49 protein-coding genes, 1 tRNA gene and 1 pseudogene (1 of these 51 only partly in view) are annotated in these 54,440 nt (G+C 64.0%); 33 read left to right on the forward strand and 18 right to left on the reverse strand.

What is annotated here, in order from left to right; genetic code table 11:
* Positions 1 to 579: the 5' portion of a nucleoside hydrolase gene (locus H290_RS0121750; protein ID WP_020108953.1), read on the reverse strand. Its footprint begins 459 nt before the window's first position; only the first 579 of its 1,038 coding nucleotides appear in the window; the start codon lies at positions 577 to 579; the stop codon falls past the left edge of the window.
* Between the two features lie 155 nt (positions 580 to 734).
* Here H290_RS0121750 and H290_RS0121755 point away from each other — a divergent pair, with 155 nt between their 5' ends.
* Positions 735 to 1,718, forward strand: a complete 984-nt coding sequence (locus H290_RS0121755; RefSeq protein ID WP_020108954.1) for an oxygenase MpaB family protein — start codon at positions 735 to 737, stop codon at positions 1,716 to 1,718.
* On the opposite strand, the gene H290_RS0121760 is transcribed toward H290_RS0121755, so the two are convergent.
* From H290_RS0121760 to H290_RS0121770, 3 genes are all read right to left on the reverse strand, one after another.
* A complete protein-coding gene (locus H290_RS0121760) occupies positions 1,709 to 2,203 on the reverse strand; it encodes a DinB family protein (RefSeq protein ID WP_020108955.1) in 495 nt (164 codons plus the stop codon). The genes H290_RS0121755 and H290_RS0121760 overlap by 10 nt on opposite strands.
* A 10-nt stretch (positions 2,204 to 2,213) precedes the next feature.
* The gene (locus tag H290_RS0121765) at positions 2,214 to 3,611 is read right to left on the reverse strand and encodes an SDR family oxidoreductase (RefSeq protein ID WP_051122175.1); all 1,398 of its coding nucleotides are present in this window, start codon (positions 3,609 to 3,611) and stop codon (positions 2,214 to 2,216) included.
* A gap of 158 nt (positions 3,612 to 3,769) precedes the next feature.
* Positions 3,770 to 3,855, reverse strand: a tRNA-Leu gene (locus H290_RS0121770).
* 126 nt (positions 3,856 to 3,981) lie between these two features.
* Between H290_RS0121770 and H290_RS0121780 the strand changes: the two genes are divergently transcribed.
* The 3 genes from H290_RS0121780 to H290_RS0121790 all read left to right on the forward strand — a co-directional run bounded on the left by H290_RS0121780 (position 3,982) and on the right by H290_RS0121790 (position 6,890).
* Positions 3,982 to 4,806: an MBL fold metallo-hydrolase gene (locus tag H290_RS0121780; RefSeq protein WP_020108957.1), complete on the forward strand. Its 825-nt coding sequence runs from the start codon at positions 3,982 to 3,984 to the stop codon at positions 4,804 to 4,806.
* A 90-nt stretch (positions 4,807 to 4,896) separates the two neighbouring features.
* Positions 4,897 to 6,234, forward strand: coding sequence for a M20/M25/M40 family metallo-hydrolase (locus H290_RS0121785; protein ID WP_020108958.1), 1,338 nt, complete (start codon positions 4,897 to 4,899; stop codon positions 6,232 to 6,234).
* Between the two features lie 125 nt (positions 6,235 to 6,359).
* Entirely contained in the window at positions 6,360 to 6,890 is a 531-nt protein-coding gene (locus tag H290_RS0121790; RefSeq protein ID WP_020108959.1) for a YbhB/YbcL family Raf kinase inhibitor-like protein, read from the forward strand.
* Positions 6,891 to 6,975: 85 nt separating this feature from the next.
* Here H290_RS0121790 and H290_RS0121795 read toward each other — a convergent pair whose 3' ends face one another.
* From H290_RS0121795 to H290_RS0121810, 3 genes are read right to left on the reverse strand one after another with little or no spacing between them, the layout of a single operon-like run.
* Positions 6,976 to 8,058, reverse strand: a complete 1,083-nt coding sequence (locus H290_RS0121795; RefSeq protein WP_028463517.1) for a quinone-dependent dihydroorotate dehydrogenase — start codon at positions 8,056 to 8,058, stop codon at positions 6,976 to 6,978.
* 20 nt (positions 8,059 to 8,078) lie between these two features.
* Entirely contained in the window at positions 8,079 to 8,294 is a 216-nt protein-coding gene (locus H290_RS0121805; RefSeq protein ID WP_051122176.1) for a DUF5703 family protein, read from the reverse strand.
* Positions 8,295 to 8,352: 58 nt separating this feature from the next.
* Complete coding sequence (locus H290_RS0121810) at positions 8,353 to 9,372, reverse strand: YncE family protein (protein WP_036519873.1); 1,020 nt, start codon at positions 9,370 to 9,372, stop codon at positions 8,353 to 8,355.
* A 110-nt stretch (positions 9,373 to 9,482) separates the two neighbouring features.
* On the opposite strand from H290_RS0121810, the gene H290_RS0121815 reads away from it, so the two are divergent.
* The 6 genes from H290_RS0121815 (at position 9,483) to H290_RS0121840 (ending at position 14,345) form a co-directional block, all read left to right on the forward strand.
* The gene (locus H290_RS0121815) at positions 9,483 to 10,313 is read left to right on the forward strand and encodes an undecaprenyl-diphosphate phosphatase (RefSeq protein WP_081631677.1); all 831 of its coding nucleotides are present in this window, start codon (positions 9,483 to 9,485) and stop codon (positions 10,311 to 10,313) included.
* An 80-nt stretch (positions 10,314 to 10,393) separates the two neighbouring features.
* Positions 10,394 to 11,113 carry an MSMEG_4193 family putative phosphomutase gene (locus H290_RS0121820; RefSeq protein ID WP_028463519.1) on the forward strand — a complete coding sequence of 240 codons (720 nt, stop codon included), beginning with the start codon at positions 10,394 to 10,396 and terminating at the stop codon, positions 11,111 to 11,113.
* A gap of 96 nt (positions 11,114 to 11,209) precedes the next feature.
* Complete coding sequence (locus H290_RS0121825) at positions 11,210 to 11,884, forward strand: DUF3090 domain-containing protein (RefSeq protein WP_020108965.1); 675 nt, start codon at positions 11,210 to 11,212, stop codon at positions 11,882 to 11,884.
* Positions 11,881 to 12,717, forward strand: a complete 837-nt coding sequence (locus tag H290_RS0121830) for an SCO1664 family protein (protein WP_020108966.1) — start codon at positions 11,881 to 11,883, stop codon at positions 12,715 to 12,717. Before H290_RS0121825 ends, H290_RS0121830 begins: the two co-directional genes overlap by 4 nt.
* A gap of 57 nt (positions 12,718 to 12,774) precedes the next feature.
* Positions 12,775 to 14,025, forward strand: coding sequence for a cysteine--1-D-myo-inosityl 2-amino-2-deoxy-alpha-D-glucopyranoside ligase (gene mshC, locus H290_RS0121835; RefSeq protein ID WP_028463521.1), 1,251 nt, complete (start codon positions 12,775 to 12,777; stop codon positions 14,023 to 14,025).
* Between the two features lie 11 nt (positions 14,026 to 14,036).
* Complete coding sequence (locus tag H290_RS0121840) at positions 14,037 to 14,345, forward strand: hypothetical protein (RefSeq protein WP_020108968.1); 309 nt, start codon at positions 14,037 to 14,039, stop codon at positions 14,343 to 14,345.
* A gap of 251 nt (positions 14,346 to 14,596) precedes the next feature.
* On the opposite strand, the gene H290_RS0121845 is transcribed toward H290_RS0121840, so the two are convergent.
* From H290_RS0121845 to H290_RS0121860, 4 genes are all read right to left on the reverse strand, one after another.
* Entirely contained in the window at positions 14,597 to 14,920 is a 324-nt protein-coding gene (locus tag H290_RS0121845) for a Rieske (2Fe-2S) protein (RefSeq protein WP_020108969.1), read from the reverse strand.
* Complete coding sequence (gene nirB, locus H290_RS0121850; protein WP_020108970.1) at positions 14,917 to 17,409, reverse strand: nitrite reductase large subunit NirB; 2,493 nt, start codon at positions 17,407 to 17,409, stop codon at positions 14,917 to 14,919. Before nirB ends, H290_RS0121845 begins: the two co-directional genes overlap by 4 nt.
* Positions 17,409 to 17,756: a hypothetical protein gene (locus H290_RS0121855; RefSeq protein WP_020108971.1), complete on the reverse strand. Its 348-nt coding sequence runs from the start codon at positions 17,754 to 17,756 to the stop codon at positions 17,409 to 17,411. Before H290_RS0121855 ends, nirB begins: the two co-directional genes overlap by 1 nt.
* Positions 17,757 to 17,871: 115 nt before the next feature.
* A complete protein-coding gene (locus tag H290_RS0121860; RefSeq protein WP_020108972.1) occupies positions 17,872 to 18,753 on the reverse strand; it encodes a PAC2 family protein in 882 nt (293 codons plus the stop codon).
* A gap of 51 nt (positions 18,754 to 18,804) precedes the next feature.
* Between H290_RS0121860 and metH the strand changes: the two genes are divergently transcribed.
* Positions 18,805 to 22,383, forward strand: a complete 3,579-nt coding sequence (metH, locus tag H290_RS0121865; RefSeq protein WP_020108973.1) for a methionine synthase — start codon at positions 18,805 to 18,807, stop codon at positions 22,381 to 22,383.
* Positions 22,384 to 22,442: 59 nt separating this feature from the next.
* On the opposite strand, the gene H290_RS0121870 is transcribed toward metH, so the two are convergent.
* The gene (locus H290_RS0121870; protein ID WP_028463522.1) at positions 22,443 to 22,796 is read right to left on the reverse strand and encodes a helix-turn-helix domain-containing protein; all 354 of its coding nucleotides are present in this window, start codon (positions 22,794 to 22,796) and stop codon (positions 22,443 to 22,445) included.
* A gap of 100 nt (positions 22,797 to 22,896) precedes the next feature.
* Here H290_RS0121870 and H290_RS0121875 point away from each other — a divergent pair, with 100 nt between their 5' ends.
* Together H290_RS0121875 and H290_RS0121880 are read left to right on the forward strand one after the other, a co-directional pair.
* Complete coding sequence (locus tag H290_RS0121875; RefSeq protein WP_020108975.1) at positions 22,897 to 23,877, forward strand: zinc-dependent alcohol dehydrogenase family protein; 981 nt, start codon at positions 22,897 to 22,899, stop codon at positions 23,875 to 23,877.
* 113 nt (positions 23,878 to 23,990) lie between these two features.
* Complete coding sequence (locus H290_RS0121880) at positions 23,991 to 25,202, forward strand: acyl-CoA dehydrogenase family protein (RefSeq protein WP_020108976.1); 1,212 nt, start codon at positions 23,991 to 23,993, stop codon at positions 25,200 to 25,202.
* Positions 25,203 to 25,205: 3 nt separating this feature from the next.
* On the opposite strand, the gene helR is transcribed toward H290_RS0121880, so the two are convergent.
* Positions 25,206 to 27,413, reverse strand: a complete 2,208-nt coding sequence (helR, locus tag H290_RS0121885) for an RNA polymerase recycling motor ATPase HelR (RefSeq protein ID WP_020108977.1) — start codon at positions 27,411 to 27,413, stop codon at positions 25,206 to 25,208.
* A 178-nt stretch (positions 27,414 to 27,591) separates the two neighbouring features.
* Here helR and H290_RS0121890 point away from each other — a divergent pair, with 178 nt between their 5' ends.
* The 5 genes from H290_RS0121890 to H290_RS0121910 all read left to right on the forward strand — a co-directional run bounded on the left by H290_RS0121890 (position 27,592) and on the right by H290_RS0121910 (position 31,322).
* On the forward strand, positions 27,592 to 28,284 hold the full coding sequence (locus H290_RS0121890; protein ID WP_255327771.1) for an HAD family phosphatase: 693 nt from the start codon (positions 27,592 to 27,594) through the stop codon (positions 28,282 to 28,284).
* On the forward strand, positions 28,250 to 28,531 hold the full coding sequence (locus tag H290_RS0121895) for a phosphoribosyl-ATP diphosphatase (RefSeq protein WP_196809605.1): 282 nt from the start codon (positions 28,250 to 28,252) through the stop codon (positions 28,529 to 28,531). The genes H290_RS0121890 and H290_RS0121895 overlap by 35 nt, the downstream gene beginning before the upstream one ends.
* A gap of 68 nt (positions 28,532 to 28,599) precedes the next feature.
* Entirely contained in the window at positions 28,600 to 29,445 is an 846-nt protein-coding gene (hisG, locus tag H290_RS0121900; RefSeq protein ID WP_020108980.1) for an ATP phosphoribosyltransferase, read from the forward strand.
* A 119-nt stretch (positions 29,446 to 29,564) separates the two neighbouring features.
* A complete protein-coding gene (locus H290_RS0121905; protein WP_020108981.1) occupies positions 29,565 to 30,668 on the forward strand; it encodes a DUF262 domain-containing protein in 1,104 nt (367 codons plus the stop codon).
* Entirely contained in the window at positions 30,669 to 31,322 is a 654-nt protein-coding gene (locus H290_RS0121910) for an MAE_28990/MAE_18760 family HEPN-like nuclease (RefSeq protein WP_020108982.1), read from the forward strand.
* Between the two features lie 57 nt (positions 31,323 to 31,379).
* Here H290_RS0121910 and H290_RS0121915 read toward each other — a convergent pair whose 3' ends face one another.
* Both H290_RS0121915 and H290_RS0121920 read right to left on the reverse strand, forming a co-directional pair.
* Positions 31,380 to 32,213 (reverse strand): thioesterase family protein, encoded by an 834-nt coding sequence (locus tag H290_RS0121915; RefSeq protein WP_231373802.1) that lies wholly within the window; start codon positions 32,211 to 32,213, stop codon positions 31,380 to 31,382.
* Between the two features lie 33 nt (positions 32,214 to 32,246).
* The gene (locus tag H290_RS0121920; RefSeq protein ID WP_020108984.1) at positions 32,247 to 33,140 is read right to left on the reverse strand and encodes a RecB family exonuclease; all 894 of its coding nucleotides are present in this window, start codon (positions 33,138 to 33,140) and stop codon (positions 32,247 to 32,249) included.
* Positions 33,141 to 33,278: 138 nt separating this feature from the next.
* On the opposite strand from H290_RS0121920, the gene H290_RS0121925 reads away from it, so the two are divergent.
* Both H290_RS0121925 and arc read left to right on the forward strand, forming a co-directional pair.
* On the forward strand, positions 33,279 to 34,133 hold the full coding sequence (locus tag H290_RS0121925; protein WP_020108985.1) for a tRNA (adenine-N1)-methyltransferase: 855 nt from the start codon (positions 33,279 to 33,281) through the stop codon (positions 34,131 to 34,133).
* A 166-nt stretch (positions 34,134 to 34,299) separates the two neighbouring features.
* Positions 34,300 to 36,084: a proteasome ATPase gene (arc, locus tag H290_RS0121930; RefSeq protein ID WP_028463524.1), complete on the forward strand. Its 1,785-nt coding sequence runs from the start codon at positions 34,300 to 34,302 to the stop codon at positions 36,082 to 36,084.
* A gap of 102 nt (positions 36,085 to 36,186) precedes the next feature.
* Here arc and glgP read toward each other — a convergent pair whose 3' ends face one another.
* Positions 36,187 to 38,769 (reverse strand): alpha-glucan family phosphorylase, encoded by a 2,583-nt coding sequence (gene glgP / locus H290_RS0121935; RefSeq protein ID WP_028463525.1) that lies wholly within the window; start codon positions 38,767 to 38,769, stop codon positions 36,187 to 36,189.
* 68 nt (positions 38,770 to 38,837) lie between these two features.
* On the opposite strand from glgP, the gene dop reads away from it, so the two are divergent.
* The 11 genes from dop to H290_RS30890 all read left to right on the forward strand — a co-directional run bounded on the left by dop (position 38,838) and on the right by H290_RS30890 (position 50,700).
* Positions 38,838 to 40,340, forward strand: coding sequence for a depupylase/deamidase Dop (gene dop, locus H290_RS0121940; protein ID WP_020108988.1), 1,503 nt, complete (start codon positions 38,838 to 38,840; stop codon positions 40,338 to 40,340).
* A gap of 121 nt (positions 40,341 to 40,461) precedes the next feature.
* Positions 40,462 to 40,653, forward strand: a complete 192-nt coding sequence (locus H290_RS0121945; RefSeq protein WP_020108989.1) for a ubiquitin-like protein Pup — start codon at positions 40,462 to 40,464, stop codon at positions 40,651 to 40,653.
* Entirely contained in the window at positions 40,650 to 41,498 is an 849-nt protein-coding gene (gene prcB, locus H290_RS29450; RefSeq protein ID WP_051122168.1) for a proteasome subunit beta, read from the forward strand. Before H290_RS0121945 ends, prcB begins: the two co-directional genes overlap by 4 nt.
* Positions 41,495 to 42,241 carry a proteasome subunit alpha gene (gene prcA / locus H290_RS29455; RefSeq protein WP_020108991.1) on the forward strand — a complete coding sequence of 249 codons (747 nt, stop codon included), beginning with the start codon at positions 41,495 to 41,497 and terminating at the stop codon, positions 42,239 to 42,241. Before prcB ends, prcA begins: the two co-directional genes overlap by 4 nt.
* Before the next feature lie 40 nt (positions 42,242 to 42,281).
* Positions 42,282 to 43,640 (forward strand): Pup--protein ligase, encoded by a 1,359-nt coding sequence (pafA, locus tag H290_RS0121960; RefSeq protein WP_028463526.1) that lies wholly within the window; start codon positions 42,282 to 42,284, stop codon positions 43,638 to 43,640.
* 15 nt (positions 43,641 to 43,655) lie between these two features.
* Complete coding sequence (locus H290_RS0121965; RefSeq protein ID WP_020108993.1) at positions 43,656 to 44,645, forward strand: YafY family protein; 990 nt, start codon at positions 43,656 to 43,658, stop codon at positions 44,643 to 44,645.
* Positions 44,642 to 45,634 (forward strand): YafY family protein, encoded by a 993-nt coding sequence (locus tag H290_RS0121970; protein ID WP_020108994.1) that lies wholly within the window; start codon positions 44,642 to 44,644, stop codon positions 45,632 to 45,634. The genes H290_RS0121965 and H290_RS0121970 overlap by 4 nt, the downstream gene beginning before the upstream one ends.
* A gap of 91 nt (positions 45,635 to 45,725) precedes the next feature.
* A complete protein-coding gene (gene tatA, locus H290_RS0121975) occupies positions 45,726 to 45,998 on the forward strand; it encodes a Sec-independent protein translocase subunit TatA (protein WP_028463527.1) in 273 nt (90 codons plus the stop codon).
* Between the two features lie 81 nt (positions 45,999 to 46,079).
* Complete coding sequence (tatC, locus tag H290_RS0121980; protein ID WP_028463528.1) at positions 46,080 to 47,051, forward strand: twin-arginine translocase subunit TatC; 972 nt, start codon at positions 46,080 to 46,082, stop codon at positions 47,049 to 47,051.
* Positions 47,038 to 49,836, forward strand: a complete 2,799-nt coding sequence (locus tag H290_RS0121985; protein WP_020108997.1) for an RNA helicase — start codon at positions 47,038 to 47,040, stop codon at positions 49,834 to 49,836. The genes tatC and H290_RS0121985 overlap by 14 nt, the downstream gene beginning before the upstream one ends.
* Positions 49,837 to 49,953: 117 nt before the next feature.
* Positions 49,954 to 50,700, forward strand: coding sequence for a DUF4333 domain-containing protein (locus H290_RS30890; RefSeq protein ID WP_028463529.1), 747 nt, complete (start codon positions 49,954 to 49,956; stop codon positions 50,698 to 50,700).
* 24 nt (positions 50,701 to 50,724) lie between these two features.
* Here H290_RS30890 and H290_RS0121995 read toward each other — a convergent pair whose 3' ends face one another.
* Positions 50,725 to 51,657: a 5'-3' exonuclease gene (locus H290_RS0121995; RefSeq protein ID WP_020109000.1), complete on the reverse strand. Its 933-nt coding sequence runs from the start codon at positions 51,655 to 51,657 to the stop codon at positions 50,725 to 50,727.
* 60 nt (positions 51,658 to 51,717) lie between these two features.
* Positions 51,718 to 52,743, reverse strand: coding sequence for an alpha/beta fold hydrolase (locus H290_RS0122000; protein ID WP_020109001.1), 1,026 nt, complete (start codon positions 52,741 to 52,743; stop codon positions 51,718 to 51,720).
* 191 nt (positions 52,744 to 52,934) lie between these two features.
* Between H290_RS0122000 and H290_RS0122005 the strand changes: the two genes are divergently transcribed.
* Positions 52,935 to 54,053, forward strand: coding sequence for a Xaa-Pro peptidase family protein (locus tag H290_RS0122005; RefSeq protein ID WP_020109002.1), 1,119 nt, complete (start codon positions 52,935 to 52,937; stop codon positions 54,051 to 54,053).
* A gap of 91 nt (positions 54,054 to 54,144) precedes the next feature.
* Positions 54,145 to 54,440, forward strand: a pseudogene (locus H290_RS0122010) (hypothetical protein); the annotation flags it as partial.

The raw sequence follows: 54,440 nt of genomic DNA on the forward strand, positions 1-54,440 counted from the left end.
GAGGGGACAGATGATCGGGCGCGGTGTGCCGTCCTGCCCAAAAGCGGCAAAGACCTCTTTGGCCGCCTCGGGATCGACGGCGATGTTCCACTCGGTCGTGGGTGTGGTGTTTCCGCCCTGGTGGAACACCCCGCCCATGATGACCAGGCGCCGAAGCCTGCTCGGCAGCAACGGATCCCGCCGGATGGCCAGCGCGAGATTGGTGAGAGGCCCAGTCACCAGGCCCACGTACTCACCGGGATTCTCCGCCGTCAGCTCGATCCAGGCATCCGCGGCGTCCCGGTGCGACTGGGTGGAGGTGGCGACTGGCAGTTCGGCGTATCCGATGCCGAGCGGACCGTGGGTTTCCTCGGTGGTCATCAGTGGTGTCTCGAGCGGACCGTCGGCGCCCACACAGACTTCGATGTCGTCGCGGCCGCAGAGCTGCAGCCAGGCGAGGTTGTTGGCGCAGACCACGTCGGTCGGGACGTTGCCGCCGGTCGACAAGACCGCCCGTAGATCGGCCGAGGGATGGGCGAGGAGGTACAGCAACGCCAGGGAATCGTCGATACCGGTATCGCAGTCGAAGATGAGCGGCACTGAATTCACGTGTCGACCCTAGTCGACCAACCGATTTCGTCAGTCGGGCCTCACGCCGTAATTCGGTGTGGCCTGTTCAAATACCACCGGCGCTGCTAATCTGAACACAGATGTTTCCCCTTTGGGGATCTCGTTGTACGTCGAGAGGATGATCGATGACCATCTCCGAATCCGGCCCCCGGCTCCGCGCTGTCGCCCCCGGCGAGGGTGAAGACTCACTGATCAACAACGCCGACAGCGAGATCGAACTGATCCCGCCGGACTCCATCACCGCAGAGCAGACCGGCCGTTTCACGTTTCTCCCGGTCAACGGGGCAGCGTTTGTGATGCAGGTGATGCACCCTGTCATCGGTGACGTGGTCGGTAAGTACTCGGTGTTCCGCACCGACCCGGGTGGTCGTGCGATCCGATCGATCGATTCGGTCCTGCGCTGGGTCTACGGCGGTGAAGAAGCGCTCGCCGAGGGCAAACGCCTGCGCAAGATGCACCAGCCGCTGAAGATGAAGAACGCACAGGGCAAGCACATCAGCGCGCTCAACCCCGAGGCCTACCAGTGGGTCATCGCAACCGCGTTCCCGACCACGCTGGCGGCCGGACCGCTGCTCATCGGGCGCGACTTCAACGACGAAGAGAAGCAGGAGATCCTGCGTGACAACCGCCGGATCGCCAAGATCGTGCAGGTACCGATGAGGGGCTACCCCGAGACCATCGGGGAATTCGACGAGTACTTCGACGACTTCATCAACAACAAGCTCGTCGCCCACGAGACCGCACTGACACTCATCGGGCAGATGAAGGAAGCCCCTCCACTCCCTCCTTCCGTGCCGGCGAGCCTGCGCCCGGCCGCAAAGGCTGCAGCCAATTTTGTCAGCAAGCCGGTGCAGAATCTGAACTACCTCACCACGGTGGGTGTGATGGATCCGCGGGTTCGCGAGATCCTCGGCCTGACGTGGAGCAACAAAGAGCAGCGGGACCTCGAGCGGATGCACAAGGTGATCCGGGGTTCGTACAAGGTGCTCCCTGACCGGTTGACGTACTTCCCGCTGGCCTATCACGCCCGGCGCCACCACGCTGCGATCCAGGCCATGAAGAAGCGGGAAACCGCCGGCGCGGCCTACAAGGTCGCCCGTCAGGCCTGAGTCGGGGCATCGCTGAGGTTCAGAAGATCCCTTGTCAGTTCGAGCTGGCCCAGATGCTGGGCCAGCTCGCGCTGTATGTGCATGAGCACCCATTCGGGAGACGCCGTCGCGGCGTCGGCGCGTGTCGACCCTGTTGCGGCGCGATCCCGGATGCCCTCGATGAGGGCGATGTCCACCCATCCCGGCAGCCGGCCGCGAAGATCTGACACTCGGTCGATCAACGGGGCGACCGGCCCGGTGGCCGTGAACTCGGCGTCACGATCGCGCGGTATCCGCAGACCGGCGATGACCGAGCCGGCCCAGTATTCGATGACCCCGACACAGTGAAAGACGATGGCGTACGGGCTGTTTGCGCCGCCAATCGCGGGTCTGGTGTTGGCGCGGTCATCGCCGAGGGCGTCGAGGATCGACACCATGGCGTCCAGCGTCTCGCCGCAGACGGACAACATGGCCTCGCCCAGCGGATTGGTATCGGGTGCGTTCACCCTCAACGATCTACCACGGATAGGGCTCGAAGTCCTTCAGGAAGCATCCGTAGAGGTCGTTGCCGGATTCGCCCTGCACGATGGGGTCGTACACCCGCGCGGCGCCGTCGACCAGGTCCAGTGGCGCCCGGAAGCCTTCGTCGGCCAGGCGCATCTTGCTGGTGTGCGGACGTTCGTCGGTGATCCATCCGGTGTCGACGGCGGTCACCAGGATCCCGTCCTGATAGAGCTCGCCGGCACTGGTGCGGGTCAGCATGTTCAGCGCCGCCTTGGCCATGTTGGTGTGCGGATGGCCCGGACCCTTGTAGCCGCGCGAGAAGATCCCTTCCATCGCCGACACGTTCACCACGTACTTGCGGCGGGCCGTCGACGCCTTCATCGCCGGGGTCAGCCGCGACAGCAAGATGAACGGCGCGACACTGTTGCAGAGCTGCACCTCGAGCAGTTCGAGCGGATCCACCTGATCGACCGTCTCCACCCAGCTGTTGCTGTCGACGAGATCGGGGAGCAGTCCGCCGGCGTCGATCGCCGTACCGTCCGCGATCCGGGCCGGAGCCGACGACCCGGCCGTCATGGCCAATGCCGCGAGGGCCTGGGCGGCAGCGTCACTGTCGCCACCGGAGGCCAGCGCGTGCGGATGCAGTTCGCTGCTGTCACCCATTGTCAGCAGCGGCACCGATGCGGCCGAACCGGTCAGCGGGGCGAGCTCGGCGTCGGCCAGTGAGCTGTAGGCGCCGGGGGAGCGGCGGACCGTCTGCGCCGCGTTGTTGACGAGGATGTCGAGCGGTCCCTGGGCCGCCACCGAATCGGCCAGCGCGACCACCTGCGCCGGGTCGCGGAGGTCGATCCCGACGACGTTGAGGCGGTGCAGCCACTGGTCGGCGTCGGGCTGACGAGCGAACCGCCGGGCGGCGTCACGCGGGAATCTGGTGGTGATCGTGAGTTCAGCGCCGTCACGCAACAGCATCAGCGCGATGTACATGCCGATCTTGGCGCGTCCACCGGTGAGCAGCGCCCGACGACCGGTCAGGTCGGCGTGCTGCTCGCGCTTGTGTCGATTGGCGGCCGCACACTCCGGGCAGAGCTGGTGATGGAACGCGTCGACGTGCGTGTATTCCTTTTTGCAGATGTAGCAGTTCTGGGGCCGGATCAGGGTTCCGGCACTCGTGCCGGGTGCGCCCGTCAGCGGCAGGCCCGCGGTTTCGTCGTCGATCCGGTCCGGTGACCCGGTTGCCGTGGCGGCCAGCACCTTTCGGTCCGCGTCGACGCGGATCTGATTCTTTTCCCGCCGGCGCCGGCGCTTGGCGTGCTTGAACATCTGCGCGACGGCACGTTGCACCGCAAGGGAATCCGGATGCCCCGCATCGAGCTCGGTGACCTGGTCCAGGACACGGCGGAAGATCGCCATGTCGGCGGGATCGATGGACTCTGTGGGTAGGTCGTGCACGATAAGCCAGTGTAGTGGCCAGAAACCGGTGCCCGATCCACCTCGCCGGCGGCCTGAACCGGGGTATGCCGGAAACGAGAAATGCAGGCGATGAAAATCATCGCCTGCATTTTGCAGAGTGTCCGAGGGGGGACTTGAACCCCCACGTCCGTTAATAGGACACTAGCACCTCAAGCTAGCGCGTCTGCCATTCCGCCACTCGGACTTGCTGTTCGTGCTCGCGGAAAAAAACCGTTCTTCGAGCGCTGGACAACATTAACCGACTGGCGGCCTGCAACCCAAATCGCCTGTTCAAGGCCATTTTGTTCGATGGTTTGCTACCAATGGATCCATGGATGCGACCACCGTCATCTGCCGGACCTGCGCAGTGGAACAGAGCGCCCCATTACCTGCGGTGTGCCGCATCTGCGCCGACGAACGACAGTACGTCCCGCCGTACGGCCAATTGTGGGTGTCCATCGGGCAATTGGCCGCCGAAGGACAACGCGTGGTGGTCTCCGAACTCGAGCCCGGGTTGCTCGAGATCTACAGCTCACCCGGTGTCGGCATCAATCAGCACAGCAAACTCGTCTGCACCGACGCCGGAAATCTGCTGTGGGATCCGATCGGTTTCATCGACGACGAAGCGCTCGCAGCGGTCCGGGACGCCGGCCCGGTCGTGGCGATCGTGGCGAGCCATCCGCACATGTTCGGCGTGCAGGTGGAGTGGTCACGCGCTCTCGGCGACGTACCGGTCCTGGTTGCCGAATCCGATTTGGAGTGGGTCCAACGCTGCGCCCCGGTCATCGAACCGTGGAGGGGCGACCTGGCGGTGCTACCGGGGGTCACCCTGACCCAGCCCGGCGGACATTTCCCCGGTAGCGCCATCGCCCACTGGAGCGCCGGCGCCGACGGACGCGGTGTGATGCTTTCCGGGGATACGGTGCTGCCGAATCCCGATCGCAGCAGCGTCAGCTTCATGCGGAGCTACCCCAACCGCATTCCACTGTCCGCTGCGGTGGTCGAACGCGTCGCCACATCGTTGTGCCGGTTCGATTTCGATCGGCTGTACGGAAACTTCGCCGACTACATCGACACCGACGCCAGGCGGATCGTCAGAGCCTCGGCCGACCGCCACATCGGATGGGTGCGAGGTGATTTCGATCATCTGACATGAACAGTCCTTCCAAAAAACTGGTCGGACTCCGCGCGGTTTCGTCTCCCTCGCGTGTCACCACGGGTACATCGTGGTGATAGGAATGAGCAGGTGAATGCCAACCCTTCTGCCGCCACCGACGAAGTAGTCGAGCTCGTCAGCCGGCTCATCCAGTTCGACACCAGCAACACCGGTGAACTCGCCACCACCAAGGGTGAAGCCGAGTGTGCCCGGTGGGTGCAACAGAAACTCGAAGAAGTCGGTTTCGAAACCGAATACCTCGAGTCCGGACAACCGGGCCGCGGCAACGTCTTTGCGACCCTGCCCGGCGCCGATCGCAAACGCGGGAAACTGCTGCTGCACTCGCATCTCGATGTGGTCCCGGCGCAGGCGGAAGACTGGAGCGTGCACCCGTTCTCCGGTGCAGTCGAAGACGGCTACGTCTGGGGTCGCGGCGCGATCGACATGAAAGACATGGTCGGGATGGCGCTGGCGCTGGCCCGGCAGTTCAAACGCACCGGCACCGTGCCGCCCCGCGACATCGTCTTCGCGTTCCTCGCCGACGAAGAGGCCGGCGGCAAATGGGGTTCGCACTGGCTGGTCGACAACCGGCCGGACCTGTTCGAAGGCATCACCGAGGCTGTGGGCGAAGTGGGCGGGTTCTCACTCACCGTCGACCGGCCGGACGGCACCCAGAAGCGTCTCTACCTGGTGGAAACCGCGGAAAAGGGGCTGGCCTGGATGCGGCTGACCGCATCCGCCAAAGCCGGACACGGCTCGTTCCTCCATGAGGACAACGCCGTCACGATCCTCTCCGAAGCGGTCGCCAAACTCGGGCGGCACCAATTCCCGCTGGTGATGACCGAGTCGGTCTCGCAATTCCTGGAGGCGGTCTCGGAGGAGAGCGGCCTGTCACTGACTCCGGACACCCCGGACCTGGAGACCGCGCTGTTCAAGATCGGCAGCATTGCGCGCATCATCGGCGCCACACTGCGCGACACCGCCAATCCGACGATGCTCCAGGCCGGATACAAGGCCAACGTCATCCCGCAGACCGCGACCGCCGTGGTCGATTGCCGGGTGCTGCCCGGACGCCAGGCTGCGTTCGAGGCGGAGGTCGACGAACTGATCGGCCCGAACGTCACCCGCGAGTGGATCACCAAACTCGACTCCTACGAGACCACGTTCGACGGTCATCTCGTCGACGCGATGAACGATGCGATCCTCGCGCACGACCCGCAGGGCCGGACCGTCCCGTATATGCTTTCCGGTGGCACGGATGCAAAAGCGTTCGCCCGCTTGGGGATTCGCTGCTTTGGGTTTGCGCCACTCAAGCTGCCCACCGAACTCGATTTCGCGGCGCTGTTCCACGGTGTCGACGAACGGGTACCGGTGGAATCGCTGCTGTTCGGGACCGAGGTTCTCGAACACTTCTTGATGCACAGCTGAGCCCTGCATTGCTGAGCCCATCGGGCAGTTGAGATCCGGGCGGCCGGCGATGCTCATGTCGGCCACATCCCCGACCCACCTCACGCATGATGGTGGGGCACCCTACGGAAAGGACACGAACAACGATGTCGAGGTACAACCCGTACGACGCTCTGCCGAAGCTCCCCGGCTTCACTCTGACCTCCGAAAGCATCACCGACGGCACCGCCTGGGAGAACCCTCAGGTGTCCGGGATCATGGGAGCCGGCGGTGAAGACATTTCACCGCAGCTGACGTGGTCCGGATTCCCTCCGGAGACCAAGAGCTTCGCCGTCACCGTGTACGACCCCGAGGCACCCACCGCGTCCGGGTTCTGGCACTGGGCCATCGCCGACATCCCGGTGTCGGTGACCTCTCTCGCCGCCGATGCGGGCAATGGCGCCGAAGGTTCGCTGCCGTCCGGGGCGGTTGTCCTGAACAATGACGCCTCCGTGCGGCGATTCATCGGTGCCGCACCGCCTCCCGGGCATGGCACGCACTACTACTACACCGTGGTCCATGCAGTCGACGTGGAGACGCTGGGACTTCCAGACGGCGCAACCCCGGCCTACCTGGGTTTCAACCTGTTCAGCCATGCGATCGCGCGGGCGATCATCACGAACACGTACGAGCGGTAGCCTCCGGGCCCACGACATAACCACCAGTTCCAGTCATATCCACATGTGCAACTTGTGGAAATGGCTGGAGCTGGTGGCTTTTGGGTCAGTGCTTGGGCGCCGAGGTCCCGACGGCGTCCGCGATCGAGCCATAGCCGGCGGCGCGCACCCGCTGTGCCAATCCCTGGTGAATCAGCTTGACCCACAACGGGCCACCGTAGATGAATCCGGTGTAGGCCTGAACCAGTGATGCTCCGGCGCAGATCCGCTCCCAGGCCTGGTCGACGGTTTCGATCCCGCCGACGCTGATCAGCGTGAGCTGTCCACCGACCCGGCCGTAGAGGCGCCGCAACACCTCGAGGGAACGATCGGCGAGCGGCGCACCGGACAGTCCACCGGCTCCGATGGTCTCGACCTCCGCGGCGGGCGTGGCCAAACCCTCGCGACTGATCGTCGTGTTGGTGCAGACGATGCCCGCCAGACCCAATTCGACCGCCAGATCGGCAATCTGATCGATGTCGTCGTCGGCCAGATCAGGTGCGATCTTCACCAGGACCGGGATGTCGACCGCGTCGGACACCGCCGACAGCAACGGACGCAACGCGGACACCGCCTGCAGATCCCGAAGCCCGGGCGTATTGGGCGAACTGACGTTCACCACGAGGAACTCGGCCAGGGGACCGAGCAGCCGAGCGCTGATCAGATAGTCGTCGACGGCATTCTCCGGTTCGACAACCTTGGTCTTGCCGATGTTGGCCCCGATCGGAACCATCGAGGTGGTGGTCTTGCGGTGGCGCAGCTGGTTTGCCGCAGCCCCGGCGCCGTGGTTGTTGAAGCCCATCCGATTGATCAGGGCCCGGTCGGCCGGTAGCCGGAACAGTCGGGGAGCCGGATTGCCGGGTTGGGCCTGTCCGGTGACGGTGCCGATCTCGGCGAAGCCGAATCCGAGAGCGCCCCAGGCGTCGATCGCCTCACCGTTCTTGTCGAAGCCGGCCGCGAGTCCCAGGGGCGCCGGGAAGTCGAGCCCGAACACCCGCGACCGCAAGACGGGATCGTCGGTGACCAGCACCCGCCGGGCCAGCGAACGCAACGGCTTGAACCGTCCGGTCCACGAGATCGCCCGGGCCCCGATCCGGTGGATTCGCTCCGGCGGAACCAGGAACATCAGGGCAAGAAGCCACCGGTACAACCGGCGGTAGACAGTGGCGATCACGCGCTCATTCCAGTATCGGGTTCATCGGTGGAGGCCAGTCGCGGTCGGCGACGACGGAGCAGGACCTTGCGGCTGCCATCGGCATAGAGGCGGACCCGGGACAGTTCCCAGCCACCGAACTCGGCCTGGATCGACAACCGCATGGAGGCGGTCACCCGGGTCACATCAGGGGGCAGACGCAAGGGGACGTATTCGTAGTCGTCCGTCGACATGTCCCATTCCCGCGGAAAGCCACGGTTGCGGTTGCCTGCCAAGTCTGCGCTCACCTCACTACTGATCGGGGTTGATGATCTGCAATCCGCCTCCATCGGCGGACAGCAGGTACACCGTCCCGGTCTCGGGGTTGACCACCATCGAATTGGCCTGCGAAACGGTCGCGAACTGCTGCACCTGAACCGGGGTTCCGGTGGCCAGTTCGTAGGCCGTGACCTGGTTGTTTCCGGTGGTCGCCACCCACGCCAGGTTGTGGGTGTCGTCGTAGTCTACGGCGTAGGGGCCAAAAGCCACGGGATGCCGGAATTTGTTGACGATCGGGTCGCCGTAGAACGCGAGGAACTCGCCGCCCAGGGTGTCGGTGGTCAGGAACCGGCCGTAGTGATCGACAGTGAGGTTCGTCGCACCGTCGCCGGAACGCAGGGCCACACCGAGATCGCTGTCGGCGATGTCGACCTCGGTCACCGACGACTGCGCGCGGTCGAGCACGACGACCTGTCCGTCGTGTTCGGCGATCGCGTCGACCCGGACAAATCCGGTGATGGTGTCGCGCACTGTTCCGTCGGGATCGACCACTATCAGGCTGCCTTTGTCGTTGCCGACGAGGATGTCGCCGGTCGACGTCAGCACCGCCGACAGCGGGGTTCCGGGGAGGTCCACGCGCACCGTGTCACCGGTCGCCGAATCGATGATCAGCAGCGCGCCGGGGATCAGCACCTCGAGCTTGCCCGAACTGAACGTTCCGAAGCCGGTTGCCTTGTCGCTCAACGTAACTGTGCGCGTTGGAACAGCTCCCGGAGCGAGTCCTTCGGCTGCGTAGAAGTAGACCGAGCGGCCGTCGTCGGACAGCAAGGCCAGCTGCTTCGTCCCCGTGCAGTAGGCCATCGCGGTGCCGGCGTTGGCCACCGGAACCACCACACCCGCCGGAGGGGTGGCCGGGTCATTCGCCGGTGCGGCGATGGGGGTCTGCGGAACGATCGTCGGAACATCGGGCGTACCACCCGAATCCGAGCAGCCGGACAACACCAGCGCGGCAGCCGCCATCGCCACCAACAGACCTTTACCGCGCACATTCATGGCACCCATCTTGCTTGCCGGCCCGCCTCGCCATGCCACGGGGGCGCCGGTGTCGCAACCCGAAGACCGGGCCGGGGTTTCCCGTAGCATCGGCCCCCGTGACCGACACCATGACGTGGGCCCAGGCGATAGTCCTCGGGGCCGTACAGGGATTGACCGAGTTCCTGCCGATTTCTTCCTCCGGTCACCTGCGCATTGTTTCCGAGATCTGGTTCGGTGAGGACGCCGGTGCATCGTTCACCGCCGTGACGCAGTTGGGCACGGAAGCTGCTGTTCTCGTGTTCTTCGCCAAAGACATCATCCGCATCATCGCGTCGTGGTTTCGCGGCCTGTTCAACAAAGACGCCCGGGACCTCGACTACCGCATCGGCTGGTATGTGATCATCGCCACCATTCCGATCGGCGTCCTCGGATTTCTGTTCAAGGACGAGATCCGCACCGGCGCACGCAACCTCTGGTTGGTCGCGAGCATGCTCATCCTCTTCTCCGCGGTGATCGCTGCGGCCGAAAAGTTCGGCCGCAAAGAGCGGCCCATCGAGAAGCTCACCACCCGTGACGGAATCGGCATGGGTCTGGCCCAGTGTCTGGCACTGATCCCAGGGGTGTCGCGTTCCGGCGCCACCGCGAGCGCCGGCCTGTTCCTCGGACTCAAACGTGAAGCTGCGGTGAGGTTTTCGTTCCTGTTGGCCATCCCGGCGGTGGTCGCGTCCGGATTGTTCAGCCTCCCAGACGCATTCGAACCCAGCGGTGACGGCGTCGAGTCGTCCGGGATGCAGTTGCTCGTCGCCACGATTGTCGCGTTTGTGGTCGGCTACGCCGCGATCGCCTGGCTGCTGAAGTTCGTCGCCGACCACTCGCTGTACTGGTTTGTCGGCTATCGGGTGCTGCTGGGTCTTCTGGTCATGGGACTGCTCGCGGGCGGCGTGATCAGCGCCACATGATCCGGTGCTGCAACGCTGTGACATGCGACGACGACTTCGTGCCGAGTCCGGATCCCGGCCCGGCGCATAAGGTGTGACACGTGACGGTCATATTGCTTCGACACGGACGATCCACGGCGAACACCTCGGGTGTGCTCGCCGGCCGCTCGGCGGCTGTGGGTCTCGACGATCACGGACGTTCCCAGTCCGTCGGCCTCATCGAACGCTTCGGTGACCTGCAAAAGCCCGTCGCGGTTGTGCGGTCCCCGCTGCTGCGGTGTGAGCAGACGGTGGCTCCGCTCGTCAGCCACTTCCAGTGCCCCGAGATCGTCGATGAACGTCTGGTCGAGGTCGACTACGGCCAGTGGACCGGACGCCCGATCAAGGAACTGCTCTCCGAACCGCTCTGGCGGGTGGTGCAGCAGCAGCCGTCGGCGGCGATCTTCCCCGACGGTGAGGGACTGGCCCAGGTCCAGTCCCGGGCGGTCGCCGCGATCCGGGAACTCGACGCCCGCTTCTCCGGTGAAGACGGATCCGGAATCTGGATCGCCTGTACGCACGGCGACGTCATCAAGGCGGTCCTCGCCGACGCGATGGGCATGCACCTCGACTCATTCCAGCGGATCGTCGTCGAACCGGCGTCCGCCAGCGTCGTCCGGTACAGCCTGGCGCGACCGTACGTACACGCGGTGAACTGCACCTCCACCCTCCCGTCGATTCCGGCACGGCCCAAACCCTCCGAAAAGGCCGAGACGTCGGACAACAGCCATGGGCCCGCCCACACCGACGATGCCGTTGTCGGCGGTTCCACCGGAACCTGAGACCGGCTGCCGCGCTGCGCCGCGACACCAACGACCAACGCCTTGGGCGAACCCGCCCCGATTGGGGATAATCAATTTCAGGAGAACGGAGGTGCCATGGCCAGAGCGATACACGTCTTCCGCAGCCCGGACCGTTTCATTGCCGGAACGGTGGGCCAGCCCGGTGACCGGACCTTCTATCTGCAGGCCATCCACGAAACGCGTGTCATCAGCGTCATGCTCGAAAAGCAGCAGGTCCAGATACTCGCCGACCGGATCGGCGCCCTGCTCGAAGAGGTACACCGCAGGTTCGGGACGCCTCTGCCCGCCGAACTGTCCCGTGTCGAAGACCTCAGTCCACTCCTGATGCCTGTCGACGCCGAATTCCGCGTGGGCACCATGGGTCTGGGATGGGACTCCGAATCCGAAGCTGTGGTCGTCGAGTTGCTCGCCATCACCGAGGGCGAGTTCGACGAGAGTGTTGTCCTCGACGACACCGAAGAAGGTCCGGACGCGGTCCGCGTGTTCCTCAGCACCGGTGCCGCCCGCGAGTTCGCGGCCCGGTCGAGCCGGGTCATCTCCGCCGGTCGCGAGCCCTGCCCGTTATGCGGGGATCCACTCGATTCGACCGGACACATCTGCGTCCGCACCAACGGATACCGCCGCGAGGCCACGTTCGGTCCGTCACTCGAGTTCATCGACCCTGATCTGTTCAACGATCCGAACCTGCTCGACGAAGACGATCCAGACGAACCTCCGGGTCCGGACGTCGGTGACGAGCCCGGCCGGTGACAGCCACCCCGCCCACCGGCGAACCGGTTGATGTGCAACACATCCTGGCCACCGGCGAACTCGAACTCATCGGCCAGATCCGCAATGCCAGCAACGCGACCCTCGTCTGCGATGCCGTTGTCGGTGACCAGCAGGTTCGGTGCGTCTACAAACCGGTCCGCGGTGAGCAGCCGCTGTGGGACTTCCCAGACGGCACCCTCGCCGGACGTGAAGTGGCGTCGTACCTGGTGTCCGATGCGCTCGGCTGGTCGGTGGTCCCGCTGACTTTGCTGCGCGACGGACCGTTCGGTCCCGGCATGGTGCAGCGCTGGATCGACACTCCGGAACCGGCAGACGGGTTGCCGACAAGGCTCGATCTCGTCGACCTGTGTTCGCCCGATCTGGTTCCGGACGGCTGGAAGCTGATCCTGTCCGCCGTCGACTCGCGTGGCGAAGACGTGGTGCTTGTCCACGCGGACGATCCGCGGCTGCAGCGGATGGCGGTGCTCGACATCCTGATCAACAACGCGGACCGCAAGGGCGGACATGTCCTGGAAGGGCTCGACGGGCAGGTCTACGGCGTCGACCACGGCATCTGCCTGCACACCGAGGACAAACTGCGGACCGTCCTGTGGGGCTGGGCCGCCGAATCCATCCCCGCGCACCTCCTCGAGGATGTCGCGGCCCTGCTCGAGGCCTTGCGCACCGAGGATTCGCCGTTGCGTGACCAACTCGCCGAATTGATCACGCCGGCGGAGGTGGTGGCGCTGGTCAACCGGACGGCGGCGATGGTCGCCACGCCGGTCATGCCCGAAGCCGATCGGTCGCGACCCATCCCGTGGCCGGCGTTCTGACCCGTTCTGGTCGGCCCCGAGAGCGCGGGTCGGTGTTGCGCCAATAAGGTGGTCATCATGCAGTCGTGGTCTGAAACCGTCGTCCCCGTTGTGCCCGGTCAGGGTCCGGCACTGAGGCTCTTTGACACCTCGGACCGTCAGGTCCGTCCGGTGGTGCCCGGCAAGATCGCCACCATGTACGTGTGCGGCATCACACCTTACGACGCAACGCATCTCGGGCATGCCGCCACGTACCTGACGTTCGATCTGGTCAACCGGGTCTGGCGCGATCTCGGACACGAGGTGCACTACGTCCAGAACATCACCGACGTGGACGATCCGCTGTTCGAGCGGGCCGACCGCGACGGGATCGACTGGCGCGATCTCGGTGCGCGAGAGATCAACCTGTTCCGCGAGGACATGGCGGCCCTGCGGGTGCTGCCGCCCCGCGACTACATCGGTGCTGTTGAGTCGATCGACGAGGTCGTCGAGGTCGTCGGCAAGCTCCTGGCCTCGGGTGCCGCCTACATCGTCGATGACGAGCAGTACCCCGACGTCTACTTCCGCACCGATGCCACCGAGCAGTTCGGCTACGAGTCGGGTTACGACCTGCCGACAATGCAGAAGTTCTTCGCCGAGCGGGGCGGCGATCCCGACCGGCCCGGCAAGCGCAATCCACTCGACGCGCTGGTCTGGCGGGCGGCGCGTGACGGCGAACCGTCGTGGGACTCGCCCCACGGACCAGGCCGGCCCGGCTGGCACATCGAGTGCGCCGCAATCGCTTTGAACCGGATCGGAACCGGATTCGACGTGCAGGGCGGCGGCAGCGATCTGATCTTCCCGCACCACGAGTTCTCTGCAGCACACGGCGAGGCGCTGACCGGTGCCCGTCGCTTTGCGAAGCATTACGTGCACGCTGGGATGATCGGGCTCGACGGCGAGAAGATGTCGAAGTCGAAGGGCAACCTCGTTTTGGTGTCGAAGCTCCGCGCCGCCGATGTCGACCCCGGTGCAATCCGCCTGGGTCTGCTGGCCGGTCACTACCGCACCGACCGGGCCTGGACCGACGAGGTGCTCGCCGAGGCCGTCACCCGCCTGGAACTGTGGCGAAAAGCCGCGGCCTGCGAGTCCGGTCCCGATGCCGCTCCGACGATCGAGCGACTGCGCCTGCACCTGACAGACGATCTCGACACTCCCAAAGCACTTATCGCGATTGATGCCTGGGCCCACGACACATTGGGCGGGCTCGGTTCGGCCAAGACTGCACCGGCCGACGTGGCCAATGCGGTCGACGCGCTCCTCGGCGTCAACATCGCTCCGCTTGGGTAAGGTTCGACATCGTGGCCAAAGAGCAAGAGATCGATCCCGACACAGCTGACGGTGTGTGGGCCGTGACGACGCGGACGTCGACCTATCTGCTGGACTTTGGCGAGATGACCCTGCTCCGTGCACCGGGCGTCGGTAGCAGCGGCGACGAGGCCTGGGCCGTGAGCCGGCTCCGCCGCGATTCCGAGGACATCCCCCTGCTCGGTGTGAAGTCATGCCGTGTGGGGGAGTCGGCGCAATTCTGGGTTCGTGCAGCCGACGATCCCGATGTCCGGACGTGGCGCATCACCACGCCCGTCGTGATGATCGAACGGATCTCCTGACCGCCGACCGTGCCCAAATCGCCGCCGAGCGTGCCCAAATCGCCGCCGAGCGTGCCCAAATCGCCGCCGAGCGTGCCCAAATCGCCGCCGAGCGTGCTCTAGTTACCGCCGAGCGTGCCCATACAGCCGTCGAGCGTGCCGACGTTGTCGAACGGCGTGCAGTATCGGCCCGCTCGATTGCTGGATGGGCACGGTCAACGGTTGGATGGGCTCGCTCGACGGTCGGATGGGCACGCTCGACGGAGGTCGGGTCAGGTCCAGATGTGGATCTGGCCGTCGTGGACCTTCGCCTGAAAGACGGGAAGGGCGTCGATGTCGGTTCCGTTGGTGCACCGACCGTCGTCGAAGGAGAAGGTGTACTGGTGCAGCGGGCACATCACCTTGGTGGCGTCGGTCTGACCGTCGGCGATCGGGCCGCCCTTGTGCGGGCAGCGAGCCCCCAGTGCGCGGACGGATCCATCGGACATCAGGAAGACCGCAACCTGTTGTCCGTCAACGATATAGGTGCGCCCTTCGCCAACAGTGAGATCCGTCACCGGACCCACCCGCGTGAACCCGGTGTCTGTGGTGGTCATCGGACCGGCACCAATGGCAGCTTGATGAGCGGCAGCGACGGCTCGAACTGTGCGGGTGACTTGGGCTCGAGGCGTTCCTTCCAGGGATCGCTGTAGGCGGCCGCCGATGCCGAGATCCGTTCGGACAAGCCGTCCACCAATCCATCCCGGTCGTCGATGAGAATTGCCCGGAGTTCCTCGATGCCCACCCGCGGGACCCACGCGTAGGTGCGTTCGAGCCACTTCGCCTGTTCTCGGTAGTACTGGATGAACACCCCGCAGATGCGCAGCACCTCTTCGGCTCCGACGGCGGTGGTCAGCAGATCACCCTTGCGGATGTGGGCCCCGGCCGCGCCGCCGACATAGATCTCCCAGCGGCCGTCGCCGACCGCGACCACACCGAAGTCCTTGCACAGCGCCTCCGCGCAGTTGCGCGGACAACCGGTGACGGCCAGTTTGAGTTTCGCGGGCGCTTCGAGGCCCTGATAGCGCTCCTCGATGGCGATGCCCAGCGCGGTCGAGTCGTCGAGCCCGAAGCGGCAGAACTCCAGGCCCACACATGTTTTGACCGTCCGGAAGCTCTTGCCATAGGCGTAGCCGGAGGGCATGTCGAGATCAGCCCACACCTTCGGCAGATCTTCCTTGCGGATGCCGAGCAGGTCGATGCGCTGGCCGCCGGTGACCTTGACCATCGGGATGTTGTATTTGTCTGCGACGTCGGCGATTCGGCGCAGTTGTGCCGGACTGGTCACACCGCCCTTCATCTGCGGGACCACCGAGAACGTGCCGTCGCGCTGGATGTTGGCATGGACGCGGTCGTTGATGAACAGCGCGCCGCGTTCGTCTTCCCACTCGGCGCCCCAGATGATCCGGAGCAACGACGCGAGTGGCATCTTCGCGGTCACGTCGTCGCCGTCCGGCGACAGTGCGCCGACCACCGCCGACACCGACCGCAGGTCGAGTTCCCGAATCCGGGTCATCAGTTCGGGTTTGGTCAGTGGAATCGACGGGACGTACCAGTCCGCCGATGGATCGACGGCCAACTCGCCGCCGGCGGCGCAGGCCACGATGTCGCCGACGAGTCCCTTGCAGGAGCCGCAGCCCTTGCCCGCGCGGGTCTTCGCGACGACCTCGCCGACCGTCTTGGCGCCGGCGTGAACGCACGCGACGATGTCGCCCTTGGTGACTCCGTTGCAGTTACAGACCTGGACGTCGTCGGAGAGTTCGGCGGCGCCGGTCTGAGCGCTCGGCGTGCCCATGTCGAAGAGCATGCTGATGCGTTCGTCGGGCAACGCCACCTTGTCGTCGAACGCCTGGGTCAGGAAGTTGACCTTGCTGATGTCGCCCAGCAACATCGCGCCGATCAGCTTGTTGTCGCGGACGACCACGGACTTGTATGTGCCACTGCGGGGTTCGTAGAACTGGACGAACTCATCCGTGTCACGTTCGGGCCCTTTGACACCCATCGCCGCGACATCCACCCCGGCGACCTTGAGCTTCGTCGTCAGCCGCGAGCCGTGATAGGCCGCATCGGGATTGTTGCCCGTCAGGACATCGGCCAGGACCCCCGCCTGCTCCCACAGCGGGGCCACGAGCCCGTAGACCTCTCCGCGGTGCTGGCAGCATTCACCAACGGCGTAGATCGCACCCTCGTCCTCGCAGCGCATCTGGTCGTCGACAACGATCCCGCGTTCGATGACCAGGCCGGCGCGCCGCGCGAGTTCGACGTTGGGCCGGATACCCGCCGTCACGACGATCATGTCCGCCGGGAGACTGCTGTCGTCGTTGAAACCGACCCCGGCGACGGCACCGTTGTCGGCGCGCAGGACCGCAGTGGTGCGCTTGGAGGTGTACACACCGACGCCGAGCTCTTCGATCTTGTTGCGCAGCACCCGCCCGCCGCGTTCGTCGAGTTGTTGGTTCATCAGGTGTCCGGGGGAGTGCACGACGTCGACGTCGATGCCCTGGGTGCGCAGCCCGTACGCTGCCTCGAGTCCGAGCAGGCCGCCACCGATGACAACTGCGCGGATCCCGTCGCGGGACAACGCCATCTGCAACATCCCGTTGGTGTCTTCGATGGTCCGGAACCCGAAGACCCCACGTGCGAGCCGTCCGTCGGCCTCGCGCAGGCCGTCCATGTTGGGGAAGAACGTGTTGCTGCCGGTGGCGATCACGAGCACGTCGTAGTCGATGGTCCGGTCGCTCTCACAGGTGACGACTTTGGCGAAGCGGTCCACGCCGACGGCGCGGTCGCCGGCATAGAGCCGGACATCGTTCTCGCGGTACCAGGCCATCGGATTGAGCATGAGGTCGTCGTCGTCGATCGAACTCTCACCGGCCAGCACATGCGAGAGCATGATCCGGTTGTAGTTGCCGTACGGCTCGTCGCCGATCATCGTGATCTCGAACTGTGACCCGCCGCCTCGCTGCAGGATCTCTTCGACGGTGCGGGCGCCGGCCATCCCGTTGCCGACCACCACCAGTCGTTGCCGCTGCTGTGCCTCCGGCATCAGAACTCCACGAACCCGAAGTCGACGACGAGCTCTCCCGTGCACCCCTCCGGCGCCGCGAACACCAGCTCCAGGACACTGTCGGCGTCGACATCCTCGACCACCCGCAACGGCACGTTCACCGACGCCTTCGCACCCATCGGAAACCACCGCATGGGCCGTTGATCGCGCAGCAGGGTCACGTAGACGAGCTCGCCCGAGCTGTTGCCGCCGCGGAAGTACAGCGGTTGGACGGTGAGGCCGGCCGGGACCTGATAGGTCAGTGACGGATCCAAGGGGGCCGCCTTGGTGAGGCCGCTTCCGGTGAAGGTGAAGACACCCTGGAGGAACTTCGGTGTGCTGGACATGCCCCTACTGAACGTGAGCCCGATGAACCAGCACTTGCAACAGGGTTACGAGTCCATTGTCAGGACCTCACCGTGTTCACAGGAGGTCGGTGATCACGACGTCCTGATGGGGACTCTAACCGCCGAAGCGTCCGCCGGGACCGCGTCTGCGCAGGTAGCGCTCGAATTCCGCGGCCAGGGCATCGCCATCGATCTTCGACAGTGTTTCGTCGACGCTGACCTCGGCGTCGCCGCGTTCTTCGAGTCCACGCACGTAATCCGAGATCTCGTCGTCGTCTTCGGTCATCTCGGTGACCGCGCGTTCCCATTCCTCGGCCTGCTCCGGCAGTTCGCCGAGCGGCACCTCGACGTCGAGGACCTCTTCGAGCTGGCTCAGCAGTGCCGCCGAGGCCTTCGGGTTGGGCGGCGCCGACACGTAGTGGGGGACTGCGGCCCAGAAGGAGATGGCCGGGATACCTGCCGCCACGCAGGCATCCTGCAGGACGCCCGTGATCCCGGTGGGACCCTCGTACCGGCTCTCCTCGAGCTTGAACCGTTTCGCCGATTCGCTGCTGTACGCGGCACCGGTCACCGGGACCGGCCGGGTGTGCGGGGTGTCGGCCAGAAGTGCGGCCAGGATCACCACCGTCTCGACCTCGAGTTCCCGGGCGATGTCCAGGATCTCGGCGCAGAATCCGCGCCACCGCATGTTCGGTTCGATTCCGCGCAGCAGCACGATATCTCGGTCCGAGCCCGGCGGCGTACAGTACGAGATCGAGGTGGTCGGCCAATCGATCCTCCGGGTGACTCCATCGATCTGTTTGATCGAGGGTCGGTTCACCTGGAAGTCGTAGTAGTCGTCTGAATCGATCTCGGCGAGCGGTACTGCGTCCCAGACCAGTTCCAGATGCTCCACGGCTCCACTGGCCGCGTCGCCGGCGTCGTTCCAACCCTCGAAGGCAGCAACCAGCGTGGGGCGGCGCAACTGTGGCAGGCTTGCGCTTTGCTCGGCGTTCACTGATCCAGCCTACGACCGAACCCCAATCGAGAGCGAACTACCCTGATAACTATGTCCTCAGCCACATCGCCGTCCTTCGATACGGAATTGCTCACCGCGATGAGCAAACGCGTCTTGATCGGTGACGGTGCCATGGGAACCATGTTGCAGGCCGCGGATCTGACGTTGGACGATTTCCTCGGCCTCGAAGGCTGCAACGAGATCCTCAACGACACCCGGCCCGATGTGCTCCGCGAGATCCACCGCGCCTATTTCGAAGCCGGAGCGGACGCGGTCGAGACCAACACCTTCGGCTGCAACCTGTCGAACCTCGGTGACTACGACATCGGCGACCGGATCCGGGAGCTCGCGTTCAAGGGAACGCAGCTCGCCCGAGAGGTCGCCGACGAGGTCGGTCCCAGCGCAGACGGCACGCCGCGGTTCGTGCTGGGTTCCATCGGTCCCGGTACAAAGCTGCCGACCCTGGGCCACACGACGTTCGCCTCGATCCGCGACGCCTACTACGAATGTGCTGCGGGCATGCTCGACGGCGGCGCCGACGCCATCCTCATCGAGACCTCACAGGACCTGCTCCAGGTCAAGGCCGCGATCCTCGGATCCCAGCAGGCGATGGCCGATCTCGAACGCCGGATCCCGATCATCGCCCACGTGACGGTCGAGACCACCGGCACAATGCTCCTCGGGTCGGAGATCGGTGCCGCCCTCGCCGCACTCGAGCCGCTGGGCATCGACATGATCGGACTCAACTGCGCCACCGGCCCCGCCGAGATGAGCGAGCACCTGCGGTACCTCAGCAAGCACGCACAGGTGCCCGTCTCGGTCATGCCCAACGCCGGCCTGCCCCAACTGGGCCCGAACGGCGCCGAGTACCCGCTGACACCGGAAGAGCTCGCCGACGCCCTGAGTGGTTTCGTCCGAGAGTTCGGGCTCGCGTTTGTCGGTGGTTGCTGTGGCACCACACCCGAACACATCCGGCAGGTGGCGCAGGCTGTCGCCGGTGTGACCAAGGCGCCGCGCACGATCGAACACGAGGCCGAGGTGTCGTCGCTCTACAGCGCGGTCCCGTTCTCGCAGGATGCCTCCATCCTGATGATCGGTGAGCGGACGAACTCGAACGGATCGAAGGCGTTCCGTGACGCGATGCTGGCCGAGGACTACCAGAAGTGCCTCGACATCGCGAAGGACCAGACCCGCGACGGCGCCCACATGCTCGACCTCAACGTCGACTACGTGGGCCGCGACGGTGCCGCCGACATGTCAGCGCTTGCCAGTCGGCTGGCGACCTCGTCGACGCTGCCGATCATGCTCGACTCGACCGAGCCCGAGGTCATCGCGGCCGGCCTCGAACATCTCGGTGGCCGGTGTGCGGTCAACTCGGTCAACTACGAAGACGGCGACGGGCCCGAGTCGCGCTTCACCAAGATCATGACGCTGGTCAAGACCCACGGCGCCGCCGTGGTCGCCCTGACCATCGACGAAGAGGGCCAGGCCCGCACCGCCGAGTGGAAGGTCCGCATCGCCGAGCGTCTGATCACCGACATCACCGAGAACTGGGGCATGAAGGAAGAGGACATCATCATCGATGCCCTGACCTTCCCGATCTCGACCGGCCAGGAAGAGGTCCGCAAGGACGGCATCGAGACCATCGAGGCCATCCGCATCCTCAAGGAGAGCCACCCGGAGGTGCATTTCACCCTCGGTATCTCCAACATCTCGTTCGGCCTGAACCCTGCGGCCCGGCAGGTGCTCAACTCGGTGTTCCTGCACGAGTGTGTGCAGGCCGGTCTCGACACCGCGATCGTGCACGCATCGAAGATCCTGCCGATGTCGAAGATCCCCGACGAGCAGCGTGAGGTTGCGCTCGATCTGGTCTACGACCGTCGCCGCGAGGGCTACGACCCGCTGCAGAAGCTGATGGCGCTGTTCGAAGGTGTGTCGGCGGCGTCAGCGCGCGAGAGCCGAGCCCAGGAGCTGAACAGGCTGCCATTGTTCGAGCGCCTCGAAAGGCGCATCGTCGACGGTGAACGGGCCGGACTCGAAAACGATCTCGATGAGGCCATGCTGGAGAAGCCGCCGCTGGAGATCATCAACGTGACCCTGCTGGCCGGCATGAAAACCGTCGGTGAGCTGTTCGGTTCGGGCCAGATGCAGTTGCCGTTTGTGCTCCAGTCCGCCGAGGTCATGAAAACCGCTGTGGCGCACCTCGAACCGCACATGGAGGCGACCGGGGAAGACGGCAAGGGGCGGATCGTCCTCGCGACGGTCAAGGGCGATGTCCACGACATCGGCAAGAACCTCGTCGACATCATCCTGTCGAACAACGGCTACGAAGTGGTCAACATCGGTATCAAGCAACCGATCTCGACCATCGTCGAAGTGGCGCAGGACAAGAATGCCGACGTCATCGGGATGTCTGGGCTGCTGGTGAAGTCGACCGTGGTCATGAAGGACAACCTCAAGGAGCTCAACAGCCGTGGGCTGGCCGGGAAGTACCCGGTTCTCCTCGGTGGCGCCGCGCTGACCCGTTCCTACGTCGAGAACGATCTGAGCGAAACCTACGAGGGCGACGTGCACTATGCCCGTGACGCTTTCGAGGGTCTGCGATTGATGGACGACATCATGCTGGTCAAGCGTGGTGGTGGCCTCGATCCGAACAGTCCCGAGGCGATCGCGGCCGCGGAGAAGACGGCAGAACGCAAGGAACGCCACGCGCGTTCGAAGCGCATCGCCGAAAAGCGCAAAGCCGAGGCGGCGCCCGTCGTGGTCCCGCAGCGTTCAGATGTCGCGGCCGGACTCCCGGTGCCGACGCCGCCGTTCTGGGGTTCACGCATCGTCAAGGGCATCCCGGTCGCCGAGTACCTCACGTTGCTCGACGAACGCGCGTTGTTCTTGGGGCAGTGGGGACTTCGCGGCGCCCGTGCCGGCGAAGGACCGAGCTACGAGGACCTTGTCGAATCCGATGGCAAACCGCGTCTGCGCTACTGGATCGACCGCCTCGCCACGGAGAACATCCTCCAGCACGCGGCGGTCGTCTACGGGTATTACCCGGCCGTCAGCGAGGGCGACACGGTGCATGTGCTCACCGAACCGCGTCCGGACGCGCCCATCCGGCACAGCTTCGAGTTCCCGCGCCAGCAACGCTCCCGGTTCCTGTGCATCGCCGACTTCATCCGTCCGCGGGCCGAGGCCATCGAGACCGGTGTCGTCGACGTCCTGCCGTTCCAGTTGGTGACGATGGGTCAGCCGATCGCGGACTTCGCGAACACGCTGTTCGCGGCGGATGCCTACCGCGACTATCTCGAGGTCCACGGCATCGGCGTGCAGTTGACCGAGGCGCTCGCGGAGTTCTGGCACCAGCGCGTGCGGGAGGAACTGCGATTCGGTGATGTCAGTGTCGCCGCGGAAGACCCGGACAACGCTCTGGACTTCTTCGACCTCAAGTACCGGGGCGCCCGGTTCTCGTTCGGATACGGTGCCTGCCCATCTCTGGAGGATCGCGCCAAGATGATGGACCTGCTCGAACCGGGCCGCATCGGGGTCGAACTCTCCGAGGAGTTGCAGCTGCATCCGGAACAGTCGACCGACGCCTTTGTGCTGCACCACCCCGAAGCGAAGTACTTCAACACGTAGTTCGTCTCAGAAGGCGCCCGGCAGCTGCGATCAGCTGTCGGGCGCTTTTCTGTTGCGGTTCAATCGGGTTCGTGCGCCTCCTGGAAATCGGCCACTGCTTCGCCGTGTTCGCGCGCCCACCGGTTGAGCATCTCAACGGGCTCAACCAGCGTGGTGCCGAGTTCGGTCAGCCGATACTCCACCTGCGTCGACGTCTCGGCTCGATACACCAGCCCATAACCTTGCAGCTTCCGCAGTGTCTGCGTGAGCACCTTGCGTGAGATGCCGCCGACCACCTCGATCAGTTCGCCATGTCTGCGTGGCTGCTGACCGAGCGCAAAGACCACGAGTACGGACCACTTGTCGGCGATGATCTCGACAGCGAGCCGGGCCGGGCAATCGACGAGCAGTGCATCCGAAGACGACGGTTCCATCGATCGAAGGTACCAAGAGGTAACGAGCAGCTTCGTAGCGTGGAAAACGATCGGTTCACATTCGAACCGGCCACTGACAGCGATCATTGGAGCCGCCCCCATGCCACGAGTTGTTGTTTTCGATCAGATCGGCGACCCTGACGTCTTGCGTGTCGTCGACGAACCCGTGACCGCACCCGACGCCGGTGAAGTACGCATCAGGGTCGAGGCCATCGGCCTGAACCGACTCGATTCGATGATGCGCGCGGGCACCTTCCCGCGTCCGTTCCAGCTGCCGCATGCCCGCCTCGGCTGTGAGGGCACCGGCATCGTCGACGCCGTGGGCGAGGGCGTCGAAGAGTTTCGCGTAGGTGATGCGGTCATCGTCACCGCGCTGCCGACGATGGACCGCAACGGCACGTACGCGGACTACACGACGGTGCCCGCAAGTGCGATCATCGCCCGGCCGGACGGACTGGACGCCGTGCACGCCGCCGCACTCTGGGTCGCGGGGTCAACCGCGTACGGCGCCCTCGTCGAGAAGGCTCACATGCGTCCGGCCGACCACGTCCTGATCACAGCCGCATCCAGTGGCGTCGGGCTCGCTGCGATTCAGGTTGCCAACCAGATCGGCGCCGTACCGATCGCCGTCACCCGCCACATCGCGAAGAAGGAGGCTCTCCTGGCTGCCGGAGCTGCCGCAGTCATCGCGACCGACGAGGACGATCTTCATGAATCTGTTCGACGTGTCACCGGCGGGGTGGGCGTCGACATCATCTTGGATTCCGTCATGGGCCCGGGACTGTCCGACCTGGCGCAGACCGCAAGGCCGGGCGGCACACTGGTCGCCGTCGGCTGGCTCGATCCACGGCCTCCGTCGTTCCCGATGACCGGGCCACTGACCATACACTGCTACGTGGGTTTCGAATTGCTGGCGGACCCGGGCGCCGTCCGGCGCATCGCGGCCTTTCTCGCAGCCGGAGTACGAAGCGGCACAATGCAACCGACGATCGACTCGGTCTTCACTCTCGACGACATCTCACAAGCACACCGCCACCTCGAAAGTGGTGACCAGATCGGAAAGATCGTGGTGACCGTGTAACCCGCGCAGGGCGCCGCGTGGGCGCGGACGTGCAACTGAATCTGCCTCACCGGTTGCGCTCAGAGTGGGTGCAACCGGTGTGTTCGGCTAGCAAGTGTTCAACACTCGGTGGCATGACGACTTCAACAGTTACCGCCTCCGGTGCCATCACCGATGCCGAACTCGATGCGCGTTTCCAGCCGGTATTCGAGACGATCGCCGCGGGTGCCACCGCGCGCGAGGTCGACCGCCGACTCGCGCACGACGAGGTGCACCTGTTGCGCGAGGCGGGCCTCGGTGCGCTGCGGGTGCCGGTCGAATTCGGCGGACTCGGCGCCACCGTGCGCCAGCAGTTCCGGCTGCTGATCGATCTCGCTGCCGCCGAATCGAATTTGCCGCAGGCACTTCGGGTGCACTTCAGCTTTGTCGAAGACCAGCTGCTGGCCGCGCCGAGCCCGGAACGTGACACCTGGCTGCGCGCCGTGGCCGGTGGAATCCTGGTCGGTAACGCCATCACCGAACCCGGTGTCGGTGCAGTGGACCGCTATCAGACCCGACTGACGCAGAAGGATGGTCAGTGGATTCTGAACGGCACGAAGTACTACAGCACCGGTTCCCTGTATTCGAACTACATCCTGGTCGCAGCCGACCGGGACGGCGAACGGGTCTCGATCCTGGTGGACGCCGACGCCGAGGGTGTCACTCAGCACGACGACTGGGACGGTTTCGGACAACGCCTGACCGCCAGCGGGACAACCGAATTCAACAATGTTGTGGTGGCCCCCGAACGAATCCTGGGCCCGGGTTACGGCGGCGCCGGAAAGACGTACGGAACCTCGTATCTGCAGTTGGTGCACCTGGCCGGACTTGCCGGTATCGCTCAGCGCGCCACGTCTGACACTGCCGAGTGGGTCCGTAACCGCACCCGCTCGTATACCCATGCGGCCGCGGACCTTCCACGCGAAGATCCACTGGTCCAGCAGGTGATCGGCAAACTGTCTGCGGCGGCGTTCACCGCACGCACGTCCGCGCTGGCGGTTGCCGACATCCTCGACGAGGTCCTGGCTGCCGGCAACGACGCCGGTCCGGAATTGCTCGATCGCGCGGAACTCGCGGCGTCGCAGGCGCAGGTCACGTCCGTCGACATCGTGCTCCGCGCCACCAACGAACTCTTCGAGGTCGGCGGTGCGTCGATCACGTCGGAACAGCTGCGGCTCGATCGGCATTGGCGCAATGCCCGCACGATCGCGGTCCACAACCCAACGATTTTCAAGACCCGCGCCATCGGCGACCACATCCTCAACGGCACCGAACTGCCGTACGCCTGGAGCGCCGGTAACCGCTAGCTCTCAGACCCCGGCGGCGGTGGATCGAAGGATCACCAGTCGCTGGGTTGCCCGAGTCATCGCGACATAGCGATCGACGGCTCGGCTGACGGGGTCACCGTCACCAAAGGCTTCGGGATCGACCAGCACGACCAGGTCGAACTCGAGGCCTTTGGCCAATTCCGGGGTCAGAGATCGAATACGGACAGTCGCCGCGAACGTGGGATCGCCGATCACACAGGCGATCCCGTCATGGTTGTCGGCGAGCCAGCCATCGAGGATCGAGTCACGCTCCGCGGTCGTCCGGTATTCGACGGGATTGTTGTTGCCGCGCACCGAAGTCGGGACGTTGGCATCCGGCAGCACCGCGCGGATCACCGGTTCGGCTTCGGTCATGACCTCTTCGGGCGTCCGGTAGTTGATGCTCAGCGAGGCCATGGAGATCCGGCCCATCCCGACCCGTCCCAGTCGCTGCTGCCACGTCTCGATGCCCTGATCCGCGCCAGGTGAGGCGAATCCGGCTCTGGCCTGGGCACGGTCTCCGACAACGGTGAAGCTGCGGGATGGACACCGCGAGAGCAGCATCTGCCATTGCGCGTCCGTCAGCTCCTGGGCCTCATCCACCACGATGTGCGCAAACGGTCCGGCCAGCAGGTCTGCGGTGCGTTCCTCATGGTCGTCGGTTGGCTGGTCGCCGATCAACGCGTTGCGCAGATCCTGTCCACGCAGCATTGACATCACCATCAGGTCGGAGTCGTCGGCGGCGATGAGGTGGTCGACCACCGCCGACCGCTGCTCTTGCTCGGCGGCGACGGCGGCGACGCGGCGGCGCCTTCGTTCGGATGCCCCCGGATCGCCGAGCCGCCGGCGGGCGGCGTCCAGGAGTGGCAGGTCGGACACCGTCCAGGCCTGTGCGTCGTCCCGCTGCAGTACAGCCACCTCATCGGCGTTGAGCCACGGCGCACACTTGCGCAGATAGGCGGGCACCGACCACAGATCTGCCACCAGATCGGTGGCGTTGATCATCGGCCATTCCCGGTGCAGGGTTGAACGGAGTTGTTCGTTCTCCGACAGGGCCATCCGTAGTTGTCCTGGCGTGATGTCGCCGGCATGCCCGTCGGCGAGGATGGCGAGCAATTCCTCCCAGATGATTTCCCGTGCCTCGTTGTGCGGCGTTCCCGCTTCAGGAGCGTCGAACGCCGTGGCCCAATCAGCGGCGCTGAGATAGAGGTCCGACCACGGCGTTTCGATGGTCATGCCCTTCGCGGGCGGTTGTTCGTAGAACTTCACGGCCGCCTCGATCGCCTTCACCAGCTCCGCCGACGACTTCAGCCGGGCCACTTCCGGATCGTCCTCGATGCCGGCTGTCGCACCCTCCGTGACCAGGTCACGCACTGTGCACGTCGCGACCCCTTCCTCGCCCAGGCTGGGCAGGACGTCGGCGACATACGCCAGGTACGGCTCGTGTGGCCCGACGAACAGCACCCCGCCGCGATGATGGCCGAGCCGCGGATCCGAGTAGAGCAGATAGGCGGCGCGGTGCAGGGCCACAACGGTTTTGCCGGTGCCGGGGCCACCGTCGACCACCAGTGCGCCGCGGGATCCGGCGCGGATGATCGCGTCCTGGTCGGATGCGATGGTGCCGAGCACATCTCGCATCTTGGCCGAACGATTGCTCCCGAGACTGGCGATGAACGCCGACTCGTCGTCGAGGGTGGCCGCCGATGTCAGTCCGTCGGCAGCGAACACATCCTCTGCGCGCAGCACCTCGTCCCAGTAGTCGGTGATCTTTCCACGGGTCCAGCGGTATCTCCGGCGGCTCACCAGACCCATCGGGTTGGCGTGGGTGGCTCCGAAGAACGGTTCGGCGGCGGGGGAGCGCCAGTCGATGAGCAATGTCTGACCGGCGCTGTCGGTGAGCCCGAGTCGGCCGATGTAGACCGGCTCGGAATTGTCGGCGGCCACCATGTGGCCGAGGCACAGGTCCGATCCGAAGCGACTCAGTGCCCGCAGGCGCGCGCCGAGACGATGGACTTCCATGTCGCGGTCCATCGCGTCCCGGCCGGTGCTGCTGTACGTCGCTTGTTCGGCATCACGGCGGGCGGACAGGTCGGCAATCGTCCGGGAGAGGTTGTCGGCGATGGCCGCGAAGTGCCGTTCGTCGGTAGCGGTCAGCGCCGGATCGGCCTTGTGGGAGAGGCGCTCGGGAAGGTTGAACACGCTTTTGGCCACGGTATTCGTAGCGGCTCCGATCGCAGTTGTGACAGTGGGTCCAGCGATTCTGCGGCATCACCGGGGTCTTGCCGCAAGCCCCCGGGTGCGCTATATCTTGAAAAGGGCAGGGAGTGATTCCCGCCATTTGTGCATCGCACGATTTCAGATCACCACCGGGTTCCGCCATGATGTGGCGGTGAGCGATCTTCCGAAAGCAATCCTGTGGGACATGGACGGCACCCTTCTCGACTCCGAGAAGCTGTGGGATATCGCCATCGCCGATCTGGCCACCGATCTGGGTTTCGAACTGACCCACGAGGTCCGCGAGTCGACTCTGGGCAACTCGATGACCAATGCGTTGACCAAGGTGTTCGACGCCGCGGGGCTGCCGGACGCCGAACGTGACCTTCCCGGCCGGGCCGCGTGGCTGCGGTCCCGGGTGAGCGCACTCTTCAAGGAAGGCATCCCATGGATGCCGGGCGCGCGTGAAACCCTCGATCTGATTGCAGCACAGGGCATTGCGATGGCGTTGGTGACCAACACCGAACGCGAGCTGGCCGATGAAGCCCTTGCCACCCTCGGCCCGGACCGGTTCACCGTCACCGTCTGCGGCGATGAGGTGGAGCAGGGCAAGCCGGCGCCAGATCCGTACCTGCGGGCAGCTCAACTCCTGGGAATCGACCCTGCGGACTGCCTGGCCGTCGAGGATTCACCGACCGGAACACAGGCCGCCCGTGCTGCCGGTTGTCCGGTTCTGGTGGTGCCCTCGGCCGCACCCATACCGGCCGGCGAAGGACGGACGTTTCGCCCGAACCTGGTCGGAGTGACCCTCGACGACGTGGCCGCAGCATTCAATGGGACAATTGAGCACCGTGAAGACCTTCGATGAGCTGTTTGCCGAACTGACCGACAAGGCCACCACCCGGCCGGAGGGCAGCGGCACCGTCGCAGCGCTCGACAAGGGTGTCCATACCCTCGGGAAAAAGATCATCGAAGAGGCCGGCGAAGTGTGGCTCGCAGCCGAGCACGAGTCGCCGGAGGCACTGTCCGAGGAGATATCGCAGTTGCTCTACTGGCTGCAGGTGATGATGATCAATCGTGGACTGACGCTCGACGACGTCTACAAGCATCTGTGAACCCGATCCATCCCGTGAGCACCAGCCGAACTCCTGCCCGTCCACATTTCCGATAGGACCCCACTCACATGCTGCGCGTTGCCGTTCCCAACAAGGGGGCGCTGTCCGAGTCCGCCGCCGAGATCCTCAGCGAGGCGGGCTACCGTCGCCGCTCTGACTCCAAAGACCTCACGGTCCTCGACCCCGCCAACGAAGTCGAGTTCTACTTCCTTCGCCCGACCGACATCGCGATCTATGTGGGTTCGGGTGAACTCGACCTCGGACTGACCGGCCGCGACCTCGCGCTCGACTCGGGCGCCGACGTCGAAGAGTGCCTGGGACTCGGGTTCGGCGCCTCTACATTCCGTTACGCCGCACCGAGCGACTCGAACTGGACGATTGCCGACCTCGCCGGCAAGCGGATCGCCACGTCGTACCCGAACCTGGTCCGCGCCGATCTCGCTGCCCGCGGCATCGAGGCGACGATCATCCGTCTCGACGGCGCCGTCGAGATCTCGATCCAGCTCGGTGTCGCCGACGCGATCGCCGATGTCGTCGGTTCCGGCCGTACGCTGCGCCAGCACCAGCTGTCTGCGTTCGGTGAGTCGCTCTGCGATTCCGAAGGTGTACTGCTGCAGCGCAAAGGCGTCGAGCGCAGCAAGGCAGCCGAACGTTTCATCGCCCGCGTGCAGGGTGTGGTGTTCGGCCAGCGCTACGTGATGCTCGATTACGACTGCCCCCGAGGCATCCTCGATCAGGCGATGGCACTGACGCCCGGCCTCGAATCGCCGACCATCGCACCGATGGCCGACGAGAACTGGGTTGCCGTCCGGTCACTCGTTCCGCGCAAGCAGCACCAGAACTTGATGGACGAGCTGTCCGAGATCGGCGCGAAGGCCATTCTGGCCTCCGACATCCGGTCCTGCCGGTTCTAGATTCGGTGCGGCAGAAGCCCCAGGTCGAGCGAAGATCGCTGACGCTACCCCTCTTCGTCTAGTCACGTGATCGGTCCTGCCCAGGGGGGCCTGGTTGTGTCGGGAGGTATCTTAACTTCGTGACCCTAGACGCCGAGCTGAACGAGTACCGACGCCAAATCTCGACAGATGCCTACCAGATGTCGATCGGTGAACTTGCGAACCTCTATCGCGATGGGGAACTAAATATCCATCCAGAGTTCCAGAGGTTGTTTAGATGGGAACCTGCACAGCGAACAAGGCTGATTGAAAGCGTCCTGCTTGGCATTCCGCTTCCAAGTATCTTTGTCGCCACAAGCGACGAAGGCTGGGATGTAGTTGATGGTGTCCAGCGACTGTCCACGCTCTTCAACTTTATGGGGATTCTCAGAGATCCCGATGGAAACATCTTAGACCCCTTCGAATGTATGGAAGCGCCGTTCCTCAAGTTGCTGAAAGGCGTGTTCTACGAGAACTCCGACCCTACGATTTCATTCAGCCCCACTCAACGAATCGATTTTAAGCGCGCTCGTCTTGACCTAAAAATAATCAAGCGTGACAGCGACAAGCGTGCAAAGTTTGATTTGTTTCAGCGCTTAAACTCTTTTGGGTCGCAGGCAACGGACCAGGAACTACGCAACGCATTGCTTGTCAGCCTTAGCCTGAAGCACTTTGAATGGCTCGGTAAACTGTCAAGAAATGCGGACTTCCTGGAAACGCTGAACCTTCCTGAAAAGCTCATATTGGAGCAATATCACATGGAGATTGCTCTGCGCTTTATCTTGATGCGAAAACTTCCTGATAGTGAAATTGGTTCAATCGGCTACCTCGGTGAATTTTTAACTAGTAGGATCGTTCAAGTTTCTGAGCTGACAGACGCAGAGCTGGCTGCCGAAGAAGAAGTTTTCAATGGGGTATTCAGTGTGTTGAATGCAAGTGATGGTTCTGACGTGTTGCGTAAGTTGAACCCAGCGACCGGAAAGTCGCAAGGTCCATTTGCGGCGACCGCTTTTGAGACCCTTGCGCTCGGCATTGGGTATCACGATGCTGACGGTCGAATAGACGCTGCCGTGGTACGTGCTAAGCGGCGCGAACTTTGGTCTGATCCTGCATTCGCACCGGGATTCTCGAGTGGCATTCGGGCAGATCAGCGCTTGCGAACTACTGTGCCCTTCGGGCGTAAGCTGTTTGAACAGGCATCCTAGATGCTGGCGCATTCAGTTGAGGACCTCCTGGACAGAATCGACAGAGACCTCGCCCACAGAAAACTCGAATTGACTGCTTTGAAGCTACCGCTTCAAACGATTCCAATGGGGCGCGTGGGGCATGATTCATGGATTGGCCGCAGCGCTGTTGCGCTTACCTATGCGCATTGGGAGGGCTTCGTCAAGGCGGCGAGCGCCCACTACATCAAACACATTTGTGGAATGAAGCTCCCGATTTCGTCGTTGAAGATGCCATTCCAGGCTGCTTCAGTTGTCTCGCATTTCAAGCGGTCGGATGGGACTTCAAAAGTAGAGTATTTGGCTGGCTTGTTGACTGAGATGGATACCTGCCGCTCGGGAATCTTCTTTGTCGACCCGGCAAAGATGATCAATACGGAAAGCAATCTGTCGTCGAAGGTTTTGGAAGAATTACTGAAATCGCTTGGGTTGGAGGTTCTTGATGTTTACGCCGCAAATAAAGGCTTCATTGACTCCAGCCTGGTAGCCGAAAGGAATAAGATCGTTCATGGCGAACTTACCTCGTTCACTCCGGCTGAATGCGTCGATCGCATCGATCGTGTGATTGATTTATTGAATACTTTTTCGAATCAGATCAGTACAGCTGCAGCGACAGAAAACTACCTACTTGGCTAGGAAGCCGAATTCGACGGCCAGTGGTTGAGTGCAGTCAACGTGTTCGACTGATCCCGTTTATCCAACCGATCGGATGAGCAGGGTCTGAGCAGACCGTCCCACCGCGCCCGAACCGTCGAACAGTTCGGCCCCGGTCAGTCCGTAACCCTGTGGCCCCACCGTCATCCGGGCTTTGATTCCCGTCCATTCGCCGACCGGTTGGCGGTGGAGGTGCACCGTGGTGTCGGTGTTCATGAACGTCCATTCGCTGAATGCGAGTGTGGAACCGATGCCGTTGGCGATGTCGAGCACGGTGAAAAACTTCTCGATGTCGGTGGTCTGCTCGCCGGCCACAAGCGGGAAATTCGGGCGTACCCAGACCTCGCGTCCGACCTCCGGATCCGAGGAGGCGATACGGCAATCGAGGGTTCCGACAAACCCTTTCGTCGCCCATTCGCCGACCAACGGCCCGATGCCGGTCATTCCGGGAGCAGCCTCGATCTCGTCCGGTGCCGGAGTCAACGGTGGCGTCGGGAGATGAACGACCTCGGACGTCTCCGCCGTTGCCATCCGCCAGCCCTGGGCGCGCGCGGCCGTCCGGTATGTGCCGTCGACCTGGCGTACCGAGAGCTCGGACTGCACGAGGCTGATCTGTTTGCCGGGACGCAACACCGTGGTGTGAATCCTGTTCTCCGCCATGCCGATCGCGCCGAGGATGTCGACTGTGACACGGGTGAACGCGTGCGCCGGATCAGGCTGATGGCGCAGTAACGATCGGGCCAGCAAGCCAATCGGTGGACCGCCGTGCTGCAAATCATCGCCCCACACGCTGACCGTGTGTTCGGTGGGCATGAAGTGTTCGTGGTCGCCGGTGCGACCGAGTGGCAGGTAATAGGCGGGGAGTTCAGTCACAAGCGTCGATCCTGCCATCCGCGAAAGGCGTCGCTAATTGCCGGTCGACTCAGCGGTGCCCGTGGCCCCGGGCACGCTGGGCCATCCGGGATAGGGAAGAACGGTGCCCCCGAACTCGGGGCAATGTGCCTTGTGGTCGCACCACTGGCACATCCGGCTCTTCTTCGGCTGGAAGTCACCGGTCTCACCGGCCTTCAGAATCGCTTTCCAGATCGCCTTCAGCGTCTTCGCGAAGCGTTCGAGTTCGGCCTCGTCGGGTGTGTAGACCAGAGACTGCCCATCGGCGAGGTAGAGCAGTTCGAGCCTGGCCGGCACGATGCCGCGGAGCCGGAGGATGGCCAGGGCATAGAACTTCATCTGGAACAACGCTCGGGACTCGAAGCTCTCACCTGGGGATCGACCGGTCTTGTAGTCGACCACGCGGACCCGGCCATCCGGCGCCACATCGATCCGGTCGACGAAACCGCGCAGGAGAACACCGTCGTCGTCACCGTCCCCGGCCAGATCGACTTCGACCCGCAATTCGCAGGACTCGGGCGTGAACGCGGTCGGGTTCTCGAGCGTGTAGTAGGTGGTGATGAGCTTGTGGGCGTCCGACAGGAACTTGTCGACCTGGTCGTCGGGGACCAGGTCATGCAATTCGGGTGTCTGCTCACACAGCGCACCCCACGCGCCGTCGACCAGGAATTCTGCCGACTCCGGAATGCGTAGACCGGCCGGCATGTCGAACAGGTTCTCCAGTGCCGCGTGCACAACTGTTCCGCGCACCTGGGCCTGCGTCGGAGTCTCCGGGAGCCGGTCGATGGCGCGATATCGATAGAGGAGCGGACATTGCTTGAAGTCTCCGGCCCGGCTGGGGGACAACGCCGGCACCCGGATCGGGTGACCGCCCGCACCTGGCACGGCGGAGCCTTTGTCAGAGTTCACGGCGGAGCCGTCGTCAGAGCTTCTGTCGGGGCGGGATTCGGTACTCACACTCACACCTGGCAGGGTAGGCCTGACCAACGACAACCCTCGGCATTTGTGGGTTGTTTCCGCAGTTCATCAGGAAGGCACGCCCCCGCAATGTCCACCACAGGTCCGTTTGCAATCGGGGATCGTGTCCAGTTGACCGATGCCAAAGGCCGCAAGTTCACCGTGCGCCTCGAGGCCGGCAAGAGTTTCCACACCCACAAGGGTGGCATCGCCCACGACGACCTCATCGGCGCCGACGAGGGCATCGTGGTCACCTCCACGTCAAACACCCCGTACCTCGCATTGCGACCGCTTCTCGTCGACTACGTCCTGTCGATGCCGCGGGGCGCCCAGGTCATCTACCCGAAGGACGCCGCGCAGATCGTCATGGAGGCGGACATCCATCCCGGATGCACCGTGCTCGAGGCCGGTGCCGGATCCGGTGCCCTGACGTGCTCGCTGCTCCGCGCGGTCGGCGAACACGGCACGGTTCGCTCGTACGAGGTCCGTGATGATCACGCCGAGCACGCGGTGCGCAACGTCGAAGAGTTCTTCGGCGGACCGCCGCCCAACTGGGATCTGACCATCGCGGACCTCTCGGACTACCCGGGCACAGCAGACGTCGACCGGGTCGTCCTGGACATGCTCGCGCCGTGGGAAACGCTCGAGACGATCAAACGGGCGATAAAACCTGGTGGAGTTCTAGCTGTTTATGTGGCAACGACCACTCAATTGTCGCGTGTTGTCGAAGCCCTCCGCGAGCAACAGTGCTGGACGGAACCGCGCGCCTGGGAATCACTCGTCCGCGACTGGCATGTTGTGGGCCTGGCGGTCCGGCCGAGTCACAAAATGCAAGGTCACACTGCTTTTTTGGTGACCGTCCGCAGACTTGCGGAGGGAACCGTCGCGCCACGCCCGCACCGCCGCCCGAGTAAGAACCAGCCAATCCCGGAGTCGACGGAGTAAAGTTGGAAAACCTTGCGGCGACACACAATTAACACATCCACAACATCACCGTCCGCGGGGTACAGGGCACATCGGACGTTTGGCCGGTAGCCTCGGGTAACAGGATCGACCGTACGTTCACCGGGTGATGGTGGCGGAGAGTCGACTCGCCGGAGAGGAGTCAGAAATGACGGAATCAGGCAGCAACGAGTCCCAGACGGGCGGTGGTCCCAACACGGACTCGACGCCTGGCGGAGAGTGGGGTGCGGCCTCGCTGCGGCCGTCGAGTGCACCACGATCGGACCCGAGCCCCTTCGGACGGGCAGGGGCAGACAGTGATCTGCAAGCCCGCATCGAAACGCTGACCACGCGCAACGCCAAGCTCCTCGACACCCTCAAAGAAGCACGCCAGCAACTGATCGCACTCCGTGAAGAGGTCGATCGTCTCGGCCAGCCCCCGAGTGGTTACGGCATCCTGCTCGGCATCTTCGAGGACTCCACGGTCGACGTGTTCACCTCTGGTCGCAAGATGCGGCTCACGTGCTCCCCGAACATCGACGTCGAAACACTCAAGCGTGGCCAGACCGTCCGCCTCAACGAAGCGCTCACCATCGTCGAGGCCGGCGAGTTCGACTCCATCGGCGAGATCAGCACCCTGCGCGAGGTTCTGGACGACGGTCAGCGCGCACTGGTGGTCGGTCATGCCGATGAAGAGCGTGTGGTCTGGTTGGCCGAGCCGCTCAGCGCGAGTGTGCTGGCCGAAGAAGAGGGCAATCGCAAACTGCGTCCGGGTGACTCGCTGCTGATCGACACGAAGGCCGGGTTCGCTTTCGAGCGGGTTCCCAAGGCCGAGGTCGAGGATCTGGTTCTCGAAGAGGTGCCGGATGTCGGCTACGAGGACATCGGTGGTCTCGGTCGGCAGATCGAGCAGATCCGCGACGCCGTCGAGTTGCCGTTCCTGCACAAAGACCTGTTCCGCGAGTACGACCTGCGGCCACCGAAGGGTGTGTTGCTGTACGGCCCTCCCGGTTGCGGTAAGACGCTCATCGCCAAGGCGGTGGCGAACTCGCTGGCCAAGAAGATCGCCGAGGTGCGAGGCGAAGATTCTCGCGAGGCGAAGTCGTTCTTCCTCAACATCAAGGGCCCGGAACTCCTGAACAAGTTCGTCGGTGAGACCGAGCGTCACATCCGGCTGATCTTCCAGCGCGCTCGCGAGAAGGCGTCGGAAGGTACACCGGTGATCGTGTTCTTCGACGAGATGGACTCGATCTTCCGGACCCGCGGCTCGGGTGTGTCATCCGACGTCGAGACCACCGTGGTGCCTCAGCTGCTCAGCGAGATCGACGGTGTCGAGGGTCTCGAGAACGTGATCGTCATCGGTGCCTCCAACCGCGAGGACATGATCGACCCCGCGATCCTGCGTCCGGGTCGTCTGGACGTCAAGATCAAGATCGAGCGCCCCGACGCCGAATCGGCGATGGACATCTTCTCGAAGTACCTCGTTCCGACGCTGCCGATCCACCCGGACGACATCAACGAGTTCGGCGGCGATCGCAACGCCTGCATCAAGGCGATGATCGAGCGTGTCGTCGAGCGGATGTACGACGAGAGCGACGACAACCGGTTCCTCGAGGTCACCTACGCCAACGGCGACAAAGAGATCATGTACTTCAAGGACTTCAACTCCGGCGCGATGATCCAGAACGTGGTGGATCGCTCCAAGAAGTACGCCATCAAGTCGCAGTTGGAGACCGGTCAGTCGGGTCTGCGGATCCAGCACCTCTTCGATTCGATCCTCGACGAGTTCGCGGAGAACGAAGATCTGCCGAACACCACGAACCCGGACGACTGGGCTCGTATCTCCGGCAAGAAGGGCGAGCGGATCGTCTACATCCGCACCTTGGTCACCGGCAAGAGTTCCGGCGCCAGCCGGGCCATCGACACCGAGACCAACACCGGCCAGTACCTGTAGCCGGTACCGCAGGACAAACGAATCAGCGCTCCGCGTCTTCGGACGCGGAGCGCTGATTCATCTGCAGTGGTACATCGGGCCCGGTAGGCAACCCCGCCATTCTCAGGCGACTACGACAACCCCGAGTTCAGCTGTCCCGGTGAGCAATCGGTGATAGGGCAGGATCCGCACCGTGTAGCCGACGGGACCGGTCATCGGAAGCGGAACCGACACCTCGAAGATCGCCTCACCACCCGGTCCACCGTGCTCGGAGACGAGGGTCATCGTCGGTGTGGCGACCTGAGTCAGATTGTCCGCGTCGTCGACACGTCCGATGACGGCCTGGACGACCACCTGGTCGGCGCGCAGTCCGGCCAACTCCACATGGGCGGTCAGAGTCATCGTCGAACCGAGCAGGGCGGTGTTGTCCAACCCGGCGCTGTCCACGTCGAGCACCCTCACCAACGGCCACGACCGGTCGACCTGGGCCCGGAACAGGGCCAGGTCCTTGGCGCCCTCGAAGTCGTTGTCGGTTGTGGCATGTCCGGAGATCGCGGCCGGGGCGTAGTACTGCTCGGTGTAGTCGCGGACCATTCGTGACGCCAGCACCTGGGGTCCGAGGGTGTGCAGCGTGTGCCGCACCATCTCGACCCACCGCGCCGGAACCCCATCGGAGCCGGTGTCGTAGAACTTCGGGACCACCACGTTCTCGAGCAGTTCATACAGCGCGGCCGCTTCGAGATCGTCGCGACGTTCGTCGTCGGTGACTCCGTCGGCGGTCGGAATCGCCCAACCGTTGGCGTGGTCGGACATCTCGTCCCACCAGCCGTCCATGATCGACAGGTTGAGGCCGCCGTTGAGCGCCGACTTCATACCCGAGGTGCCGCACGCTTCCATGGGACGCAGTGGATTGTTCAGCCACACATCGCATCCGCCGTACAGGTAGCGTGCCATCGCCATGTCGTAATCCGGCAGGAACACGATCCGGTGCCGGACATCGTTCGCGTCGGCGAAGCGGACGATCTGCTGGATGAGCGCCTTACCGCCGTCGTCCGCGGGATGGGCCTTGCCGGCCACCACCAGCTGTACCGGGCGATCCTTGTCGAGCAGCAGCGCCTTGAGCCGGTCGGTGTCGCGCAGCATCAATGTCAGTCGCTTGTAGGTCGCCGCCCGCCGGGCGAACCCGATGGTCAGCACCCGCGACGAGAAAACACCTGCGGTCCAACCCAATTCGGCAGCCGAGAAACCACGTTCGAGACCCGACCGGCGCAGCCGGCGCCGAACCTCGGCGATCAATTCGGTGCGCAGCGTGTTGCGGGTTGCCCAGAGTTCTTGCGACGAAACATTTTTCATCGCGGCAAGAGTGGAGGACTCGTCGGGCACATCGTCGGAGTCATCGGTCGCCAGTTCGGTCCAACGTGGTGAACACCAGGTGGGGGCATGGACACCGTTGGTGACCGAACCGATCGGGACCTGGGGGGCATCGAAACCGGGCCACAGGTCGCCGAACATCTCCCGGCTGACCGCGCCGTGGAGTTTCGAGACGCCGTTGGTCCGTTGGCCGAGCCGCAGACCCATGTGCGCCATGTTGAAGACGCCGGGATCGGTTTCCTTGCCCAACGCCAGGATTCGGGCCAGCTCGAGCCCGGGCAGCAGCGTCGACTGGCCGTGATCGTTGCCGAAGTATCGCCGCACCATGTCGATGGGGAAGCGGTCGATTCCGGCGGGGACCGGGGTGTGGGTTGTGAAGACCGTCGACGCGCGAACCGCGGAGAGCGCCGAATCGAAGTCCAATCCGGCACCATGCGGCGACACCAGTTCCCGAATTCGTTCGGCACCGAGGAATCCGGCGTGACCCTCGTTCATGTGGAAGACGTCCGGATCCGGCAGACCCTGGATGCGCGTGTACTCGCGCACCGCACGGACACCGCCCACACCGGCCAGGATCTCCTGCTTGATGCGGTGCTCCTGGTCGCCGCCGTACAAGCGGTCGGTGACTGCGCGCAGGTCGGTGTCGTTGTCGGGGATGTCGGAATCCAGCAGCAGCAGCGGGATACGGCCGACGTCGGCGATCCAGAGCCTGGCCCGCAACACGCGATTGTCTGGCATCGGCACCCGGATGGTCACCGGGTTGCCGTCCTGGTCGTTGACCGTCCGGACCGGCAGCCCCTGCGGATCGAGATTCGGGTACCGCTCTTTCTGCCACCCGTCGTCGGTCAGCGACTGCCGGAAGTAACCACTTCGGTAGAGCAACCCGACACCGATCAGCGGCAGGCCCAGGTCTGATGCCGCTTTGAGATGATCGCCGGCCAGGATTCCCAGACCGCCTGAGTAGATCGGCAGAACCTCGGAGATTCCGAACTCCATCGAGAAGTAGGCGATGCCGGTCGGGAAGCGGTTGCCGGTGGCGACCTGTTCCTGGAACCACCGCGGCTCACTCAAGTACTCGTCGAGGTCGTCCGACAGCGCGTTGAGCCGAGCGAGGAAGTCGCCGTCCTCGGACAGCTGCGTCAACCGATCGGGGCCGATGTCACCGAGCAGCTTCAGTGGATCCCGCAGCCCGGACCACAGGGCCGGATCCATGGATGAAAAGAGTTCCTGGGTGGCTGGATGCCAGGACCAACGGAGGTTGGTGGACAACTTCGCCAGGGCTTGGAGGGACGTGGGCAGGTGGGCGCGGACGGTGAAGCGGCGCAGTGCTTTCACGGCGCAAACAGTACCTATCTGCGCGCTCGTCCGCGACCGGTACATCATGCACAGCTACGCTCGACCCCATGCAGCGCATAATCGGAACCGAAGTCGAATATGGAATCTCGGCTCCGAACGATCCAGGTGCCAATCCGATCATGACCTCGACGCAGGCGGTACTCGCGTACGCGGCTGCGGCCGGAGTTCCTCGCGCAAAGCGCACCCGATGGGATTACGAACCGGAATCGCCACTGCGCGATGCCCGCGGATTCGACCTCGGGCGGGGGTCCGGTCCAGCCCCGATCATCGATGCCGACGAAGTCGGTGCGGCCAACATGATCCTCACCAACGGTGCCCGGCTGTACGTCGACCATGCCCATCCGGAGTATTCGGCGCCCGAGGTGACCGACCCACTCGACGCGGTGATCTGGGACAAGGCCGGCGAACGGGTCATGGAGGCGGCGGCCAGGCATGTGGCCAGCGTGCCCGGTGCCCCGAGACTGCAGTTGTACAAGAACAACATCGACGGCAAAGGTGCGTCGTACGGGACGCACGAGAACTACCTGATGGCCCGGTCGACACCGTTCAACTCAGTCATCACCGGACTCACCCCGTTCTTCGCGTCGCGTCAGGTCTTCACCGGGTCGGGACGTGTCGGCATCGGGCAATCCGGGGACGAAGCGGGCTTCCAGCTCAGCCAGCGTGCCGACTACATCGAGGTCGAGGTCGGCCTCGAGACCACCCTCAAGCGCGGGATCATCAACACCCGCGACGAGCCGCACGCCGATCCGGAGCGGTACCGGCGGCTGCACGTGATCATCGGCGACGCGAACCTCGCGGAGACCGCAACGTATCTCAAGGTCGGTTCGACCTCGCTGGTTCTCGACCTGATCGAAGCCGGTGTCGAACTACGGGATCTGGAACTGGCCCGCCCGGTGCACGCCGTGCACGTCATCAGCCACGACCCGACTCTTCAGGTGACGGTTGCGCTCGCCGACGGGCGCGAGATGACCGCTCTTGCGCTGCAACGGATTTACCACGAGCGTTGCGCGGCATTCCACGACGCCAACCACAGCGACGACCTCCGCGCCAAGGACGTTCTCGACACCTGGGCCGACGTCCTCGACAAACTCGAGCGCGATCCGATGGAGTGCGCGAACCTGCTCGACTGGCCCGCCAAGCTCCGCCTGCTCGAGGGGTTCCGTCAGCGCGAGAACCTGGCCTGGTCCGCACCGCGCCTGCACCTCGTCGACCTGCAGTACTCGGACGTGCGACTGGACAAGGGGCTCTACAACCGATTGGTGGCCCGTGGGTCGATGAAACGACTCACCACCGAGCAGCAGGTGATGGACGCCATCGGCAATCCACCGGAGAACACGCGCGCCTACTTCCGGGGTGAGTGCCTGCGTCGTTTCGGGGCCGACATCGCGGCCGCGAGTTGGGATTCGGTCATCTTTGATCTGGGCGGCGAGTCGCTGGTTCGGATCCCGACGCTCGAACCTCTGCGGGGGAGCAAGGCACACGTCGGTGAACTGCTCGATTCGGTTGATTCCGCGGCCGAATTGGTCAATCAACTGACCACGCCGTAGCGATTCGTCCGTCAGCGAAATCGCCGTCTCCACGCGTGCATATCCGTCGCCAGATCATGTTCGCCCGGTAGGGTGATAGAACGTACGGTCCCGGCGGGACCGTGGTCTGAAGGAGGCAGCGATGGCGCAGGAACAAACCAAGCGCACGGGCGGTAACGACGACGACGGTGCCGGTGCGGATTCGGGTGCAGGTCAAGAGCGCCGGGAGAAGCTGACCGACGACACCGATGACCTGCTCGACGAGATCGATGACGTGCTCGAGGAGAACGCCGAGGACTTCGTCCGCGCCTATGTTCAGAAGGGCGGCCAGTGACCGATCGGATCCGGTCTCTCGGCCAGGACATCTCTTCGTTTTCCGACTATCTGCGTAAGAACGCACCAGATCTGTTGCCCAGGAACAGGGTTACACCGGATATGGCTGCAAACATCCCGCACGGCACCACCATCGTCGCGGTGACGTACCCGGGCGGTGTGGTGCTCGCGGGTGACCGGCGTGCCACGTCCGGCAACCTGATCGCCAGCCGCGACATGCGCAAGGTGTTCATCACCGACGACTACTCTGCTGCCGGCATCGCCGGTACCGCGGGAGTGGCGATCGAAATGATCCGTCTGTTCGCTGTCGAGCTCGAGCACTACGAAAAGATCGAGGGCGTGTCGCTGACCCTCGACGGCAAGGTCAATCGGCTGGCCTCCATGGTCCGGTCGAACCTCGAGGCGGCGATGGCCGGACTCGCGGCCATCCCGCTGCTCGTCGGCTACGACCCCGACGGTATCGATCCGCAGCGTCCCGGCCGGATCTTCTCCTTTGACGTTGCCGGCGACCGCCACGAGGAGCACGGCGGCTACCAGGCCATCGGCTCCGGTTCGGTGTTCGCCAAGTCGGCGATCAAAAAGCTCTACCGCGACGACCTGACCGCAGACGAGGCACTGTCGGTGGCCATCGAATCGCTGTACGACGCGGCCGACGACGACTCGGCAACCGGCGGTCCCGACATGGTTCGTGGTCTGTATCCCACCGCTGCGACCGTCACGGCCGAAGGTGCCGCCGAGGTCCCCGCGGCCACGATCGAGCAATCTGCCCGTGCCGTCATCACCCGGCGTTCGGCAGCGCACAACGGGTCCGGCAGCAGCGACATCAAGAACGGTGGTGACGCATGACCTTCCCGTATTACGCCAGTGCCGAACAGATCATGCGCGATCGTTCGGAGCTGGCCCGCAAGGGCATTGCCCGCGGTCGCAGCGTCATCGCGCTGACGTACGCCGACGGTGTCCTGTTCGTGGCAGAGAACCCGTCGAACACGTTGCGCAAGGTCAGCGAGATCTATGACCGCATCGGGTTCGCCGCAGTCGGCAAGTACAACGAGTTCGAAAGTCTCCGTAAGGCGGGCATCCAGCACGCCGACATGCGTGGATACAACTACGACCGGGCCGACGTCAGCGGACTGTCGCTGGCCAATGCATACGCCAGCACACTCGGAGCGGTCTTCACCGAACAACCGAAGCCGTACGAGGTCGAATTGTGTGTGGCAGAGGTGAGCCGCCCCGGTAAGCCGGGACCGTCGCAGCTCTACCGCATCACCTACGACGGATCGATCGTCGACGAGACCCGGTTTCTGGTGATGGGCGGTTCCACGGAGTCGACCACCGCATCGATGAAGGATTCGTACGATCCCGAGGCAGATCTGAAGTCTGCATTGGGTTCGGCGATCACTGCTCTGGAAACTCCGGCGGCCGCCAACGGGTCCTCGTCGAGCAGTTCCTCGGTGCCTGAACCCCGCACATTGCAGCCGGGTGACCTCGAGGTGGCAATCCTCGACCACGGTCGCCCGCGCCGCGCGTTCCGTCGCCTGACGGGGTCGACTCTGGTCGACCTCCTTCCGGCACGCGAAAACGACAACTGAAGCAGTACTTGTCTGGTCCCACGGCAGTAGGGTTGTAATTGTGCAGCGACGAATCATGGGTATCGAAACCGAGTTCGGTGTCACGTGTACTTTTCACGGACATCGGCGGCTCAGTCCCGACGAAGTCGCGCGGTATCTGTTCCGCCGGGTGGTGTCGTGGGGTCGGTCGTCGAATGTGTTCCTGCAGAACGGGGCGCGACTCTACCTCGACGTGGGTTCGCATCCCGAGTACGCGACCGCAGAATGCGACAACCTGCAGCAGCTGATCGAACACGACCGGGCAGGCGAGTTGGTCCTGGAAGATCTGCTGATCGACGCCGAACGGCGTCTGGCCGATGAAGGTATCGGCGGCGACATCTACCTGTTCAAGAACAACACCGACTCGGCGGGCAACTCGTACGGCTGCCACGAGAACTATCTGGTGGTCCGGGCGGGGGAGTTCTCACGCATCTCCGACGTCCTGCTGCCGTTCCTCGTGACGCGCCAATTGATCTGTGGTGCCGGCAAAGTGCTGCAGACGCCCAAGGCCGCGACGTTCTGTCTGTCGCAGCGGGCCGAGCACATCTGGGAAGGTGTCTCGTCGGCGACCACCCGTAGCCGCCCGATCATCAACACCCGCGACGAGCCGCATGCCGATGCCGAGAAGTACCGGCGGCTGCACGTGATCGTCGGGGATTCGAACATGGCCGAGACCAGCACGATGCTCAAGGTCGGATCGGCGGCGCTGGTCCTGGAGATGATCGAGGCCGGCGTCGCATTCCGCGACTTCGCGCTCGACAACCCCATCAGGGCCATCCGCGAGGTCTCCCACGACCTCACCGGCAGTCGACCGGTCCGCCTGGCCGGTGGCCGCCAGGCCAGCGCGCTCGACATCCAACGCGAGTACCACTCCCGGGCCGTCGAGCACCTGAAGACCCGGAAGCCGGATCAGCAGATGACCCAGGTCGTCGATCTGTGGGGCCGCATGCTCGACGCCGTCGACCAGCAGGATTTCGCGAAGGTCGACACCGAGGTCGATTGGGTGATCAAGCGCAAGCTCTTCCAGCGCTATCAGGACCGCTACTCGATGGACCTGTCCGATCCGAAGATCTCGCAGCTCGACCTCGCCTATCACGACATCAAGCGCGGTCGTGGCGTCTTCGATCTGCTGCAGCGCAAGGGTCTGGCCGCGAGGGTGACCACCGACGAGGCAATCCAGGCGGCGGTCGACACACCACCGCAGACCACCCGGGCCAAGCTCCGCGGCGACTTCATCGCTGCCGCGCAGAAGGCCGGCCGCGACTTCACCGTCGACTGGGTGCACCTGAAGCTGAACGACCAGGCCCAGCGCACGGTGCTCTGCAAGGATCCGTTCCGCAATGTCGATGAGCGCGTCGAACGCCTGATCGCCTCCATGTGAAACTAGGCTGGTCCGGTGGCGACCAACAAGGTTGAACGGTTGATGAACCTGGTGATCTGCTTGCTGTCCACCAGTCAGTACCTTTCCGCCGATCACATCCGCAGCAGCGTTATCGGATATCAGGATTCGAAGTCCACCGAGGCCTTCAACCGGATGTTCGAGCGCGACAAGAACGAGCTCCGCGACCTCGGCATCCCGGTGGAAACCGGTCGGACATCGGGGTTCACGGTTGTCGACGGCTATCGGATCAACCGGTCCGAGTACGAGCTCCCCGACATCTCTCTCGATCCCGACGAGGCGGCCGCGGTCGCGCTGGCCGCCGCACTGTGGGATTCACCTGAACTCGCCGCCTCCAGTCACAGCGCCCTGATGAAGTTGCGCGCGGCCGGAGTGCAGATGGAGTCGGCGTTCGACGAGAACTCCACGGCCATCCATTCGAGTACACCGCAGGGCATCGGTTCACCGGCCGTGCTCGGTTCGTTGCTGAGCGCTCTCGACGAGAGCCGCCCGGTTCGGTTCGAGCACCGGCCCGGCCCGACCTCACCGCATGTCACACGGACAGTAGAGCCGTGGGGTGTGGTGACCCACATTGGCCGCTGGTATCTCGTCGGACACGACCGCGACCGCGAGCAGACACGCACCTACAGACTCACCCGCATCCTCTCGGTGACCCCGTTCGGCAAGGTCGGAGAACTCACCCGGCCCGCCAATATCGATCTGCGTCAGATCGTGGCCGACGCCGTGGATCGATCGGGTCCGGTGGTCACCGCCCGGGTCTGGGTGGCCGAGAACCGGGCAGCTGGTCTGCGCCGCATCGCGACATCGGCCGAACCGGGGACGCACGCGGGCCGCGCCGGCAGCATCCTGAACATTTCGATGAAGTCGACCGACGGACTCACCCGCCAGGTGCTCGCGGCCGGCACCGAAGCGCTTGTCCTCGAACCGCCGGAACTCCGCGACAACGTGATCAGCGAACTCCACATACTCAGCGAGGCGGGCGAATGAGCGCCGGTACCGATCGACTCAACCGGATGCTGGCGATGGTCCCGTATTTCCTGGCCCATCCCGGCGTCAATGCCGCAAAAGCAGCGGTCGATCTGGGGACCACACCCAAGCAGGTGCTCGAGGATCTCCAACAGCTGTGGATGTGTGGACTGCCGGGTTACACACCGGGCGACCTGATCGACCTGGCGTTCTCACCCGACAGCGTTGAGGACGGCGTCGCGGTGACGTTCTCTGCCGGCATCGACCGGCCGCTGAAACTCACCGGCACCGAGGCCGCACCGCTGCTGGTGGCGTTGCGTTCACTGATCGACGCCTCCGGAGTGGTCGACCCGGCCGCGGCGCGACGGGCCATCGCGAAGATCGAGATCGCGATGGGTTCGCGACTCGGAGAAGCCGTCACCGATACTCCGGTCGATCTGTCCGGTGCCGGCGAATCCGACGCCGTGACCGCCGTTCGCGAGGCTGTTCGCAGCCACCGGGCGGTACGGCTGCGGTATTACTCGGCCTCGCGGGACGTGGTCGGTGAACGCGTGGTCGACCCGATTCGCATCCAGGCGATCCAGAACCACGGATACCTCGAAGGCTGGTGCCGGAGCAGCGAAGGCATTCGGTTGTTCCGTTTTGATCGGATCGAGGCGGCGACCGTGCTCGACGAGCCCAGTGCTCCGCCGCCATCCGCGGGCGACAGTGCGTTGGCCCTGTTCGAGAGCGATTCGGAGCTCCCCGAAGCAGTGGTGGAAATCGACCAGGACGTGGTCTGGGTGCTCGACTACTACCTGATAGAGCCCCTCGACCCCGACAATCTGGCCGGTTCGCAGGGGCCGGTTGTCGCGACGATGAGGTACGGCTCGGAGGAATGGCTCACCCGGTTTGTGCTCAGCTTCGGTGGCAAGATCAGAGTCCGCAACAGCGAGCTGTCCGGCGAGGTCCGTTCGAGAGCGGCGGCCACGCTGGGCATGTACGGCGCAGACTCACTGCCGGCCACCTGACAGGTGCCTGTGAGGCCGCTGTTCGAACCGTTAGGGTTGGGCTTGGTCCGGTAGCATTGCGGACGAACTCAATGGGAGAGGTAGCTGCACAATGAATGCATTACAGCCATGGCACGTCATTCTTGTGGTGGTCGTGTTCTTGGTCCTTTTCGGCTCCAAGAAGCTGCCGGACGCCGCACGTGGACTGGGACGTTCGATGCGCATCTTCAAGAGTGAGGTCAAGGAGATGCAGAACGAGAACAATTCCGACAAGCCCGCACCGACTCCGGCACCAGCACCAGCACCAGAGTCGCGGCCGCAGATCACGTCGGGCCTTGACGGAACACCGCCGAATTCGACCGAATCCGAACGTCGTTCTGCCTGATTTTCGTCCTCGCCGTTTTGGTGGGTGGGTCACTGCTTCCTGCTTGACCTGTCTACAACTGACCCCTGAGTAGTCGACCACGTGCGCATACCCTTTGACCCTCGGCGCCGTAAGCGCAAGGTGAATCCTGACGGCACCATGTCGTTGGTCGATCACCTTCGTGAGCTGCGAAACCGGCTGCTGATCTCTGTCTTTGCGATCACCCTCACAACAATTTTCGGATTCGTCTGGTACTCCTATGGTTTCTTGGGAATACCGTCGCTGGGCGATCTGCTGCGCGAGCCCTACTGCAACCTGCCGACGTCCTCCCGCGCCGACCTCACCGGCGACGGCACTTGTCGACTGCTGGCAACCGGGCCGTTCGACCAGTTCATGCTGCGGCTCAAAGTGGGTTTGACCGCCGGCATCGTCTTGGCATGCCCGGTGTGGTTCTACCAACTGTGGCAGTTCATCACGCCTGGCATGGTCGAAAAGGAACGCAAGTACGCGGTCACCTTCGTCGGCTTTGCTGTCGTGCTGTTCCTGGCCGGGACCGCGCTCGCATACATGGTGATGTCGAAGGCGTTCGAGGTCCTGTTGACCATCGGCGACAATGTGCAGATCACCGCGCTGGCCGGCGACCTGTACTTCAACTTCCTCATCCACCTGCTGATCATCTTCGGCATCAGTTTCGAACTCCCGTTGCTGATCGTGGCGCTGAACATGGTCGGTGTCCTGAGTTACGCGAAGTTGAAGTCGTGGCGTCGTGGACTGATCTTCGGCATGTTCGTCTTCGCGGCCATCTTCACACCGGGTTCCGATCCGTTCACCATGCTGGCACTCGCCGGCGCACTGACGATCTTGCTGGAGGTCTCCATCCAGGTCGCTCACCTGCACGATTACCGCAAAGCGAAGCGTGAGGCCCAGGAATGGGACAACGTGAGCGACGACGAAGCCGCTCCGATCGGTGAGGCAAGCCCGGTCGGGCATGTACCCGGACCGGTGGAGCCACCAGAACCGGTGTCGGCTTCGTCCAGAGGCAGTGGAGCCGATCTTTACGATGACACTCTCTGATACGCGGACCGAACTGGAGAAGTTCGCCGGGCGACAGGCGTTTGCGCTGGACCCGTTTCAGCGTGATGCGTGCATTGCACTGGAAGACGGTCACGGTGTTCTGGTCTGTGCACCGACAGGTGCGGGCAAGACGATCGTCGGCGAGTTCGCCGTCCATCTGGCCCTCGCCGGTGGGTCAAAGTGCTTCTACACCACACCCATCAAGGCGCTGAGCAATCAGAAGTACTCGGATCTGGTTCGCGCCCATGGAGCCGAGTCGATCGGTCTGCTCACGGGTGATTCGTCGATCAACTCCCATGCGCCGATCGTTGTCATGACAACCGAAGTCCTGCGCAACATGATCTACGCGAATTCGCCTGCCCTGGAGACCTTGTCGCACGTGGTGATGGACGAGGTCCACTTTCTTGCCGACCGGTTCCGCGGCGCCGTCTGGGAAGAGGTCATTCTGCACCTCGAACCCTCGGTGCGCGTGGTGAGTCTGTCGGCGACGGTCAGCAACGCCGAAGAATTCGGATCGTGGATCCAGACAGTGCGCGGTGACACCACCGTCATCGTCGACGAACATCGTCCCATCCCGCTGAACCAGCACATGCTGGTGGGCAATCGGATTTTTGACCTGTTCGATCATCGCGACCACAAGGCGCCGAACAAGAAACCTTCGGTAAATCCGGAGCTGACCCGCTACATCCGGCAGCGCGAGATCGCGGCTCGGCGGGATGACGATTACACCAGCCGGGGACCCCGCGGACGCGGGCAGAGCAGTGAGCACCACCGCCGTGGTAGCGGCGTCCGTCCGGTGTCCCGCCCCGAGCTCATCGCACGTCTTGATCGCGACGGCCTGCTGCCGGCGATCAGCTTCATCTTTTCGCGGGCCGGTTGCGAAGGCGCGCTGACCCAATGCCTCCGCTCTGGACTCCGGCTGCTCGAACCGCATCAGGTTGAGCAGGTGAATCTCATCGTCGACAAGTACGTTGCCGAGTTGACCGCCTCCGACCAGGATGTCCTGGGTGTCCACAGCTGGCGCGAGGGTTTGACCCGAGGTTTCGCCGCGCACCACGCCGGACTGCTGCCCGCCTTCCGGCACGCGGTCGAAGAGCTGTTTGTCAAAGGTTTGGTCAAGGTTGTATTTGCCACCGAGACACTGGCTTTGGGCATCAACATGCCGGCGCGCTCAGTCGTCCTCGAGCGCCTGATCAAATACAACGGCGAATCGCACAACGATCTGACACCGGGGGAGTACACCCAGCTGACGGGCCGGGCCGGACGTCGCGGCATCGATGTCGAAGGCCACGCCGTGGTCGTCTGGACCGAAGACCTCGACCCCGGGCGCGTTGCCGGACTCGCGGGTGCACGTACCTTCCCGCTGCGCAGTTCCTTTGCGCCGGAATACAATATGGCTGTCAACCTGATCGGCCGTCTGGGACTGGCAGGTTCGCGCAACCTGCTGGACCGTTCGTTCGCACAGTTCCAGGCCGACCGATCGGTGGTCGGCCAGGCCCGGCAGATCGACACCACTCGGCGCCAGCTCCGCAAGATCGAGGTGGAGCTCGAAGGCCGGGCCGAAGGTCGCGGTCTCGACGCCGGCATCGACGGATTCCTCGGCTATACCCGGCTCCGTGAAGAGATCCGTGCGCGCGAACGTAATCTGAAGTTCCACAACCGGATGGCCGTGCAGCAGAGCACTGTTGAGGATCTCGCAGCCCTCAAGCGAGGTCAGGTCATCGGGCTCGCCGGCGGTCGTCACCGGGGTCTGGCCGTGGTGCTGGAAGCGGCCACCGACGTGCGTGACCCAAAACCGTTGGTGCTGTGTGAAGATGCCTGGGCCGGTCGGGTCGGCCAGCGCGATTTCCTCAATCCACCCCAGGTGCTCGGTCATATGCGTCTGGCGAAGCAGGTCGACCGGCGGACCGGGCGGGGCCGTCGGGACCTCGCCTCGGCACTGCGTTCAACCGGCATCGACATTCCCCGCGGCAAACAGACCAGGCGCACCCGTGCCGCCGACGATCCGGATCTCGCCCGGCTCCGTACCGAATTGCGCGAGCACCCGGCACACCAGATCCCGGCGCACGACGAGTTGTTCCGGCTCGCCGAACGCCGCAACCGCGTATCCAGGGAGATCTCGGCACTCGAAGAATCCGTGTCGGCTCGCACGTCGACGCTGGCGGTGAACTTCGATCGGGTCGTGGCGGTTCTCATCGACCTCGGCTACCTCGAGCAGGTGGAACACAAGTCGAACGGCGACATGACCGTCACCCCCGCAGGTGAAATCCTGAGCCGGGTCTACAGCGAGAGCGACCTGTTGATCTGTGAGTGCATGCGCACAGGTCTGTGGGATCACCTCGGTGCCGCTGAACTCGCAGCTGTTGCGTCATCGGTGGTCTATCAATCTCGCCGCGATACCTATGGCGGCGCGGACCTGGTGACCGGTGTTGCCACGGTCCGAGAAGCCCTGAGCCGCACCCATGCCGCATGGAAAGAGCTCGCTCGCGTCGAGATGAGCCACATGGTGGAACCGACACGCGAACCTGATGCCGGCTTCGCAACAGCGATCCATTTGTGGGCGACCGGCCGCGGGCTGACCGAGGTGCTTGCGGCCGCCGGTGAGCGGGGCACGTCGCTACCGGCCGGCGACTTTGTTCGCTGGAGCCGACAGGTCATCGATCTCCTCGAGCAGATGCGGATCGCGGCCGGAATCGGAGGATCGGATCGTTCGAAGCTGGCGCGCTCGGCATCCGCTGCGATTGCGGCCATCCGGCGTGGTGTTGTCGCTGTTGAACTCGGCTGACGCCGGGCAGGATTTCGCCGAGAGCCTGCCTGAACAGCCGCTGGATGTGCGGTATGTTCAGGTTTCGGAACTCGTGGACTCGCGATCGCGCGACGCGGACATGTGGAGGGGAAAGACATGAGCGGGCCCAACGACCCGAACAACCAGGGTGGCGGTTCGGCACCCGGTCAGTGGCAACCAGGACAGGGCCAGCCCAATCCAGGGCAGCCCGGACAGGGGCCTGACCCGTGGAGCCAGCAGACGTACGGCCAGCAGGGTGGTGGTCAGCCACCGCAGGGCCCACCGCCGCAACAGGGTTGGGGTCAGCAGCCACAGCAACCTGGCCAGTACGGACAACCCGGACAGTACGGCCCGCCGAATGCGTCCCAGCATGGTCAGCAGCCGCAGTACGGTCAGCAACCCCAGTACGGTCAGCAGCCGCAATACGGTGCGCCGCAAGGACAACCGGGTCAGTTCGATCAGCCCGGACAGTACGGTCAACCGGGCCAGTACGGTCAGCCGGGTGGCGATCAGTTCGCGGGTATGACACCGCAGAAGAACTCGAAGAAATTGCCGTTGATCATCGGCGCCGCGATTGTCGGTGTCATCGCAGTCATCTTGGCGGTGACCGCATTCTGGCTCCCGGGCTTCGCGGTGACCAAGGTTCTGAGCCAGGAGTCCGCCCAGGAGGGCGTTCAGTCGGTCCTGGAGAACGACTACCAGGCCAAGGATGTCGAGAACGTCCAGTGCCCGGAGGATCAGGAAATCAAGAAGGGCAACACCTTCACCTGCACCGTGACCGTCGCCGGCGCGAACCAGCAGGTCAAGATCACCTTCCTTGACGACGACGGCAAGTACGAAGTCGGCCAGCCGACCGCACAGTAGGCCTGCTGCCGGTGGCAGGTGGCGTCAGCCCACCTGCCAGCCGAGCGCCTTGCCGAGTCGGCCGATCGATGATCCGACGCCGAGTTCTTCGATCAGGTCCGCCAGGGCTGCCGGATCGGCAGGTGCTGTCGGAAGGTGATCGTCACTGTCTCCGATGATCTCGGCGTCTGTCTTCACGAAGACGACCGTGCGCGCGGCGCGCAGGTAGTCCGCGCCTTCGGCAAGAGCCTTGCGTTGACGCGGTGAGATGCGTTTGTCCGACGTGGTCGATGCCACGCGTTCGAGCTCGTCGAGGTCGCCGAATTCGTGCAGCAGCTTTGACGCCGTCTTCTCCCCGATGCCAGTGACTCCGGGCAGTCCGTCCGAGGGATCGCCACGCAGGATTGCCATTTCTGCGTAGGCCGAACCCGGATTCGCCGTTGGTACGTCGTACTTCTCGGCCAGTTCTGCCGGTCCGAACATCTCGGCCTTGGCCAGGCCGCGGCCGACGTACAGGACGCGAACCGGAACAGGATCGTCCGCGACGACCTGCAACAGGTCGCGGTCGCCGCTGACCACGATGACCGGGTCTTCCGCTTCGGAGTCCGCGAGGGTTCCGATCACATCGTCGGCCTCACAACCCTCGGCGCCGGCCGTGGCGATGCCGGCGGCGGCCAGCAGCTTCAGGATCATGTCGACCTGTGGCGACAGGGTGTCGGGTACCTCTTCGGATCCGTCGGTCACACCTTCGGCCACCCGATGGGCCTTGTACGACGGAATGAGGTCGGTCCGGAAGGCCGGGCGCCAGTCGAGATCGAGGCACACGACCAGGCGCTGCGGGTGCTCTCGGGTGACAAGCGAGGCGATCATGTCGAAGAATCCGCGGACGGCATTGACCGGTCGCCCGTCGGGTGCGGTCATCTTCTCGGGCAGAGCATGGAAGGCCCGAAACCAGAGGCTGGCACCGTCGAGCAACATCACTGGAGCAGTCATGCCTAAACCATGCCAGATCGGTGTCGACCGGCCCGGTATCTATGGTCAGGTGGCGCTGCGCTCGTCGGAACCCAGCACGTCGAGCACTGCCAGTTGCGACTCGGCATCACCTGTCAGCGGCTGACTCGAGGGACCTTGTCGCAAAGCAATTTTCACGTCTCCGCGATTGATGTTCGCGGGCACTGTGGATGCCACGAATGACAACACGAGATCGACAAACCGATCGGGGTCATCGCGGAACGGGAAGTGGCCGGACTTGTCGAAGATGATCAGCCGCGAGCCCGGCATCGCGCTGTGAAGCATGTGGGCGTGCTGCACCGGGATCACCTGATCGTCCGAACCCCAGATGATGAGCGTCGGGATTCCCGCACTCAGGTAACAGCGGTCCAGCATGGTGACGACCTGCCCGCGCCAGTCGACGGCGGATCGCAGGGTCCGGGCGAAGACCTCGGCGGAGCCCTTCTCCGGCATCCGCTCGAGCACGCGAATGATCTCGTTGTTGTCGCGGAACAGCGCTACCGGCAGATGTTCGTGCAACGTGCGTGAGGCTGCCGAAAACGTCGAAAAGACCATTGGAAGCGACACCGCACCCAGCGCGTATTCCGAAAACGGTAATGACAGCGCTCTGAGGATCGGATTGACGTCCTTGGTGACGCCACCGGTACCCACAAACACCATCCGTTCCACCATTTCGGGGTACTGATAGGCGAACTGACCGGCCACGCCACCTCCCAATGAGTGGCCGATGATTGTCACGCGTTCGACGTCGAGAAAGGTCAGCAGGTCGCGCATTCCGTTGGCAAAAGCCGGTACCGAGTAGTCGGCGCGTGGACGGTCCGAGAATCCGTGTCCGAGAAAGTCAGGTGCGATGACGGTGTACTTCTCGCTGAGCTGGTTGAACACCGGCTCCCAGGCCAACGAGTTGTCGCCGATACCGTGCAGCAACAGCAGAGCCGGGCCCGAACCCGCCATCCGGTAGGCACGCTTGTAGCCGTGCAGGTTTGCGAACTGGACCTGGGTGTCATCGGTTGGTACAGCCCGCAGTCGACGGCGTGCGCCTTCACGGTCCACGGTGACCTCCTGGGTTTCTTCAGAACAATTTTGCTCCCGTTGCGTATATCTTCCGCGCTACACGAGGTTTTCGCCGGGTTAGTGATCGCTTATCGCCTATTGAGATCGGATCGCGCCACTCCCAACTCCGTCTGAGATTCGGTTCGACAGTCGCCAACATCCCAGTTCTCACGACCGCTAGCCTTGAAACCATGGCGGATCAGCGATTCTCTGCAGCGGTGTACAAGTCACGTCTCGATCGGGCGCAGGAGTTGACGGCGGAAGCCGGCCTTGCCGCCCTCTTCATCACCCCCGGACCCGACCTGCGATACCTGACGGGTTCACGGGCGAGCACGTTCGAGCGACTCACCGCATTGGTGATCAGTCCGGGACGGGCGCCAGAGGTGGTCGTGCCCCGCCTCGAGTTGGCGGCGCTGCGTGAGTCTGCAGTCGACGAGTTGGGCCTGACTGTCCGCGATTGGGTGGACGGCCAGGATGCCTACACACTCGCCGTGCACGCTTCTGGCGGAGCCGGAAATCGCTGGGCCGTTTCCGAGGCGACGCCTGCCCTGCATACCGTCCCGTTGGCGGAGTGCTGGGGCAGTGCGCCAGAACTTGCCACACCCGTCATGCGTGAACTGCGCATGGTCAAGGACGATGCGGAGATCGAGGCGCTGCGACGGGCCGGCGCCGCGATCGACCGGGTACATGCGCGAGTCGGGGAGTGGCTCAGAGTCGGTCGTACCGAACGGGAGGTTGCGGCTGACATCGACGCCGCAATCATCGCCGAAGGACACACCCGTGCCGAGTTCATCATCGTGGGCTCTGGTCCCAACGGTGCCGATCCCCATCACGAGGTTTCCGATCGCGTGATCGAGGATGGCGACATGGTGGTTGTCGACATCGGCGGACCGGTCCAACCGGGCTACAATTCCGACTGCACCCGAACTTATTGTGTTGGAACACCTTCCGAATCAGTGGCCCGACAGTACGAGTGGCTCCAGCAAGCGCAGCGGGCCGCTGTTGCTGCTGTCCGTCCCGGTGTGACCGCCGAGCAGGTCGACGCGGCGGCCCGCGATGTGCTGGCCGCCGCGGGACTGGCCGACAAGTTTCTGCACCGCACCGGTCACGGGATCGGACTCTCGGTCCATGAAGAGCCGTATATCGTTGCGGGAAACGACATTCCACTTCGCCCCGGCATGGCATTCAGCATCGAACCAGGTATCTACTTCTCGGGCAACTGGGGTGCCCGCATCGAGGACATCGTAGTGGTGACCGAGGACGGCTGCGAAGCGTTCAATTCCCAGCCGCACGAACTGAAGTCGGTCTGAAAAACGTCAAGGCGAAGTCCCACTCACTTCGAACGATTGTTCGACAAGGGACGGTTCTCCGGGTAGACTGGTTGAAAGGTTTCGATCAGATGTGCTGGGGGGCATGATGGTTGACGATGTTGGTGGGGATGTTTCGTCGGTTTCGGTGTTGGTGGGTAAGTACCTCGAGTTGGAGGTGCTGCTGGCTGATATTGCGGAGTGCTCGGCGTCGGATATGTCTGATGCCGAGGTGAATGAGCTTGTGCGGGTGCATGAAAGGGTCGCCCGCAAGGTGGAGTTCGCGGGTTTGGGTCGGTTGTTGGAGGTGTCGGACCGGTCGTCGTATACCAAGGCCGGGTATTCCTCCTTGTTTGGTTTCACGCGCAAAGAGTTGCGGTTGACCAAAGG

It is taken from the genome of Nocardia sp. 348MFTsu5.1 (assembly GCF_000383535.1).
GTDB classification, from domain to species: domain Bacteria; phylum Actinomycetota; class Actinomycetes; order Mycobacteriales; family Mycobacteriaceae; genus Williamsia; species Williamsia faeni.

Bases quoted from the DNA above. Each gene is read 5' to 3' on its own strand.
- H290_RS0121755 (WP_020108954.1), top strand. From the start codon at position 735: ATGACCATCTCCGAATCCGGCCCCCGGCTCCGCGCTGTCGCCCCCGGC.
- H290_RS0121765 (WP_051122175.1), bottom strand. From the start codon at position 3,611: ATGGCGATCTTCCGCCGTGTCCTGGACCAGGTCACCGAGCTCGATGCG.
- H290_RS0121780 (WP_020108957.1), top strand. From the start codon at position 3,982: ATGGATGCGACCACCGTCATCTGCCGGACCTGCGCAGTGGAACAGAGC.
- H290_RS0121790 (WP_020108959.1), top strand. From the start codon at position 6,360: ATGTCGAGGTACAACCCGTACGACGCTCTGCCGAAGCTCCCCGGCTTC.
- H290_RS0121805 (WP_051122176.1), bottom strand. From the start codon at position 8,294: ATGTCGACGGACGACTACGAATACGTCCCCTTGCGTCTGCCCCCTGAT.
- H290_RS0121810 (WP_036519873.1), bottom strand. From the start codon at position 9,372: ATGAATGTGCGCGGTAAAGGTCTGTTGGTGGCGATGGCGGCTGCCGCG.
- H290_RS0121815 (WP_081631677.1), top strand. From the start codon at position 9,483: ATGACGTGGGCCCAGGCGATAGTCCTCGGGGCCGTACAGGGATTGACC.
- H290_RS0121825 (WP_020108965.1), top strand. From the start codon at position 11,210: ATGGCCAGAGCGATACACGTCTTCCGCAGCCCGGACCGTTTCATTGCC.
- mshC (WP_028463521.1), top strand. From the start codon at position 12,775: ATGCAGTCGTGGTCTGAAACCGTCGTCCCCGTTGTGCCCGGTCAGGGT.
- H290_RS0121845 (WP_020108969.1), bottom strand. From the start codon at position 14,920: ATGACCACCACAGACACCGGGTTCACGCGGGTGGGTCCGGTGACGGAT.
- nirB (WP_020108970.1), bottom strand. From the start codon at position 17,409: ATGCCGGAGGCACAGCAGCGGCAACGACTGGTGGTGGTCGGCAACGGG.
- H290_RS0121855 (WP_020108971.1), bottom strand. From the start codon at position 17,756: ATGTCCAGCACACCGAAGTTCCTCCAGGGTGTCTTCACCTTCACCGGA.
- metH (WP_020108973.1), top strand. From the start codon at position 18,805: ATGTCCTCAGCCACATCGCCGTCCTTCGATACGGAATTGCTCACCGCG.
- H290_RS0121870 (WP_028463522.1), bottom strand. From the start codon at position 22,796: ATGGAACCGTCGTCTTCGGATGCACTGCTCGTCGATTGCCCGGCCCGG.
- H290_RS0121875 (WP_020108975.1), top strand. From the start codon at position 22,897: ATGCCACGAGTTGTTGTTTTCGATCAGATCGGCGACCCTGACGTCTTG.
- H290_RS0121880 (WP_020108976.1), top strand. From the start codon at position 23,991: ATGACGACTTCAACAGTTACCGCCTCCGGTGCCATCACCGATGCCGAA.
- H290_RS0121895 (WP_196809605.1), top strand. From the start codon at position 28,250: ATGGGACAATTGAGCACCGTGAAGACCTTCGATGAGCTGTTTGCCGAA.
- hisG (WP_020108980.1), top strand. From the start codon at position 28,600: ATGCTGCGCGTTGCCGTTCCCAACAAGGGGGCGCTGTCCGAGTCCGCC.
- H290_RS0121910 (WP_020108982.1), top strand. From the start codon at position 30,669: ATGCTGGCGCATTCAGTTGAGGACCTCCTGGACAGAATCGACAGAGAC.
- H290_RS0121925 (WP_020108985.1), top strand. From the start codon at position 33,279: ATGTCCACCACAGGTCCGTTTGCAATCGGGGATCGTGTCCAGTTGACC.
- arc (WP_028463524.1), top strand. From the start codon at position 34,300: ATGACGGAATCAGGCAGCAACGAGTCCCAGACGGGCGGTGGTCCCAAC.
- dop (WP_020108988.1), top strand. From the start codon at position 38,838: ATGCAGCGCATAATCGGAACCGAAGTCGAATATGGAATCTCGGCTCCG.
- H290_RS0121945 (WP_020108989.1), top strand. From the start codon at position 40,462: ATGGCGCAGGAACAAACCAAGCGCACGGGCGGTAACGACGACGACGGT.
- prcA (WP_020108991.1), top strand. From the start codon at position 41,495: ATGACCTTCCCGTATTACGCCAGTGCCGAACAGATCATGCGCGATCGT.
- H290_RS0121970 (WP_020108994.1), top strand. From the start codon at position 44,642: ATGAGCGCCGGTACCGATCGACTCAACCGGATGCTGGCGATGGTCCCG.
- tatA (WP_028463527.1), top strand. From the start codon at position 45,726: ATGAATGCATTACAGCCATGGCACGTCATTCTTGTGGTGGTCGTGTTC.
- H290_RS0121985 (WP_020108997.1), top strand. From the start codon at position 47,038: ATGACACTCTCTGATACGCGGACCGAACTGGAGAAGTTCGCCGGGCGA.
- H290_RS30890 (WP_028463529.1), top strand. From the start codon at position 49,954: ATGAGCGGGCCCAACGACCCGAACAACCAGGGTGGCGGTTCGGCACCC.
- H290_RS0121995 (WP_020109000.1), bottom strand. From the start codon at position 51,657: ATGTTGCTCGACGGTGCCAGCCTCTGGTTTCGGGCCTTCCATGCTCTG.
- H290_RS0122005 (WP_020109002.1), top strand. From the start codon at position 52,935: ATGGCGGATCAGCGATTCTCTGCAGCGGTGTACAAGTCACGTCTCGAT.